Source organism: Streptomyces sp. ISL-87 (assembly GCF_018614095.1).
Taxonomy (GTDB): domain Bacteria; phylum Actinomycetota; class Actinomycetes; order Streptomycetales; family Streptomycetaceae; genus Streptomyces.
In genome coordinates this window covers 109185-165510 of the sequence record NZ_JAGGOY010000008.1, presented here as the reverse complement: position 1 = coordinate 165510, position 56326 = coordinate 109185, and the positions used below count along the sequence as shown (strand labels likewise).

Annotated in this window: 49 protein-coding genes, 2 pseudogenes and 1 riboswitch (2 of these 52 only partly in view); of the genes and pseudogenes, 23 read left to right on the top strand and 28 right to left on the bottom strand. The window is 69.9% G+C overall.

Going from position 1 to position 56326, the window contains the following annotated elements; all coding sequences use genetic code 11:
* The 4 genes from sigM to J7I97_RS03015 all read right to left on the bottom strand — a co-directional run.
* Positions 1–387, bottom strand: partial view of an RNA polymerase sigma factor SigM gene (gene sigM, locus J7I97_RS03030; RefSeq protein ID WP_214930785.1) — the 5' portion only. The gene continues 327 nt to the left of window position 1, outside the view; only the first 387 of its 714 coding nucleotides appear in the window; it begins with the start codon at positions 385–387; its stop codon lies beyond the left edge, outside the window.
* 23 nt (positions 388–410) lie between these two features.
* Positions 411–2132, bottom strand: a complete 1722-nt coding sequence (locus tag J7I97_RS03025; RefSeq protein ID WP_214930784.1) for a protein kinase family protein — start codon at positions 2130–2132, stop codon at positions 411–413.
* Between the two features lie 117 nt (positions 2133–2249).
* Entirely contained in the window at positions 2250–4427 is a 2178-nt protein-coding gene (gene murJ, locus J7I97_RS03020; RefSeq protein ID WP_214930783.1) for a murein biosynthesis integral membrane protein MurJ, read from the bottom strand.
* Between the two features lie 46 nt (positions 4428–4473).
* Positions 4474–6735, bottom strand: a complete 2262-nt coding sequence (locus J7I97_RS03015; protein WP_214930782.1) for a DUF6049 family protein — start codon at positions 6733–6735, stop codon at positions 4474–4476.
* A 183-nt stretch (positions 6736–6918) separates the two neighbouring features.
* Between J7I97_RS03015 and J7I97_RS03010 the strand changes: the two genes are divergently transcribed.
* Positions 6919–8385, top strand: a complete 1467-nt coding sequence (locus J7I97_RS03010) for a CCA tRNA nucleotidyltransferase (RefSeq protein ID WP_214930781.1) — start codon at positions 6919–6921, stop codon at positions 8383–8385.
* 66 nt (positions 8386–8451) lie between these two features.
* Here J7I97_RS03010 and J7I97_RS03005 read toward each other — a convergent pair whose 3' ends face one another.
* The 3 genes from J7I97_RS03005 to J7I97_RS02995 form a co-directional block, all read right to left on the bottom strand.
* Positions 8452–9720 (bottom strand): MFS transporter, encoded by a 1269-nt coding sequence (locus tag J7I97_RS03005; RefSeq protein WP_214930780.1) that lies wholly within the window; start codon positions 9718–9720, stop codon positions 8452–8454.
* Positions 9721–9835: 115 nt separating this feature from the next.
* A complete protein-coding gene (locus J7I97_RS03000) occupies positions 9836–10918 on the bottom strand; it encodes an inositol-3-phosphate synthase (protein ID WP_214930779.1) in 1083 nt (360 codons plus the stop codon).
* 49 nt (positions 10919–10967) lie between these two features.
* A complete protein-coding gene (locus J7I97_RS02995) occupies positions 10968–11570 on the bottom strand; it encodes a PadR family transcriptional regulator (protein ID WP_214930778.1) in 603 nt (200 codons plus the stop codon).
* Positions 11571–11848: 278 nt separating this feature from the next.
* Between J7I97_RS02995 and J7I97_RS02990 the strand changes: the two genes are divergently transcribed.
* Positions 11849–14434 carry a transglycosylase domain-containing protein gene (locus tag J7I97_RS02990; RefSeq protein ID WP_214930777.1) on the top strand — a complete coding sequence of 862 codons (2586 nt, stop codon included), beginning with the start codon at positions 11849–11851 and terminating at the stop codon, positions 14432–14434.
* A gap of 102 nt (positions 14435–14536) precedes the next feature.
* The gene (locus J7I97_RS02985) at positions 14537–16021 is read left to right on the top strand and encodes a glycosyltransferase family 87 protein (protein WP_214930776.1); all 1485 of its coding nucleotides are present in this window, start codon (positions 14537–14539) and stop codon (positions 16019–16021) included.
* A 29-nt stretch (positions 16022–16050) separates the two neighbouring features.
* Here J7I97_RS02985 and J7I97_RS02980 read toward each other — a convergent pair whose 3' ends face one another.
* The 3 genes from J7I97_RS02980 to J7I97_RS02970 all read right to left on the bottom strand — a co-directional run bounded on the left by J7I97_RS02980 (position 16051) and on the right by J7I97_RS02970 (position 18722).
* A complete protein-coding gene (locus J7I97_RS02980) occupies positions 16051–17082 on the bottom strand; it encodes an alanine racemase (protein WP_214930775.1) in 1032 nt (343 codons plus the stop codon).
* 72 nt (positions 17083–17154) lie between these two features.
* Positions 17155–18270, bottom strand: coding sequence for a peptidoglycan bridge formation glycyltransferase FemA/FemB family protein (locus J7I97_RS02975; RefSeq protein ID WP_214930774.1), 1116 nt, complete (start codon positions 18268–18270; stop codon positions 17155–17157).
* Positions 18271–18401: 131 nt separating this feature from the next.
* Positions 18402–18722 carry a hypothetical protein gene (locus J7I97_RS02970; RefSeq protein ID WP_214930773.1) on the bottom strand — a complete coding sequence of 107 codons (321 nt, stop codon included), beginning with the start codon at positions 18720–18722 and terminating at the stop codon, positions 18402–18404.
* 250 nt (positions 18723–18972) lie between these two features.
* Here J7I97_RS02970 and rpsF point away from each other — a divergent pair, with 250 nt between their 5' ends.
* The 4 genes from rpsF to rplI all read left to right on the top strand — a co-directional run bounded on the left by rpsF (position 18973) and on the right by rplI (position 20680).
* Complete coding sequence (rpsF, locus tag J7I97_RS02965; protein ID WP_004950685.1) at positions 18973–19263, top strand: 30S ribosomal protein S6; 291 nt, start codon at positions 18973–18975, stop codon at positions 19261–19263.
* Between the two features lie 73 nt (positions 19264–19336).
* Positions 19337–19936: a single-stranded DNA-binding protein gene (locus tag J7I97_RS02960; RefSeq protein ID WP_214930772.1), complete on the top strand. Its 600-nt coding sequence runs from the start codon at positions 19337–19339 to the stop codon at positions 19934–19936.
* Between the two features lie 42 nt (positions 19937–19978).
* Positions 19979–20215, top strand: a complete 237-nt coding sequence (gene rpsR, locus J7I97_RS02955; protein WP_005315025.1) for a 30S ribosomal protein S18 — start codon at positions 19979–19981, stop codon at positions 20213–20215.
* 18 nt (positions 20216–20233) lie between these two features.
* Positions 20234–20680, top strand: a complete 447-nt coding sequence (gene rplI / locus J7I97_RS02950; RefSeq protein WP_214930771.1) for a 50S ribosomal protein L9 — start codon at positions 20234–20236, stop codon at positions 20678–20680.
* 155 nt (positions 20681–20835) lie between these two features.
* On the opposite strand, the gene J7I97_RS02945 is transcribed toward rplI, so the two are convergent.
* Positions 20836–22173, bottom strand: a complete 1338-nt coding sequence (locus tag J7I97_RS02945) for an MATE family efflux transporter (protein ID WP_214930770.1) — start codon at positions 22171–22173, stop codon at positions 20836–20838.
* 452 nt (positions 22174–22625) lie between these two features.
* Here J7I97_RS02945 and dnaB point away from each other — a divergent pair, with 452 nt between their 5' ends.
* Both dnaB and J7I97_RS02935 read left to right on the top strand, forming a co-directional pair.
* Positions 22626–24089, top strand: coding sequence for a replicative DNA helicase (dnaB, locus tag J7I97_RS02940; RefSeq protein ID WP_214930821.1), 1464 nt, complete (start codon positions 22626–22628; stop codon positions 24087–24089).
* A gap of 9 nt (positions 24090–24098) precedes the next feature.
* Positions 24099–25484 carry a serine hydrolase gene (locus tag J7I97_RS02935; RefSeq protein WP_214930769.1) on the top strand — a complete coding sequence of 462 codons (1386 nt, stop codon included), beginning with the start codon at positions 24099–24101 and terminating at the stop codon, positions 25482–25484.
* 73 nt (positions 25485–25557) lie between these two features.
* Here J7I97_RS02935 and J7I97_RS02930 read toward each other — a convergent pair whose 3' ends face one another.
* The 3 genes from J7I97_RS02930 to J7I97_RS02920 are packed head-to-tail and all read right to left on the bottom strand — an operon-like array spanning position 25558 to position 28182.
* The gene (locus tag J7I97_RS02930; protein ID WP_214930768.1) at positions 25558–26733 is read right to left on the bottom strand and encodes a winged helix DNA-binding domain-containing protein; all 1176 of its coding nucleotides are present in this window, start codon (positions 26731–26733) and stop codon (positions 25558–25560) included.
* Between the two features lie 56 nt (positions 26734–26789).
* Positions 26790–27266 (bottom strand): GNAT family N-acetyltransferase, encoded by a 477-nt coding sequence (locus J7I97_RS02925; protein ID WP_214930767.1) that lies wholly within the window; start codon positions 27264–27266, stop codon positions 26790–26792.
* 1 nt (position 27267) lies between these two features.
* Positions 27268–28182 carry a GNAT family N-acetyltransferase gene (locus J7I97_RS02920; protein WP_251049409.1) on the bottom strand — a complete coding sequence of 305 codons (915 nt, stop codon included), beginning with the start codon at positions 28180–28182 and terminating at the stop codon, positions 27268–27270.
* Positions 28183–28285: 103 nt separating this feature from the next.
* Here J7I97_RS02920 and J7I97_RS02915 point away from each other — a divergent pair, with 103 nt between their 5' ends.
* On the top strand, positions 28286–28936 hold the full coding sequence (locus J7I97_RS02915; protein ID WP_214930766.1) for an HAD family phosphatase: 651 nt from the start codon (positions 28286–28288) through the stop codon (positions 28934–28936).
* On the top strand, positions 28923–30260 hold the full coding sequence (locus J7I97_RS02910; RefSeq protein ID WP_374195432.1) for a globin domain-containing protein: 1338 nt from the start codon (positions 28923–28925) through the stop codon (positions 30258–30260). The genes J7I97_RS02915 and J7I97_RS02910 overlap by 14 nt, the downstream gene beginning before the upstream one ends.
* Positions 30261–30296: 36 nt before the next feature.
* On the opposite strand, the gene J7I97_RS02905 is transcribed toward J7I97_RS02910, so the two are convergent.
* From J7I97_RS02905 to J7I97_RS02890, 4 genes are all read right to left on the bottom strand, one after another.
* Positions 30297–30776, bottom strand: coding sequence for an NUDIX domain-containing protein (locus tag J7I97_RS02905; RefSeq protein ID WP_214930764.1), 480 nt, complete (start codon positions 30774–30776; stop codon positions 30297–30299).
* Entirely contained in the window at positions 30721–31482 is a 762-nt protein-coding gene (locus J7I97_RS02900) for a LysR family transcriptional regulator (RefSeq protein ID WP_214930762.1), read from the bottom strand. The genes J7I97_RS02905 and J7I97_RS02900 overlap by 56 nt, the downstream gene beginning before the upstream one ends.
* Positions 31483–31657: 175 nt before the next feature.
* The gene (locus J7I97_RS02895; RefSeq protein WP_214930760.1) at positions 31658–32821 is read right to left on the bottom strand and encodes a cystathionine gamma-lyase; all 1164 of its coding nucleotides are present in this window, start codon (positions 32819–32821) and stop codon (positions 31658–31660) included.
* 70 nt (positions 32822–32891) lie between these two features.
* A complete protein-coding gene (locus J7I97_RS02890; protein ID WP_214930758.1) occupies positions 32892–33272 on the bottom strand; it encodes a phage holin family protein in 381 nt (126 codons plus the stop codon).
* Between the two features lie 90 nt (positions 33273–33362).
* On the opposite strand from J7I97_RS02890, the gene J7I97_RS02885 reads away from it, so the two are divergent.
* The 4 genes from J7I97_RS02885 to J7I97_RS02870 all read left to right on the top strand — a co-directional run bounded on the left by J7I97_RS02885 (position 33363) and on the right by J7I97_RS02870 (position 35625).
* Positions 33363–33680 (top strand): cupin domain-containing protein, encoded by a 318-nt coding sequence (locus J7I97_RS02885; protein ID WP_214930756.1) that lies wholly within the window; start codon positions 33363–33365, stop codon positions 33678–33680.
* 142 nt (positions 33681–33822) lie between these two features.
* Positions 33823–34050, top strand: a complete 228-nt coding sequence (locus J7I97_RS02880) for a DUF5326 family protein (protein WP_214930755.1) — start codon at positions 33823–33825, stop codon at positions 34048–34050.
* Between the two features lie 281 nt (positions 34051–34331).
* On the top strand, positions 34332–35078 hold the full coding sequence (locus tag J7I97_RS02875) for a helix-turn-helix domain-containing protein (protein ID WP_308363386.1): 747 nt from the start codon (positions 34332–34334) through the stop codon (positions 35076–35078).
* A 97-nt stretch (positions 35079–35175) separates the two neighbouring features.
* On the top strand, positions 35176–35625 hold the full coding sequence (locus J7I97_RS02870; protein ID WP_214930751.1) for an SsgA family sporulation/cell division regulator: 450 nt from the start codon (positions 35176–35178) through the stop codon (positions 35623–35625).
* Between the two features lie 32 nt (positions 35626–35657).
* On the opposite strand, the gene J7I97_RS02865 is transcribed toward J7I97_RS02870, so the two are convergent.
* Entirely contained in the window at positions 35658–37070 is a 1413-nt protein-coding gene (locus J7I97_RS02865; protein WP_214930749.1) for a YibE/F family protein, read from the bottom strand.
* Positions 37071–37109: 39 nt separating this feature from the next.
* Positions 37110–37256: riboswitch (TPP riboswitch) on the top strand.
* Here J7I97_RS02865 and thiC point away from each other — a divergent pair.
* On the top strand, positions 37251–39038 hold the full coding sequence (gene thiC, locus J7I97_RS02860) for a phosphomethylpyrimidine synthase ThiC (RefSeq protein ID WP_251049408.1): 1788 nt from the start codon (positions 37251–37253) through the stop codon (positions 39036–39038). Its footprint overlaps the riboswitch before it by 6 nt.
* A gap of 67 nt (positions 39039–39105) precedes the next feature.
* Here the strand turns inward: thiC and J7I97_RS02855 are convergent, their stop codons facing one another.
* Positions 39106–39465, bottom strand: a complete 360-nt coding sequence (locus J7I97_RS02855) for a hypothetical protein (RefSeq protein ID WP_214930747.1) — start codon at positions 39463–39465, stop codon at positions 39106–39108.
* Between the two features lie 337 nt (positions 39466–39802).
* On the opposite strand from J7I97_RS02855, the gene J7I97_RS02850 reads away from it, so the two are divergent.
* Positions 39803–40852, top strand: coding sequence for an aldo/keto reductase (locus tag J7I97_RS02850; protein WP_214930818.1), 1050 nt, complete (start codon positions 39803–39805; stop codon positions 40850–40852).
* A gap of 232 nt (positions 40853–41084) precedes the next feature.
* A complete protein-coding gene (locus tag J7I97_RS02845; RefSeq protein WP_214930745.1) occupies positions 41085–41765 on the top strand; it encodes a hypothetical protein in 681 nt (226 codons plus the stop codon).
* Positions 41766–41806: 41 nt separating this feature from the next.
* Here the strand turns inward: J7I97_RS02845 and J7I97_RS02840 are convergent, their stop codons facing one another.
* From J7I97_RS02840 to J7I97_RS02830, 3 genes are all read right to left on the bottom strand, one after another.
* The gene (locus J7I97_RS02840) at positions 41807–42622 is read right to left on the bottom strand and encodes a hypothetical protein (RefSeq protein WP_214930743.1); all 816 of its coding nucleotides are present in this window, start codon (positions 42620–42622) and stop codon (positions 41807–41809) included.
* 147 nt (positions 42623–42769) lie between these two features.
* On the bottom strand, positions 42770–44074 hold the full coding sequence (locus J7I97_RS02835) for a metallophosphoesterase (RefSeq protein WP_214930817.1): 1305 nt from the start codon (positions 44072–44074) through the stop codon (positions 42770–42772).
* Positions 44075–44291: 217 nt separating this feature from the next.
* Positions 44292–45407 (bottom strand): LacI family DNA-binding transcriptional regulator, encoded by a 1116-nt coding sequence (locus tag J7I97_RS02830; RefSeq protein ID WP_214930741.1) that lies wholly within the window; start codon positions 45405–45407, stop codon positions 44292–44294.
* Between the two features lie 362 nt (positions 45408–45769).
* Between J7I97_RS02830 and hisC the strand changes: the two genes are divergently transcribed.
* Positions 45770–46852 carry a histidinol-phosphate transaminase gene (hisC, locus tag J7I97_RS02825; RefSeq protein ID WP_214930739.1) on the top strand — a complete coding sequence of 361 codons (1083 nt, stop codon included), beginning with the start codon at positions 45770–45772 and terminating at the stop codon, positions 46850–46852.
* A 30-nt stretch (positions 46853–46882) separates the two neighbouring features.
* Here hisC and J7I97_RS02820 read toward each other — a convergent pair whose 3' ends face one another.
* Positions 46883–47251, bottom strand: a complete 369-nt coding sequence (locus J7I97_RS02820) for a cyclophilin-like fold protein (RefSeq protein WP_251049407.1) — start codon at positions 47249–47251, stop codon at positions 46883–46885.
* Between the two features lie 190 nt (positions 47252–47441).
* On the opposite strand from J7I97_RS02820, the gene J7I97_RS02815 reads away from it, so the two are divergent.
* From J7I97_RS02815 to cydD, 3 genes are read left to right on the top strand one after another with little or no spacing between them, the layout of a single operon-like run.
* On the top strand, positions 47442–48947 hold the full coding sequence (locus J7I97_RS02815; protein WP_214930736.1) for a cytochrome ubiquinol oxidase subunit I: 1506 nt from the start codon (positions 47442–47444) through the stop codon (positions 48945–48947).
* 18 nt (positions 48948–48965) lie between these two features.
* Positions 48966–49967: a cytochrome d ubiquinol oxidase subunit II gene (gene cydB, locus J7I97_RS02810; RefSeq protein WP_214930734.1), complete on the top strand. Its 1002-nt coding sequence runs from the start codon at positions 48966–48968 to the stop codon at positions 49965–49967.
* A 58-nt stretch (positions 49968–50025) separates the two neighbouring features.
* Positions 50026–53613, top strand: coding sequence for a thiol reductant ABC exporter subunit CydD (cydD, locus tag J7I97_RS02805; protein WP_214930733.1), 3588 nt, complete (start codon positions 50026–50028; stop codon positions 53611–53613).
* Positions 53614–53638: 25 nt separating this feature from the next.
* Here cydD and J7I97_RS02800 read toward each other — a convergent pair whose 3' ends face one another.
* On the bottom strand, positions 53639–54523 hold the full coding sequence (locus J7I97_RS02800) for a Cof-type HAD-IIB family hydrolase (protein WP_214930731.1): 885 nt from the start codon (positions 54521–54523) through the stop codon (positions 53639–53641).
* Positions 54524–54620: 97 nt separating this feature from the next.
* Between J7I97_RS02800 and J7I97_RS40150 the strand changes: the two are divergent.
* Positions 54621–54867, top strand: a pseudogene (locus tag J7I97_RS40150) (LLM class flavin-dependent oxidoreductase); the annotation flags it as partial.
* A 64-nt stretch (positions 54868–54931) separates the two neighbouring features.
* Here J7I97_RS40150 and J7I97_RS02790 read toward each other — a convergent pair.
* The 3 genes and pseudogenes from J7I97_RS02790 to J7I97_RS02780 all read right to left on the bottom strand — a co-directional run.
* Positions 54932–55325 (bottom strand): annotated as a pseudogene (locus J7I97_RS02790) (PIN domain-containing protein).
* Positions 55322–55603 (bottom strand): hypothetical protein, encoded by a 282-nt coding sequence (locus J7I97_RS02785; protein ID WP_214930730.1) that lies wholly within the window; start codon positions 55601–55603, stop codon positions 55322–55324. Before J7I97_RS02785 ends, J7I97_RS02790 begins: the two are co-directional and overlap by 4 nt.
* 285 nt (positions 55604–55888) lie before the next feature.
* Positions 55889–56326, bottom strand: the end of a protein-coding gene (locus J7I97_RS02780; protein ID WP_214930729.1) for a hypothetical protein. It continues 768 nt past the right edge of the window; the window shows 438 of its 1206 coding nt (coding positions 769–1206); its start codon lies off the right edge, out of view; the stop codon is at positions 55889–55891.

Here is a 56326-nt window from a genome sequence, read left to right as displayed (position 1 = left end):
GCGGTGGAGCTCCTGGCGTTCCGCGGGGGCCTCGGCGGACTCGTGGGGCTCCAGGAGCCGCTCCAGGCGCTCCGTGTCGTCGAGGGGTGAGGTCCTGCGGGAGGCGCTCTTGCGGGCCCGGTCGAGGCAGGCGTTGACGGTGATGCGGTGCAGCCAGGTGGTGACGGCGGATTCGCCGCGGAAGGTGTGGGCGGCCCGGTAGGCGGAGACGAGGGCGTCCTGTACGGCGTCGGCAGCCTCCTCGCGGTCGCCGAGGGTGCGCAGGGCCACGGCCCACAGCCGGTCCCGGTGGCGGCGGACCAGCTCACCGAAGGCGTCGGGGTCTCCGGCGGCGTGCAACGCCAGGAGTTCCTGGTCGCTGTGGCCGCCGGTTGTGGCGTCGTCCAACGGTGAGCCCCTCCCCTGCCCTATCAGCCCGCGAACTTCACATCCGTGATGGCCTGCTTGTAGCCGGGTTTGGTGTAGTCGTCGGCGCCGGCCTGCGGCATGGCGGTGATCCACAGGAGGACGTAGCGCGTCTTGACCGGTGTTTCGGTGGTCAGTTTGAGCACGCTGTCCGAGGTGGTGGTGCCGACGATCTTCTTCATGGAGCCGACCGGGGTCTGCGAGGACATGTTGCCGGTCGCGTAGAGCGTGGCGGTGGTGTGGTTCCCGGCGAACTTCAGCGCTATCGAGGCTGCACTGACGTCGTGCTCGGAGCCGAGATCGTAGACGATGCCGACGCCGGCCTTGTAGGCCTTGATCTCAGGGCCGTCGTAGAAGGTCCTGGTGCGCCAGTACGTGGAGGCGTCCCCGTCGTAGGTGTTGGAGACGCCGTCGAGATCCTGGGGCGTGCCGTCGGGGTAGTACTCCTGGGCGTCCTTGATGGCGAGCGGCGCCGGGTCCTTCTTGTCCGGGGCGTCGTCGTCCTTCGTGGACGGGGAGTGGTGGCCGTCGCTCTTCTGGTTACCGCGGTCCAGGAGGGTGTCGGCGAGCTGCCAGCTGCCCAGGCCGAGGGCCGCGATCAGCAGGGCCGCGACACCCCACTTGAGGGCCCTGCCGGTGCGGCTCTGCAGCGGCGGCGGCGGGGGCGTGACGGTGAGGCTCTGGGCGGTGGGCACGCCGGGGGGCGTGGGCCGGCCGTAGCTGCCCTGCTGGTAGGTGGTGTGCTGGTACTCGGGCGGGGCGGTGAAGGCGGGCTCCGGCGGCCGGATGCGGGGCATCGCGGCGACGGCCTTGGCCAGCTCTTCCGGGGTGGTGCAGGCGGGTTCCTGACGGGAGGCGGTGGCCCCGTCGTTGGCGAGGGCGCGCATGGCGAGCTCGCCCAGGCCCCGGTGGACGCCCGCGCGGACCTGGTCGGGGGCGATCAGGCCGACGCCCTTGGGCAGGCCGGTCAGGCCGTAGGCGTCGTTCTCGTAGGGCCAGCGCTGGGTGAGGGAGGCGTACAGGAGTGCGCCGATGGCTTCGGTGTCCGCGCGCTGCGGGGTCTCACTGGTGATGCCGCGCAGGGCGGCGTTCACGGCGAGGCCGCGGATGCGGTACTGCCCCGTGGAGGTGCGCAGTATCGCGCTGGGCGTCAGGCGCAGGTGGGCCAGGCCTTCGCGGTGGGCCGCGGCCATCGCCTGGGAGACCTGGCTGACGAGCTGGTAGGCCTCGTGGGGCTCCAGCGGGCCCGCCGCGAGGAGTGCGGTGAGTTCGGTGGCGTCGGGCAGCCATTCGTGGACGACGTAGACGAGGTCGTTCTCCTCGACCGCGTCGAGGACCTGGACGAACCGGGGGTCGCCGAGCAGCGCCGAGGAGCGGGCGGCGGCCAGGACCGAGCGAGCGCGCGGGTGGTCGGCGGGCAGCAGGTGGACGCCCACCGCGCGGCGCAGTTTCTCGTCCATCGCGCGCCAGCTGCTGAATCCGTCCAGACGGGTGACGCACTCCTCGAGCCGGTAGCGTCTGGCGAGCTTGTGGCCGCTGTGGAGTTCGGGCGCAGCCGCGGGGGCCGCGCTTCTGCGTTTGCCGTCCTTTTCGGGCATGGGTCCGTCCGCGGCTCGTCCGTTCTGGGTGTCCACCCCGTCGGCCGTGACCTTGGCCGCTTCTGCGGCCAGCGGCTCATCGCCGCTGTTGTCGGCCACGTCGACGGCAGCCGTGCTACGTTCCGCCACCGTCGTCCCTGCCTCCCCATCCGTTGCGCGCTGTCGGCCAGTCTGCGAAGCCATGCCAATTGTGCCCACAGTCCGGCGCTATGCACGACACGCGAAGGAGGGCAACGGTTGTGCGCATCAGCGCCCCATGCGTCCGCGGACCATCCCGACCATCGCGTTGAGCTCTTCGATCCGCATCCGCTTGGCGGCGGCGAGGAACACGGCGGCCAGGGCGATGAGTCCGGCCACCAGGGCAGCGAGGGAACCGAATGCTCCGCTGCCCAGCCACTGGATGATCCCGTAGGCGGTGGCACCGGCGACGGCGGCGGCCGGGACGCAGGCGCCGATGAGGCGGGTGTAGGTGCGCATCACGTGGGCGCCGTCGAGGTCGCCGCCGAGGCGCGTGCGCAGCCGGCGCCAGGCGACGCCGACGCCGACGGCGTAGCCGAGCCCGTAGGCGGCGGCCATGCCGACGACGGCCCAGCGGGCCGGGAGGACGAAGAAGGCGACGGCGGAGATGCCCGCGTTGACGGCGGCGACGATGACCGTGTTGTAGAAGGGCGTCCGGGTGTCCTCGTAGGCGTAGAAGCCGCGCAGGACGACGTACTGGACGGAGTACGGGATCAGTCCGAGGCCGAAGGCCATGAGGATGAACCCGATGTTCTGGGCGCTCTGCGCGCCCGAGCCGGCGTAGAGCAGGCCGGCCATAGGGACGCCCAGTGCGAGGAACGCGAAGGCGCAGGGCACGATCGCGACGGCCGAGGTGCGCAGTCCGTAGGAGATGTCGTCGCGGACGGCGGCGGCGTCGCCGTCGTGCGCGGAGCGGGAGATGCGCGGCAGGACGGCCGTCATGACGGAGACGGTGATGATGGCCTGCGGCATCTGCCAGAGCAGCAGGGCGTAGTTGTAGCCGGTGATACCGGTACCGCCGTGGCCCTGCTTGTCGGCGACCTCGCCCGCCCAGGTGGCGAGCTGGGTGACGACGACGAGGCCGAGCTGGTTGGCGAGGACGAAGAAGAACGTCCACTTGGCCAGGCCGGCGGCCTTGCCGAGGCCGTGGCCCTTCCAGTCGAACCGCAGGCGCGGCTTGAAGCCGGCGTCGCGCAGGTACGGAACCATCGCCAGGGACTGGACGACGAGGCCGAGCAGGGTGCCCAGGCCCAGCAGCCGCACGCCTTCGGGGGTGATGCCGGCCTCGGTGACGCCGGTGGTGGTGAACCCGCCGAACGCCCAGATGAAGGCACCGAAGGTGGTGATGACGACGATGTTGTTGAGTACGGGGGTCCACATCATCGCGCCGAACCGGCCGCGGGCGTTGAGGATCTGACCGAGGACCACGTGCATGCCCATGAAGAACATGGTGGGCAGGCAGTAGTGGGCGAAGGCGACGGCGACGTCCAGCCGCTGCGGATCGCCGGCGATCTTCTGCGACATCATGCCGATGAACAGCGGGGCCGCGAGCACACAGATGACGGTGACGGCGCCCAGCAGGACCATGACGAGGGTCAGCAGGCGGTTGGCGTAGGCCTCTCCGCCGTCCTCGTCGTTCTTCATCGCGCGCACCAGCTGCGGGATGAAGACCGCGTTGAGGGCACCGCCGCCGACCAGGACGTAGATCATCGTCGGCAGGGTGTTGGCGACCTGGTAGCTGTCGTTGAGTGTGGCGACGCCGATGGCACCGGCGATCACGAGGGTCCGCATGAAGCCGGTGATGCGGGAGACGATCGTGCCGGCGGCCATCAGCGCGCTCGACTTGAGCAGGCTGGAGGCGCGGCCCGCGGGCTTGCTCGGCGCCGGGGCGGCGACGGGGGGGTCCTCGGCCGGGGTGCGCGGCGCCGCCTGCTGGTCACGGTAGAGGTGCGCGAAGGCATCCGGCTCGGGCTGCTCGTCCGAGGCCTTGGTCACGAGCGAGTCCACGCCGACGAACTCGGTGGTGGTGGCGCGGTCGCCGTAGGGCAGGTGGCGCGAGGGGCCGTCCGGTTCGGGCGGCGGGGTCTGCGCCCATACGCGCGGGTCGGGGCCGTGCGAGGGCGCCGACGGGGCCGCGTAGAGCGGGCCGGGCTCCTGGTACGTGCCGGGCGGCGGCGGGGGGTGGGCGGCCCGGTCGTAGAGGACCTCCGCCACGGGGTCCTGGGCGGACAGGTCCTGCGACCGGTACGGGTCGCGGTCGTAGGCGTCCTGGACATAAGGGTCGTGGTCCGGCGCTGGCGCGGGCGCGGGACCCTGCCCGGGCACCGGGGCGCCCGGGGCAGTGCCCTGGGAGGGCGCAGGCCCACCAGTGCCCTGCGCGCGGTCACCGTCGTACGGCGCGTTCATCGAAACCCCACCTCATCGTCCCCAGGCCGGCCGGCCACGGCATCGCTCAACGGTCCACTGTCTCACCCGTGCCGGACCCGCTCGCGCTTTGCGGTCCGGTGTCCGGGGACTCGTCACTCTGCTGCGTGCTCTCCTCCGCGGCCGCGCGGGCCGCGACCCGCTTGCGGCTGGCGTACATCTTGATGCCGGCCAGGACGAGGAGGAGCACACCGCCGGCGATGACGAGCATCACCGTCGGGGTGATCTCGGTGGCCTCGACGGTGAACTTGCGTTCCTTGCCGTAGGGCACGCCGTCCTTGGTGAAAAGCTGCGCCGTGACCTCGACAGGACCGCTCGCCGTGGCGTTGGCGGTGAACTTCAGGGTCTGGCTGTGGTCGGCCTGGACGGTCACTTCCTGCTCGGCCGTGCCCCTGTCGCCGAACATCAGGCGGGTGGGGTTGGCGGACTTCACCCGCAGCACCAGGTCGTGGACGTCCTGGACGAGGCTGTTCTGGACCGTGACCGGGATGGTCGCGCTGTGCCCGGACAGGGTGGCGTCGGACTTGGGGATGACCTTGACCTTCTCGGTCAGGCCGATCAGGTAGTCCTGCACCTGCTCCCGGTAGAGCGTCGCCTCCTCGGGGCGGCCGCGCCACGAGCTGGACATCTCCCGGTTGGTGGCGTTGCCGAAGGGGATCTCCACACGGTCGGGCGCGGAGAGGATCACCTTGAAGTGGTCGAGGGTGTTCTGGGTGGTGCGGATCTTCTCGAACGCGGACACCGGCAGCTCCTGCTTGCGCAGGGCGTCGGGGTACTGGCCGGCGCCGGGTACCTGGGTGGCGGCGCCCGGGTCGGGCTTGGCCGCGGCCGCGGCCTCCAGATCCGCGGCCTGGGTCCAGCGACCGCCCTGGAGCCCGCGCAGGGCGTCGGCCATCGTCTGCGCCTGGCTGGCGGATGGCATCCGCTGCGGGGCGACGACGAAGCTGCGCTGGTCGCCGGCGCTCTGCAGGTTGAGGGCGAGGCTGTGCGCGAGGAACTGCTGCACGGCGAGCGTGGAGTTCCCGGAGCTGAGCATGTCGCCCTCGAAGGCGGTGGAGAGCTCGGCGTCGGCCACGACGGCGGTGTTGCCCGCGCCGATGGGGCGGGCGGCCGAGGGGGTGTAGCCGAGGGAGCCGGTCTCCTTGAGGCTGTCACTGCGGGTGAGGACGTTGTGGGCGCCGGCGGAGGTGGCGACATTGACGATCGACGGATCGATGGCACCGTCCACCGGCCAGGAGAAGCCCGTGGACGCGGGCACGTGCAGAACCGTCTCGACGGCCTGCCTCGCTTTGTCGGTGGCGGGCCGCAGCTGGCCCAGGGTGCCCGAGACATCCTTGCCCTGGTGTGCGAGGGAGGCGATGTCGGGGTCGGCGAAGGGCAGCGCGACCACCTTCTTGCCCTGCACGGCCGCTTCCAGGGAGCTCAGCCACTGCTCGGCCACCGCTTTGTTCTTGCCCTGGACGGTCCGGCCGTCGGGGGTGCGGATCCGGTAGCCCTTGGTCATCGCGTCGACCGTGGAGAGCAGGTCGGGATCGATGACCCAGGTGATGGGCAGCTCCTTGCCGAGAGCGACCATCTGCTCCAGGCGGCCGCCCGGCCGCAGCTCGGCGGCGAGGTTGTCGTCGAGGAAGACGGGGGTCTGCGTCTCGTCCGAGCCGGTCTCCGCCGTGAGGTGCGTGGTGGAGATCAGCGGCCACACATAGGTGAGGTGCGAGCGCTTGGAGGCGGCCTCCGGCTGCCAGGGCAGGAAGGTCCGCTTGATCCCGAGGACCTGCTCGTACTGGCGGCTCGCGGTCTCGCCCGACAGGGAGACGCCGAGCGGGTAGACGCCGTCCTTGTCCAGCTCCAGCTTGTTCACCGGGACCTTGATGGTGAAGGTCTGGCCGGCCTTCGAAGGCAGCGAATCGATCTTGACGGAGTACGCCGAGTCGATTTCGCCGGGATCCGTGCCCGGACGGAAACCGTTGCGTTCGGCGACCTCGTCGATGGCGGACCGGTCACTCAGCGCGGAGCCGACCCGCAGCCCCACATGGGCGTTCTTGATCGTCTCGCGGCCGTTGTTGATCACCGTGCCGGAGATGGTGAGCGTGTCGCCCTTGACCGGAGCGGTGGGGGCCAGGGTGTCCAGATGCACATCGACGGCGGCCTCGGCCGCCTGGGCCGGCGGGGCAGGGGCATAGACCAGGGCGGCGAGCACCGGTGTCCCAGCGAGCACGACGACCGCCCGCCGTAGCCAGCGACGCCGGGCAGGGGCGGCTGCTGCCCCCTGGATGTCTGCCGCCTCGGCCACGCGCCCGCCCGTCCTCGAAGTGTCATGGTCGACGTTTATGCGTCCACGCATGGTAACGAGGCCCGCTGTGCGCTGGTGCCGCGCCTTGCTCCACATGATCGGGTCCGGCTCTCGGCCGCCGTATACCGGGGTGGCCACAAACGGGGGAGCCCTCGCCGGGCCGGGCACGTACCCTTTTCTGTTGTGCCGAACGCCAATGAAGACAACCCCAGTGCCCTGAGTCAGGTGCAGCGCCGCGCGGTGAGTGAACTGCTGCGGGTCGCCCCTGTCGCCGACGACCTCGGCCGCCGATTCCAGCAGGCGGGCTTCCGCCTCGCCCTGGTCGGCGGGTCCGTCCGCGACGCGCTGCTCGGGCGTCTCGGCAACGACCTCGACTTCACCACCGACGCCCGCCCCGAGGACGTTCTGAAGATCGTCCGGCCGTGGGCGGACTCGGTGTGGGACGTGGGTATCGCCTTCGGCACGGTCGGGGCCCAGAAGCTGGCCCGCGTCGGAGACGCTGATCGAAACTTCCAGATCGAGGTCACCACCTACCGCTCGGAGTCCTACGACCGCACCTCGCGCAAGCCGGAGGTCTCCTACGGCGACTCGATCGAGGAGGACCTGGTCCGCCGCGACTTCACCGTGAACGCGATGGCGGTCGCGCTGCCCGAGAAGGAGTTCGTGGATCCGCACGCCGGGCTGGAGGACCTCCAGGCCGGTGTGCTGCGTACCCCCGGCACCCCGGAGGACTCGTTCTCCGACGATCCCCTGCGCATGCTGCGCGCGGCCCGGTTCGCCGCGCAGCTGGACTTCGAGGTCGCCCCCGAGGTAGTGGCCGCGATGGAGGCGATGTCCGACCGGATCGAGATCGTCTCCGCGGAACGCGTGCAGGGCGAGCTGAACAAGCTGCTCCTGTCCGCGAACCCCCGCAAGGGCCTGGGCCTGCTCGTGGACACCGGGCTGGCCGACCACGTGCTTCCGGAGCTGCCCGCGCTTCGGCTGGAGAGCGACGAGCACCACCGGCACAAGGACGTCTACGACCACTCGCTGATCGTCCTGGAGCAGGCCATGGACCTGGAGGAGGACGGCCCGGACCTCGTGCTCCGGCTGGCCGCCCTGCTGCACGACATCGGCAAGCCCCGCACTCGCCGGTTCGAGACCGACGGCCGCGTCTCCTTCCACCACCACGAGGTGGTGGGCGCGAAGATGACCAAGAAGCGCATGACCGCGCTGAAGTACTCCAACGACATGATCAAGGACGTGTCCCGGCTGGTGGAGCTGCACCTGCGCTTCCACGGCTACGGGGACGGCGAGTGGACCGACTCCGCGGTGCGGCGCTACGTCCGCGACGCCGGTCCGCTGCTGGAGCGCCTGCACAAGCTGACCCGCTCCGACTGCACCACGCGCAACAAGCGCAAGGCCACCGCGCTCTCCCGTACCTACGACGGCCTTGAGGAGCGCATCGCGCAGCTCAAGGAGCAGGAGCAGCTGGACGCGATCCGGCCCGACCTGGACGGCAACGAGATCCAGCAGGTGCTGGGGGTCGGCCCCGGCCCGGTGATCGGCAAGGCTTACGCGTTCCTGCTGGAGCTGCGCCTGGAGAACGGCCCGATGGGGCATGACGCGGCGGTGGCCGCGCTCAAGGAGTGGTGGGCCGCACAGGCCTGAGGCACGGCTGACGCGTCGATGTTTCACGTGAAACATCGCGTGCACGGGATCGGTGAGGGCGATGTTTCACGTGAAACATCGCCCTTGCCGCCTCAGGAGCACCGCGGTCGCGGCGTAGAGGACGGCCACGCTCATGATCAGCACGGTGGACTGTCCGCTGGCTGGGAGCATGAGGGCGGCCACCGCTGCCGCGCCGACGAAGGCCACGTTGAACAGCACGTCGTAGACGGCGAACACACGGCCGCGGAACTCGTCGTCCACCCGCGACTGAATCACTGTGTCGGTGCAGATCTTGGCGCCCTGGGTAGTGAGGCCGAGGGCGAAGGCGGCGACGAGCCCCGGTCCGGGCGCGAAGAAGAGGCCGAGCGCCGGGACCAGGACAGCGGCGGTGGCGGCGCAGGCCGTGATCCAGCCGCGGGTGCCGAGGCGGTCCACCATCGACGGGGTGACGACGGCGGCGGCGAAGAATCCGGCACCGGAGACCCCGACCGCGATGCCCAGCAGGGCCAGGCCGTCGGACTCGTTGTCCGCCCAGGAGTATCGGCAGAGCATCAGCAGCATCACCGTCAGGGCCCCGTAGCAGAACCGCATCATCGTCATCGCAGCCAGCGTCTGCGCGGCCTCCCGCCGCTCGGACAGGTGCCGCAGGCCTTCGGCCATGCCCCGGACGGTCAGGGCGACCCCTGCGGCGACGGACGGGTGGGGCCGGCCGGTGGGGTGGTCGGGCCCGAGGAGCCCGATGGCCAGGCGCAGGGAGACCAGGGCCGCGCAGAGGTAGAGCCCGGCGCCGAGGAGAACGACGGCGGAGCCGGAGTCGGAGGCCAGCAGCCGCACGAGGAAGGCCAGGCCCCCGCCGGCCACCGCCGCGAGGGTCCCGGCGGTGGGCGAGAGGGCGTTCGCGGTGACCAGCTGTTCCGGGCCGACGACGTGGGGCAGGGATGCGGCGAGCCCGGCCAGGACGAAGCGGTTGACGGCGGTCACGGACAGGGCCGAGGCGTAGAACAGCCACTCGGGCACGTGCGCGACGATCAGCACACCGGTGACGCAGGCGAGGAAGGCCCGCAGCAGGTTCCCGTAGAGGAAAACCTGGCGGCGACGCCAGCGGTCCAGCAGCACGCCGGCGAAGGGGCCGATCGCCGAGTAGGGGAGCAGCAGGACCGCCATGGCCGAGGCGATGGCCGCGGGCGAGGTCTGCTTCTCCGGGGAGAAGACCACGTAGGTGGCGAGCGCGACCTGGTACACGCCATCCGCGGCCTGGGAGAGCAGCCGTACGGCGAGCAGGTTGCGGAAGTCCCTCAGGCGCAGGAGTACGCGCAGATCACGTACGACAGGCATGAGGGCAAGGGTCACATACGCGGAGGGTCCCCGGGCGCATTGCCCGGGGACCCTCCGCGGAAGAACAGCCGAAGTCCAGGTGTCCTGAGGACCCTTGGGTTCGACTAGTGCTCGACTAGCGCTCGACCTCGCCCTTGATGAACTTCTCGACGTTGGCCAGGGCCTCGTCGTCGAAGTACTGCACCGGCGGGGACTTCATGAAGTAGCTCGACGCCGACAGGATCGGGCCGCCGATACCGCGGTCCTTGGCGATCTTCGCGGCGCGCAGGGCGTCGATGATGACACCGGCGGAGTTCGGGGAGTCCCACACCTCGAGCTTGTACTCGAGGTTCAGCGGGACATCGCCGAACGCGCGGCCCTCAAGGCGGACGTAGGCCCACTTGCGGTCGTCGAGCCACGCGACGTAGTCGGACGGGCCGATGTGGACGTTCTTCTCGCCGAGCTCACGGTCGGGGATCTGCGAGGTGACGGCCTGCGTCTTGGAGATCTTCTTCGACTCGAGGCGGTCGCGCTCGAGCATGTTCTTGAAGTCCATGTTGCCGCCGACGTTGAGCTGCATCGTGCGCTCAAGACGGACACCGCGGTCCTCGAACAGCTTCGCCATCACGCGGTGCGTGATGGTGGCGCCGACCTGCGACTTGATGTCGTCGCCGACGATCGGGACACCGGCCTCGGTGAACTTGTCAGCCCACTCCTTGGTGCCGGCGATGAAGACCGGGAGGGCGTTGACGAACGCGACCTTGGCGTCGATGGCGCACTGCGCGTAGAACTTCGCCGCGGCCTCGGAGCCGACGGGCAGGTAGCAGATCAGGACGTCGACCTGGCGGTCCTTGAGGATCTGGACCACGTCGACCGGAGCCTCGGCGGACTCCTCGATCGTCATGCGGTAGTACTTGCCCAGGCCGTCCAGGGTGTGGCCGCGCTGCACGGTCACACCTGCGTTCGGGACGTCGCAGATCTTGATGGTGTTGTTCTCGCTGGCGCCGATGGCGTCCGAGAGGTCGAGGCCGACCTTCTTCGCGTCGACGTCGAACGCGGCGACGAACTCGATGTCACGCACGTGGTAGTCGCCGAACTGGACGTGCATCAGACCGGGGACCTTGGCCGCCGGGTCGGCGTCCTTGTAGTACTCGACGCCCTGCACCAGCGAGGCGGCGCAGTTGCCCACGCCGACGATGGCTACGCGAACCGAACCCATTCCGGTTGCTCCCTGTTTGTTCTCGGACGAGGCCTGCGAGATGCAGGCCTCACTTTGCAGTTTCGTCGGACGGGCCGGGTCGTCTCTGATCCCGTCCCGCCCGCTCGCTCTCGATCAGCTCGTTCAGCCAGCGCACTTCGCGCTCCACGGATTCCATACCGTGTCGCTGCAGTTCAAGCGTGTAGTCGTCGAGGCGCTCCCGGGTGCGGGCGAGTGAAGCCCGCATCTTCTCCAGGCGCTCTTCCAGCCGGCTGCGGCGGCCCTCCAGCACCCGCATGCGCACTTCTCGCTCGGTCTGGCCGAAGAAGGCGAAGCGGGCGGCGAAGGACTCGTCTTCCCAGGTGTCGGGGCCGGTGTGGGAAAGGAGCTCCTCGAAGTGCTCCTTGCCCGCGGCCGTCAACCGATAGACGATCTTGGCGCGGCGCCCTGCGAGTGAAGCGGCGAGAGCGTCTTCCGGGGCGTTGCCCGGTTCTTCGATCAACCAGCCGCTGGCGACCAGCGTCTTGAGGCAGGGATAGAGCGTCCCGTAGCTGAACGCTCTGAACACCCCCAGTGACGTGTTGAGCCGCTTGCGCAGCTCGTAGCCGTGCATGGGGGATTCGCGAAGCAGGCCGAGGACGGCGAACTCGAGGATGCCTGAGCGTCTGCTCATCCGCCTTCTCCTCTCTGCCGCCGCCCCTGAGTGTTTATGTCGAGCTGATGTATCGACTCGATACATCCAGACGATAGAACGGGCTGACTCCGGCGACAAGGGGTGGTGTAGTGACCGGCATCACATCACCAATTCGTACCAGGTAAGTTGCCCGATTTGGGGTGAACTTCGGCACTGATTGGGTTTTGACCGTGCGTAGTCTGTGCGGCAGACACCGGGGGGACCGGAATTCATCTGCCGCTTCCAGGCCACTCGCCTGCCCGAGGAGTAGTCGTTCGATGAGCGAGCACCGCCGCAAACCGCCCCAGGCCCAAGGTGGCGGACGAGCCGCGGCCCGCCGGGCCGCCCAGCAGCGCCCCGGCCGGGGCGCCTCCGGCGCCGGACGCGACGTATCCACCGCGTCCCCGAGCGTCCCCTACGCAGACCAGGCCGCCCACGGAAGCCGTGCCGAGGCCCGCAGATCCACCCAGCGTGGGCCCGGCGGCCGCGGACGCGGCGGCAAGGCCGGAAAGGGCGCGGGCCGCCCCGACAAGCGGTTCATCAACTACCCGCGGTCGGACAAGGACGGCTGGCAGCGCTTCGTACCGTCCTGGAAGCTCGTCTGCGGCACGGCCCTCGGCTTCTTCGCGGTCGTCACGGCCGGAGCCGGCATCGGCATCGCCATGGTGAACACGCCGGACGCGAACAAGGCGGCCCGGGCGCAGAACAACGTTTTCTTCTGGGAGGACGGCACCCAGATGGTCGCGACCGGCGGTTCCATGAACCGGCAGATCGTGCCCATCTCCAAGATCCCCCGGTCGATGCAGGACGCGGTGATCGCGGCGGAGAACGAGTCCTTCGAGACGGACAAGGGCGTCGACCCGATGGGCATCGCCCGGGCCGTGTGGAACATGGCCCAGGGCGGCTCCACCCAGGGTGGCTCGACCATCACCCAGCAGTACGTGAAGAACACGTACCTGGACTCCGACCAGACGCTCAAGCGCAAGGTCACCGAGCTCTTCATCGCGATAAAGCTGGGTGTGAGCGTCGAGAAGGACGAAGTCCTCGCGGGCTACCTCAACACCGCCTACTACGGTCGCGACGCCTACGGGATCCAGGCGGCCGCGCGAGCCTACTTCGGCAAGGACTGCGAAGACCTCACCGCGTCCGAGAGCGCCTTCCTGGCCTCCGTGCTCAAGGGACCCAACCTGTACAACCCGGACGGCGGCATCGGGGCCGCGGCCACCCCCCAGGCCAACACCGATCGCGCCCGCCTGCGCTGGGCCTGGGTGCTGGACCGCGAGGTCGCGGTGGGCCGGATGCAGAAGTCCGAGCGGGACCAGATCAAGGAGTTCCCCAAGCTCGTCGACTCCGAGCTGGCCCGCGGCATGTCCGGCCAGACCGGCTACCTGGTCGAGACGGCCAAGCAGTACGTGATGAAGGTCCAGAACATCACCCCCGACCAGATGGCCCTGGGCGGCTACCAGATCCACACCACCTTCCAGAAGCCGAAGGTGGACGCGCTGGTCAAGGCCGTCGAGGACACCCGCAACGACTTCCTCGACGAGAAGAAGCGACCCGAGTACGACACGTTCGTACAGTTCGGCGCCGCCTCCGTGGACGTGAAGACGGGGGCGATCAGGGCGCTGTACGGCGGGCCGGGCTGGGACAAGAAGCACTTCACCAACAACGCCAACACCATCGGTGTCCCGGTCGGCTCGACCTGGAAGCCGTATGTGCTGGCCGCCGCGATGGAGTACGGCACCAAGAACTCGAAGGGCGAAGGTCTGGCGGTCGACAGCAAGTACCCCGCCAACGACCTGACCGTGATCAACAACCGTGACGGCCAGCCACTGCGCGACGAGAACGGCAAGCCGTTCCGGCAGAAGAACGAGAGCACGTACCCCTACGGATACGTGACTCTCAACGAGGCGATGGAGAAGTCCATCAACGTGCCGTTCGCCCAGCTCGTCTTCGACGTTGGCCACAACAAGGTCCGGGAGGTCGCCAAGTCCACCGGCATCCTCCCCGAGTCGATGAACCCGAACAACAACGCCTCCTTCGCCCTGGGTACCTCCACCCCCAGCGCGATCCGGATGGCCGACTCGTACGCCACCTTCGCCGCCTCCGGCACCCACCACGAGCCGTACTCCGTGACCAAGGTCGAGAAGGACGGCAAGGAGCTGCCCGGCTTCGAGGCGCCCAAGGCCGAGCGCGCCATGAACGACGCCATCGCCGACAATGTCACCAAGGTGCTGGAGAACGTCGTCGAGAACGGCACCGGCACCAAGGTCAAGAAGCTGGGCCGGCCTGCGGCCGGCAAGACCGGCACCACCGACCAGAACAAGTCGGCCTGGTTCGTCGGCTACACCCCGGAGCTGTCCACCGCGGTCACCCTGTTCCGTACCGACCCCACCTCGGCGGACAAGAAGCTGATGTCCATGAACCGGGTGGGCGGCATCGAGTCCATCCACGGTGGTGACATCCCGGCCGTGATCTGGACCGAGTACATGCGCGAGGCGCTGAAGGGCACCCCGCTCAAGAGCTTCCCGGAGCCCGACGAGATCGGTGTCACCGCGGACGCGTCCGGCGCCCCCACCCCCACCCCCTCGGCTTCCCCGTCGCCCTCCATGTCGGCGTCGACGCCGCCGGTGAGCCCCTCGCCCTCGGTCTCCCCGAGCCCGTCCAAGGCCGGCAAGCCCACCTGCAAGCCGTGGCAGCTGTACTGCGACCCGGCGACCACCGGCGGGACCACTACCGGGGAAACCACCGGCGGACCCAGCGGCGACCCGACGGGGACGCCATCGCCCTCCACCTCGGGCAAACCGGGCCGCCCAGGCGGTGTCACCACCTGGGGCGGCACCACCACGGGCACCACCGGCTGACCCGGCCCGCAGGCCGACCAGCACCGCCCCGAGCTCACGAGGGCCGTCGCACCCGGTGCGGCGGCCCTCCCCCATGCCCGGCCCGTACGGCAGGATGTCCGCATGACGAAGGTGCACGAGGAACGGCCCGTACTGCCCACCCAGCAGGACGAGGTCGCCGCGGCCGGCAGCGAGCTCATCGGCGGCCCGATCGGGCGCCACGCCCGGCTGGGCGGCCACTGGCTGGGACCGGTCCGCGTCATCGTCCTCGTCGCGCTCGGTATGTTCGCGCTCGGCATGGTGCAGAAACTGCCCTGCTACGACTGGGCGTGGTTCCAGGGAGCCGGCTCGCAGTACACCCACGCCTGCTACTCCGACATCCCGCACCTGTACTCCGCACGCGGCTTCGCCGACGGCCTCCTGCCCTACTTCGACCGGTTCCCCTCCATCGAGGCCGACCCGAAGTACGGCGGCATGGAGTACGTCGAATACCCGGTGCTCACCGGGGCCTTCATGCAGGTCGCCTCGTGGCTCACCCCCGGGGCCGGCTCCATCCAGCACCGCGAGCAGATGTACTGGATGGTCAATGCGGGCATGCTGATGATCTGCGCCGCGGTCATCGCCTACTGCGTCACCCGCACCCACCGCCGCCGGCCCTGGGACGCCCTGCTCTTCGCCCTCGCACCCGCCTTCGCCCTCAACGCGACGATCAACTGGGACCTGCTGGCCATCGCCCTGACCGCCGCCGCGATGCTCATGTGGTCCCGCGGCCGGCCGGTGCTCTTCGGCATCTTCATCGGCCTCGCCACCGCGGCCAAGCTCTATCCCGTCCTGCTGCTCGGGGTGCTCTTCGTGCTCTGCTGGAGGGCCGGCAAGTGGCGCGCGTTCGGCGCCGCCGTCCTCGGCGCGGCCGGCTCCTGGCTCCTGGTCAACGGGCCCGTCATGTACTTCGCCTGGGACGGCTGGAAGCGGTTCTACGTCTTCAGCCAGGAGCGGCCCATCGACTTCGGTTCCGTGTGGCTGCTGATCTCCCAGCGCTCGGGGAACCCCCTGGAGGGCGCCAACACGTACGCGACGGTCCTGACGCTGCTGCTGTGCCTGGCGATCGGACTGCTCACCCTGACGGCCCCCCGGCGCCCCCGCTTCGCGCAGCTGGCCTTCCTGGTCGTCGCGGCCTTCATCCTGGCCAACAAGGTCTACTCGCCGCAGTACGTGCTGTGGCTCATCCCGCTCGCCGCGCTGGCCCGGCCGCGCTGGCGTGACTTCCTGATCTGGCAGGCCGGCGAGGTCGTGTACTTCCTCGGGATCTGGTTCTACCTCGCCTACACGACCAGCGGGGACAAGCACCAGGGCCTGCCCGTGGAGGGCTACCAGCTGGCGATCGCCGCCCACCTGCTGGCGACCCTCTACCTGTGCGCCGTCGTGGTCCGGGACATCCTGCTGCCCGAGCGGGACCTCGTACGCCGGGACGGCTCGGACGACCCCTCCGGCGGCGTCCTGGACGGGGCCGAGGACGTTTTCGCGCTCTCGCACACGGCGAAGGCGCCGCAGTACGCGGCGCCTTCGGAGGGACAGCGGGTCGACTGGGGCGTGGACCCCGGCCACTGACCCGCCCTGCTCCCGTCACATGCGGCGGCTCAGGCGTCGAGCACCCGGTCGAACTGCGTGGTGGTGTGCCGCAGGTGCGCCACCAGCTCGTCGCCGACCTTCGGCTCGGTCGCGTCCGAGGGCACGAACAGGATCGAGACCTGCATGTGCGGCGGCTCCGCGAACCAGCGCTGCTTGCCCGCCCACACGAACGGCGACAGGTTCCGGTTGACGGTGGCCAGGCCAGCCCGGGCCACGCCCTTGGCACGCGGCATCACACCGTGCAGGGCCTTGGGAGCCTCCAGGCCCACCCCGTGCGAGGTGCCGCCCGCGACCACGACCAGCCAGCCGTCGGACGCGGCCTTCTGCTGGCGGTAGCCGAACCGGTCGCCCTTGGCGACGCGCGTGACGTCGAGGACCGCACCGCGGTACTCCGTCGCGTCGTGGTCGCCCAGCCACAGCCGGGTGCCGATGCGGGCCCGGAAGCGGGTCTGCGGGAACTGCTGCTGGAGCCGTGTCAGCTCCTGGGCCTTCAGGTGGCTGACGAACATGGTGTGCAGCGGGAGCCGGGCCGCACGCAGCCGGTCCATCCAGCCGATGACCTCCTCGACGGCGTCGGAGCCGTCCGGGCGGTCCAGCGGCAGATGCAGGGCGAAGCCCTCCAGGCGGACGTCCTCGATCGCCGAGTGCAGCTGCCCCAGGTCCTGCTCGGAGATGCCGTGGCGGCGCATCGAGCTCATGCACTCGATGACCACCCGGGCGCCGACCAGGGCACGGACCCCGTCCACCGAGGACACCGAGCGGATCACCCGGTCCGGCAGCGGCACCGGCTCCTCGCCCCGCCGGAACGGGGTGAGGACGAGCAGATCACCGCCGAACCAGTCCTTGATCCTGGCCGCCTCGTACGTCGTCCCGACGGCCAGGACGTCGGCGCCCATCCGGGTCGCCTCCTCGCACAGCCGCTCGTGGCCGAAGCCGTAGCCGTTGCCCTTGCAGACCGGGATCAACCCGGGGAACTGGTCCGCGACCTGCTTCTGGTGCGCACGCCAGCGCGCGGTGTCGACGTAGAGCGTGAGCGCCATGCCCGTCCGGAGCCTCTCTGATAAGCCGCTGGGTGCAGCGGTGCTGTGTGTGGGGATGGGGTGGGGTGCGGGTCAGCGGCGCGACATGTAGATGTCGAGCGCCTTGTGCAGCACCTTGTTGAGCGGGAAGTCCCATTCGCCGACGTACTCGACGGCCTCGCCGCCCGTACCGACCTTGAACTGGATCAGGCCGAACAGGTGGTCGTTCTCGTCCAGCGTGTCACTGATGCCGCGCAAGTCGTAGACGCTCGCGCCGAGCGCGTACGAGTCGCGCAGCATGCGCCACTGCATCGCGTTCGAGGGGCGTACCTCGCGCTTGTGGTTGGCGGACGCGCCGTACGAGTACCAGACGTGCTGGCCGACGGTGAGCATCGTGGCGGCGGCCAGCGGCTCCCCCTCGTGCTTGGCGATGTACAGGCGCATCCGGTTGGGGTCCTCGGAGTTGAGGGCCGTCCACTGGCGCTGGAAGTAGCTGAGCGGGCGCGGGCGGAACTTGTCGCGCTCGGCCGTGATCTCGTACAGGTGCTGCCAGGTCGGCAGGTCCTCGTAGCCGCCCTGGACGACCTCGACGCCGGCCTTCTCGGCCTTCTTGATGTTGCGGCGCCACAGCTGGTTGAAGCCCTTGAGGACATCGTCCAGCGAGCGGTTGGCCAGCGGCACCTGGAAGACGTAGCGGGGCTGGACGTCGCCGAACCCGGCGCCGCCGTCCTCGGCCTGCTGCCAGCCCATACGGCGCAGCTTGTCCGACACCTCGAACGCGCGGGGCTCGATGACCGAAGCCTCCACGTCGCGCAGGCGCTTGACGTCGGGGTCCTGGATGCCGGCCTTGATGGCGGCCGAGTTCCAGCGGCGGATGACGACGGGCGGGCCCATCTTCACGGTGAAGGCGCCCTGGTTCTTGAGGTGCGCCAGCATCGGCTGGAGCCACTCCTCCAGATTCGGGGCGTACCAGTTGATGACAGGACCTTCGGGAAGATAAGCGAGGTACCGCTTCACCTTGGGCAGCTGCCGGTACAACACGAGGGCGGCGCCGACGAGTTCATCGTTCTGGAACCATCCGAGGTTCTCCGAACGCCACTCGTTCTTCACGTCGGCCCACGCCGGGACCTGGCAGTGGCTAGCAGAGGGCAGGCTCTGGAGGTAACCCAGATGCTGCTCTCGGCTGATGGTCCTCAGGGACAGGCTCATGCGGGGCGTCTCCTCCGGCGGCTTCGCTGGCTATGGCGCGAAGCCTACTGCGACAAGGGCGCCACCCATCTGGGGGACGGGCCGTGCCCGGGCCGGAGTGAGGCCGGCGCCCTGTCGCGGAGGTGCCCCGGTCAGCCCAGCCAGCCGCCGAAGAGGCCGCCGTGCGCCATTCCGAGGAAGAAGCCGATGGCCGCGGCGCCAAGGCCGATGATCAGTGCGAAGCGCTCGCGTGTCGTGACGGAGATGAACTGTCCGTACGCGCCGGTGAGGATCCCGATCAGCCCGGTCCACGAGCTGAGCAGGTGCAGGTTGTGGAAGAACGCCGTGACGAACGCCACGGCGCCGAGGACCAGCGTGACCGCGAGCAGGGTGTCCTGGAGCGGGTGGGGCTTGCCGTCGGTGGAGAAGAGGGAGATCGACGGGGCGGACTGGCGTCGCATTGCCTGGGCCATCGGAAGGCACCTCCTGGCTGAAGCAGAACGGTGCGGGGGGCCGCCCCCGGACAGAGCCGGGGACATAGCACCGAGCACACCCGATGGATACAGAGTGTGGCCCTCTCCTGCCGGATTTCAACCGGAAGGAGTCGAGCAGGTAGTCTGTACGGTCTGCGCGGTGTCTGTTCTCAGACGCCGTGCGTACGCATCACGACCCTCCTGCCACGGAACGACCGTGGCCGCTGAGTCCAAAGGAGGTGGGTTCCACATGCGTCACTACGAAGTGATGGTCATCCTCGACCCCGATCTCGAGGAGCGCGCTGTCTCCCCGCTGATCGAGAACTTCCTCTCCGTCGTCCGTGAGGGCAACGGAAAGGTTGAGAAGGTCGACACCTGGGGCCGTCGTCGTCTCGCTTACGAGATCAAGAAGAAGCCCGAGGGCATCTACTCGGTCATCGACCTTCAGGCCGAGCCTGCGGTCGTCAAGGAGCTTGACCGACAGATGAACCTGAACGAGTCGGTTCTCCGGACCAAGGTCCTTCGCCCCGAGACCCACTGAACTTCGGTTCAGCGGTAATCGGGACCGAGTAGCACAGCAGCCCAGCAGCAAATCCCCGCCGAGAGGTTCATCCATGGCAGGCGAGACCGTCATCACGGTCGTCGGCAATCTCGTCGACGACCCCGAGCTGCGCTTCACCCCCTCGGGTGCGGCGGTCGCGAAGTTCCGTGTCGCGTCCACTCCCCGCATCTTCGACAAGCAGACCAATGAGTGGAAGGACGGCGAAGGCCTGTTCCTGACCTGCTCGGTCTGGCGTCAGGCGGCGGAGAACGTCGCCGAGTCCCTTCAGCGGGGCATGCGCGTCATCGTGCAGGGCCGGCTGAAGCAGCGGTCCTACGAGGACCGTGAGGGTGTCAAGCGCACGGTCTACGAGCTGGACGTCGAGGAAGTCGGCCCCAGCCTGAAGAGCGCCACGGCCAAGGTCGCCAAGACCAGCGGTCGCGGTGGCCAGGGCGGATACGGCGGCGGCGGTCAGCAGCAGGGTGGCGGCGGCGGTAACTGGGGCGGAGCCCCCAGTGGCGGCGCCCCGCAGGGCGGCGGAGCTCCCTCCGACGACCCGTGGGCGTCCAGCGCGCCGGCCGGCGGCCAGCAGCAGCAGGGCGGCGGCGGGGGCGGCTGGGGCGGAAGCTCCGGCGGCTCCGGCGGTGGCTACTCGGACGAGCCGCCCTTCTAGGGCAGCTCCATCCCCACTTCTTGATCACACAGGAGAGACACAATGGCGAAGCCGCCTGTGCGCAAGCCTAAGAAGAAGGTCTGCGCGTTCTGCAAGGACAAGACCGCGTACGTGGACTACAAGGACACGAACATGCTGCGGAAGTTCATTTCCGACCGCGGCAAGATCCGTGCCCGCCGCGTTACCGGCAACTGCACGCAGCACCAGCGTGACGTCGCCACGGCCGTGAAGAACAGCCGTGAGATGGCGCTGCTGCCCTACACGTCCACCGCGCGATAAGGAAAGGGTGACCGACTAATGAAGATCATCCTGACCCACGAGGTCTCTGGCCTCGGCACCGCCGGCGATGTCGTCGACGTCAAGGACGGTTACGCTCGCAACTACCTGGTCCCGCGTGGTTTCGCGATCCGCTGGACCAAGGGTGGCGAGAAGGACGTGGCGCAGATCCGCCGCGCCCGCAAGATCCACGAGATCGCGACCATCGAGCAGGCCAACGAGGTCAAGGCCAAGCTCGAGGGCGTGAAGGTCCGTCTGGCCACCCGCGCGGGTGACGCCGGTCGCCTCTTCGGCTCCGTCACCCCGTCCGACATCGCCTCGGCGATCGAGGCGTCCGGTGGCCCGAAGGTTGACAAGCGTCGCGTGGAGCTGGGCTCCCCGATCAAGACCCTCGGTTCGTACCAGGTCTCCGTGCGTCTGCACGCTGAGGTCGCCGCGAACGTGGGCATCGAGGTCGTCGCCGCCTAAGGGCTGCGCGTGAAGGGCCGCACCCCTCGGGGTGCGGCCCTTCGTCGTTGTCGCGCTCGGATGTTTCACGTGAAACATCGGACCGACCGTGAAACATCGGACCGCCGTCGGAGCGACAAGGAGTGCTCCGCGCATGTTTCACGTGAAACATCGCTTCAGCGGGTGGCCCCCGCGACCAGCCAGCGGCCCGAGCGGGCACGGAGCTGGAGGGTGGCCATCCGGACCAGCATCATCAGCGTCATGGCCCACCAGAGGGTGGTCAGGCCTCCGCCGACGGCCGGGACGAGCAGTGCGGCCGGTGTGAACACGGCGAGCGTCAGCAGCATCGCCCAGGCGAGGTAACGGCCGTCGCCCGCGCCCATCAGAACCCCGTCGAGGACGAACACGATGCCGGAGACCGGCTGGGACAGTGCCACGACCAGCAGGGCGGGCAGCAGGGCGTCCTCGACCGCGGGATCGCCGGTGAACAGCGGAATGAACACCGGGCGGGCCAGGACGACCAGCAGGCCGAGCACGATGCCCGCGGCGATTCCCCACTGCACCATGCGCCGACAGGCGGCCTTGGCGCCCTCGGTGTCGCTCGCACCCAGGTAGCGGCCGATGATGGCCTGTCCGGCGATGGCGATCGCGTCCAGGGCGAAAGCCAGCAGGGACCAGAGCGAGAGCATGATCTGGTGGGCCGCGATCTCGGTATCGCCCAGCCGGGTCGCGACGGCGGTGGCGATCAGCAGCACGGCGCGCAGGGACAGGGTGCGGACCAGCAGAGGTACGCCGGCCTGGGCGCAGGCCCGGATGCCCGCAGTATCGGGACGCAGGGAGGCCCCGTGCTTCCGGGCACCGCGTACGACCACGATGAGGTAGGCGGTGGCCATGGCGCACTGGGCGATGACCGTGCCCCAGGCTGAGCCGGCGATGCCGAGTCCCGCGCCGTAGACGAGGGCGAAGTTCAGGCCGCCGTTGAGGGCGAAGCCGCCGACGGCCACGTAGAGCGGGGTCCGGGTGTCCTGGAGGCCACGGATGACGCCCGTGGCGGCGAGCACCATGAGCATGGCCGGGATGCCCACGGCGGAGATCCGCAGATAGGTGATCGCGTGCGGGGCGATGGTGTCGGAGGCCCCGAAGAGGGAGATCAGCCAGGGCGCCGCGGGCAGGACGACGGCGATGACGGCCACGCCGAGCAGGAGGGCGAGCCAGATCCCGTCCATGCCCTGCCGGATGGCCGCCTGGAGGTCGCCCGCGCCGACGCGTCGGGAAACGGCCGCGGTGGTGGCGTAGGCGAGGAAGACGAAGACGCTCACGGCGGTCGTGAGCAGAGCGGCGGCGACACCGAGCCCGGCGAGCTGTGAGGTGCCGAGGTGACCCACGATGGCGCTGTCGGCCATCACGAACAGGGGTTCGGCGACGAGCGCACCGAAGGCCGGGACGGCGAGGGCGAGTATCTCGCGGTCGTGCCGTCTCAGGGCAGCCTTCGGTGCGGGAGGGGCCTGTGTCATGTGCTCAATCTAATCTTCCACAGGTAATGGATGCAAGGCATTTGTGATCCTTACCAACGCGTTGACTTGTGCGTTCTTCGCACCCCGTTGGAGGCGATCTTGAGACAGTGGCCAAGATTTTTCTCCGAGGCACCCAGCGGAACAAGAAATCCCAGGTCAAATGGGGTGTTGGGGTGCCCCGGGTGATTTTGTCCACAGCCTCGTCCCCCGGTCCGTGCACAGCTTCGGGGGAGTTACCCACAGCATTGGCGCGGTCGTCCACATCTCATCCACACAGCCTGTGGATAACAAGATTGGCTGACGTCGCTCGCGGCCCTACCGTTGGGCGTTGCCCGACGTGTCACGTGCCGATTCGGGTGCCCCAAATGTCAGAGCCGTGTCGTAGAAAGATTGGCACGGCGAGGTCCGCGTTGCGGACGGGAGGAGGCGGCCCGGTGAGTATGCCCGAGCCCATGGACGACCCCTGGGCCGACAGCGGTCCAGGTGACCGTCTGCCCGCCCGTCCGCGCCGTAACAGCGAAGGCCGCTCCCGCGGCGACGACCACCGTGACGGGGGCCGCGAGGGCGGCTCCTGGGACGGCGCGGGCGGTGGCTTCGAGCGCGTCCCGCCGCAGGACCTCGACGCGGAGCAGTCGGTGCTCGGCGGCATGCTGCTGTCCAAGGACGCCATCGCCGACGTGGTCGAGGTCCTCAAGGGCCACGACTTCTACCGGCCCTCGCACGAGACGATCTACCAGGCCATCCTCGACCTGTACGCCAAGGGGGAGCCGGCCGACCCGATCACGGTCGGCGCCGAGCTGACCCGGCGCGGCGAGATCAGCAAGGTCGGCGGGGCCTCCTACCTGCACACCCTGGTCCAGTCGGTACCAACGGCGGCGAACGCCGAGTACTACGCGGAGATCGTCCACGAGCGGGCGGTACTGCGGCGCCTGGTCGCCGCCGGTACGAAGATCACGCAGATGGGATACGCGGCGGACGGCGACGTCGACGAGATCGTCAACAGCGCCCAGGCCGAGATCTACGCCGTCACCGAGCAGCGGACCTCCGAGGACTACCTGCCGCTCGGCGACATCATGGAAGGCGCCCTCGACGAGATCGAGGCGATCGGCTCGCGCAGTGGCCAGATGTCGGGCGTCCCCACCGGCTTCACCGACCTCGACTCGCTCACCAACGGGCTCCACCCGGGCCAGATGATCGTCATCGCGGCCCGACCCGCCATGGGTAAGTCCACACTCGCACTGGACTTCGCCCGCGCCTGCTCGATCAAGAGCAACCTGCCGAGCGTCATCTTCTCCCTCGAAATGGGCCGCAACGAGATCGCGATGCGCCTGCTGTCGGCGGAGGCCCGGGTGGCCCTGCACCACATGCGCTCGGGCACGATGACCGACGACGACTGGACGCGGCTGGCCCGCCGGATGCCGGACGTCTCCGCCGCCCCCCTCTACATCGACGACTCGCCCAACCTGTCGATGATGGAGATCCGGGCCAAGTGCCGCCGGCTCAAGCAGCGCAACGACCTCTCGCTCGTCGTCATCGACTACCTCCAGCTGATGCAGTCGGGCGGCTCGCGCCGTCCCGAGAGCCGCCAGCAGGAGGTCTCGGACATGTCCCGAAACCTCAAGCTGCTGGCGAAGGAGCTGGAGGTCCCGGTGATCGCGCTGTCCCAGCTGAACCGTGGTCCGGAGCAGCGCACCGACAAGAAGCCGATGGTCTCCGACCTGCGTGAATCGGGCTCGATTGAGCAGGACGCCGACATGGTGATCCTGCTGCACCGCGAGGACGCCTACGAGAAGGAGTCGCCCCGCGCGGGCGAGGCCGACCTGATCGTGGCGAAGCACCGTAACGGCCCCACGGCCACCATCACCGTGGCCTTCCAGGGCCACTATTCGCGGTTCGTGGACATGGCCAACACGTAGCATCCGGCCATGGATGCCCTTTCTGAAGATCTGGAACTGCTCCCTGCCACTCGGCGTGCGCTGAGGCACCGGATCGCCGTCGCTCAGAGCGAAGGCCGGGCGCCGTCGGTGGTGGCGGCCGTGGTGCGCGGTGGCGAGGTGGTCTGGGAGGGGTCGCGGACCTCCGTCGAGGGGCAGCGGCCCGACGGGAACGTGCAGTACCGGATCGGGTCGATCACCAAGACCTTCACCGCCGTTCTGGTGATGCGGCTGCGGGACGAGGGCCTGCTGGGACTCGGGGATCCGCTGGAGAAGCACCTGCCGGGAACGGGCGCCGCAGAGGTGACCGTCGGTCAGCTGCTGGCCCACACCTCGGGGCTGGCGGCGGAGACACCGGGCGAGTGGTGGGAGCGGACGCCGGCGGCGCTGCGTCCGCGGCTCTCCGACGTGCTGGGCGAGGAGCCCTTCCGGCACGAGCCCGGCATGCGGTTCCACTACTCCAACCCGGGCTACACGCTGCTGGGTTCGCTCGTCGAGGCCGTCCGGGGCAAGTCCTGGGAGGAGGCGCTGCGGGCCGAGGTGCTGGAGCCGCTGGGGATGGACCGTACGACGGTGCTGCCGCAGGCCCCGCACACGGGCGGCTGGGCGGTGCACCCCTGGGCGGACGTGATCATGCCGGAGCCCATGGAGGATCTCGGGCTGATGGCTCCGGCCGGTCAGCTGTGGTCCACGACAAGGGACTTGGCGCGGTTCGCGGTGTTCCTCGCACGGGGCGACGAGCGGGTGCTGAGTGCGGAGACGGTACGGGAGATGCGTACGTCGGCAGCTCCGCTGGAGCCGGGGATCGCCGAGTTCGGGTACGGGCTCGGGATGCAGCTGGTGGACAGCGGCGGGCGACGGCTCGTCGGGCACAGCGGATCGCTGCCGGGGTTCGTCGCGGGGCTGTGGCTCAGCGAGGCGGACGACGCGGCGGCGGTGGTGCTGGCGAACTGCACATCGGGGCTGCCGGCCACGACGGTCGCCGCGGACCTCGTGGGGATCGTCGCGGCGGCGGAGCCGCGGTTCCCGGAACCGTGGCGGCCGTTCCGGGAGGCCGATCCGGTGGCGCTGGAGCTGTGCGGCCCCTGGTACTGGGGTACGGCGGCACACGTGGTGCGGCTGACGGCGGACGGGCAGCTGGAACTCGGCCCGGTCGGTGTGAGCGGGCGTGCGGCCCGGTTCCGTGCGGAGCCGGACGGCGGGTGGACGGGCCTGTCCGGCTACTTCGCGGGGGAGACGCTGAGGGCCGTGCGGCGGCCGGACGGCTCGGTGAGCAACCTCGATCTGGGTTCGTTCGTGTTCACACGGGAGCCGTACGACGCCCAGGCCCCGGTGCCCGGCGGCGTGGACCCGCAGGGCTGGCGCGGCATCGGCTAGGGGGTGTCCGACCCTGATCCGCCGGACACCCCCTAGGGGCCTGTCTTCCGGATCAGGGCGGGCCGGCTCCGGCTCAGGCGACGAGTTCGCGTTCCAGCGGGGTGCGGAAGCGCGGAGTGATGCGGGCGTCGCCCACCCACAGGGCGAGCCGGGCGGCCTCGGCGATGATGGCCTGCTCGGCGGCGCGGCCGGGGTCGCCGAGCAGCCGCCAGACGATCTCGCCGTCCGGGCGCTGGGCCCAGCCGCCCACGATCTCGCCGTTCCACCACACGGTCGGACCGGCGTTGCCCGCGTAGTCGAAGAGGGCGGTCCGATGGGCCGGGTCCAGGTGGAAGCCGCGGTCCGCCCAGCCCATGCCGCTGGGGTCCAGGCCGGGCAGCAGGGCGGCCCATGGTTCCGGGGCGGGCTCGGGCGCGGTGTCCCCGGGGCCGACCAGGCCGGTGCCGCCGTCGTCGAGGCGTACCTGGTCGGGGCCGACGGCCGCGAGGGCCTTGCGGACGTCGGTGAGGGACCAGCCGGTCCACCACTTGAGGTCGGCTTCGGTTGCGGGACCGTAGGCGTACAGCCAGCGGCGCGCGATCTCGGCCCGGGCCTCGGCGGCCGGCAGCGCGGGCCAGGGCTCGGTGTGGACCCAGCGGAACTGGCTGGAGGTCCATGATCCGCGGGGCCGGTCGCGGCGGATCCGGCCGTCGGCGGCCAGGAGGCGGATGACGCGGGTGGCGACGCCGGTCTCGGTCTCGTACTTCTTTCCCCGCGCCATGGTGATCTTCTGGCGCAGCGCGGGCACGGCGGCGGAGAGCTGGCTGCCGGTCGAGGGGCCCCGGGCGTCGAGTGCGTCGAGCGCGGCCGCCTCGGCCTGGGCCAGCCAGTCGGCGTCGAGCCCCTGGCCGTCCTCGTAGAGGTGCTTGAGGAGGGTGCGGCGCTCCTTGACGGCGATACCCCGTGCGGTGGACGCGTCGACGTAGGGGGCGAGTTCGGTGGAGACGGCGAAGAGCGTGTTGCGCATGCTGAGCAGCCGGACGAGGCCGACGTCCTCGTAGAGAGCCCGTTCGATCGCGGCGGGGCTGCTTTCGGTGAGCCGGGCGCGCGCGGAGAGGAAGACGGTCGCGGCGTCCGTGGCGTGCAGGGCGACGACGGCGTCCGCTGCCTGGGGGACGGTGGCGGCATGGGCCGAGGGAGCCAGGCGGTGTCGGCGCCCGAGCCGGTGGCGGCGCTCGGCGGTGGTGATGAGGGGGAGGCGGGGGCTCATCCTCCCGATCGTAGGCCGGGCCGCCCACAGCGACCCGGCCTGCCGGTTTCCCGTGGTCAGAGTTGCAGCTTGAATCCGACGTGCGAGGCGGTGAACCCGAGCCGCTCGTAGAACCTGTGGGCGTCGGTGCGGCTCACGTCCGAGGTGAGCTGGACGAGTTGGCAGTTCTCCCGGCGGGACTGGTCGATGGCCCACTCGATGAACCGGGTGCCGAGGCCGCCGCCGCGTTCGTCGGCGTGGACGCGGACGCCTTCGATGATGGAGCGGGTGGCCCCCTTGCGGGACAGGCCGGAGACGATGGTGAGCTGGAGGGTGCCCACGACCCGGCCCGCACGGACCGCCACGACCAGGTGCTGGTTCGGGTCGTCGGTCAGGCGCTTGAGGGCCGCGATGTACGGGGTGAGGTCGTCCGGGGACTCGCGGGCGGCTCCCAGCGGGTCGTCGGCGAGCATGGCGACGATGGCGGGCAGATCGTCCTCGGTCGCGGGGCGGATGGACAGCTCGGAGGTGTCGGTCACGGCGGGGTTCCTCATCTCAGCCGGCGGCCACGGTCAGCGGTGCCCAGCGGCGGGTCCAGTCGCCCGGCAGGCCGGGGATGCCGCGGGTCATCACGGCGTTGAAGGCCACGGAGTCGAGGCCGCGGTCCTTGAGCCAGCCGAGGAGCTCCTCGTGGCGCACATCCACATCCGTACGCAGGGGCCGCTCGGTGGTTGCGGCGAGGGCGGTCACGAGCGCCTGGGCTCCGGCGGTGTCGCCGGCGATCAGCGGGCCGATGACATGGGTCTGCATATTGGGCCAGAGGGCGGCGTAGCCGATCAGGTCGCCGGTGGCGTCCTCGGCGACGAGCAGCTGGTCCGCGAAGGCCGGCAGCCGCGTGATCATGTGAGTCCGGTCGGCGCCGAAGACCTCGGCGTCGAGGCGGAGGATCCGCGGGAGGTCTCGTGCGGTGGCCGGCCGAATCACGCCGACGGCCGCCTCGGGGGCGTCGGGGGAGTCGGGGCCGGGGCGGAAGGTGCCTACGAGCATCTCGGCCCGGCCGGTGGCGTCGAACCCGAGTTCCTCGTAGAGGGGGCGGCCGTAAGGGGTGGCGTGCAGGGTCAGGGGGATGCCCTTGAGGACCTCGTCGCAGATGTACGTCATCAGGCGGCGGCCCAGGCCCTGTCGGGCGTAGCGCTCGGCGACGAGCACCATTCCGATGGAGGCGAGGTCAGGTTCCGCGTGGCTGTGCCCGTACCGGGTGACGACGCAGACGGCGGCAAGGCCCTGTCCGTCGTGGGCGTCGATGCCGTAGCCGTCTCCGGCGGCGAGGAGGAGCCCCCACTTGTGGTCCTCACGCGGCCAGCCGCGGTCTTGGGACAGGTCGGCGCAGTGGAGGAGATCGTCCACGGTCAGTGCGCGGATCGGCAGGTCGGTGAGTTGTGGTGGTGTCACCGGCTCAGATTGGATCATCGGCCGAAGGCCGTCCAGAGGATTTGGGGCCGATGTTTCACGTGAAACATCGCTGTTTCACGTGAAACATCCGCACGGCTCCGACCGGCTAGCCTCAGCTGTTATGACTCTCCTGCACCTCTTCGACCTCGACGGGACGCTGATGTACGGCTCAGCGGCGCCGGTCGAGATATCCCGGCAGATCGGCGTGAGCGCCGAGATCGGCGAGCTGGAGCGCGCGTTCGCCAAGCAGGAGATCAGCCCGCAGGAGTTCTCCGTCGCGGCGCATGCCCTGTGGGTGGAGCTGACTCCGGCGCATGTCCGGGCGGCGTTCGACGGGTCCCCCTGGCTTGCGGGGATCCGGGAGGTGTGGCGGGAGATCTATGAGCGCGGCGACTACTGCGCGGTGATCTCGCTGTCGCCGTCGTTCTTCGTGGAGCTGCTCCTGGAATGGGGCGCGCATGCCGCGCACGGCTCGGTCTACCCGTCGGTGCCGTTCACCGGGCCCATGGATGTGGCCGGCATCCTGACCCCGGAGGGCAAGGTCGAGGTGGCGGACCGGCTCTGCGCGCGATTCGGGGTGAACCGGGCCGACTGCGTCGCGTACGGGGATTCGCGGACCGATGCGGTGCTCTTCGAGGCGGTGCCGAGATCGGTGGCGGTCAACGCGCGGCCGTACCTGGCGGAGCGGGCGACGTATGTCTACGAGGGCCGCGATCTGCGGGAGGCATACCAGCTATTGGGGTTGGCGCCCCCGGGAGTTGAGGCATCTTAAGGGGAAAGGTGATTCGAAACGGGATTTTCCGCATTCCCCCGCGAGGCCCTCAGGGGGCTGGCACGCTGTGGAACCCGGAACCACGGATCGAGGCCGTGGAGTGTGCAGACCGACCGAGATGCTCGAAGCGAGGCACCGAATGGACGCTCCGCCCACCAGATCGGCCAGAGGGACGGGCCGGATACCCTCCGGGGGCGGTGAAGTCGAGCCCTCCCCGGACGCCTTGCTCATCCGCCGGACCCTCGCGGAAATCGGCCCTGTCGCCGACAAGGTGACCTCGTACTTCTACGCCCTGGTGTTCACCGGGCACCCGGAACTGCGGGGCCTGTTCCCCGCCGCCATGGACGTGCAGCGTGACCGGCTGCTGAAGGCGCTGCTGACGGCCGCCGAGCACATCGACAACCCTGAGGTGCTCGGCCCCTATCTGTCCCGGCTGGGCACCGGCCACCGGAAGTACGGCACCCTGCCGGGCCACTATCCCGTGGTGGGTGAGGCCCTGGTCGGGGCGCTGGCCCGGTACGCGGAGCTGACCTGGGGGCCCGAGACGGAGGCCGCGTGGGTGCGTGCGTACACCGCGATCTCCCAGATCATGATCGACGCGGCGGCCGAGGACGAGGTGAAGTCCCGGGCGTGGTGGCACGCGGAGGTGGTCTCCCACGATCTGCGCACCCCGGACATCGCCGTGCTGACGGTCCGCCCGGACCAGCCGTACGCGTTCCTCGCGGGCCAGTACACCAGCCTGGAGACCCCGTGGTGGCCGCGGGTGTGGCGGCACTACTCCTTCGCCTCGGCGCCGCGGGCCGACGGACTGCTGTCCTTCCACGTGAAGGCCGTGCCGGCGGGCTGGGTCTCCAACGCGCTGGTGCGGCACGCCCGGCCGGGCGATGTGCTGCGGCTGGGGCCGCCGGCGGGATCGATGGTGGTGGACCACAGCACCGACAACGGGATGCTGTGTCTGGGCGGCGGCACCGGCATCGCCCCCATCAAGGCCTTGATCGAAGACGTGGCCGAGCACGGTGAGCGGCGCCCGGTGGAGGTGTTCTTCGGGGCGCGCAGTGACAACGACCTGTACGACAAGGACACCCTGCTCGGGTTGCAGCGCTCGCATCCGTGGCTGTCGGTGCGCCCGGTGGTCGGCGAGGGGCTGGCCGGGCAGCTACCGCAGGCGATCGGCGAGCACGGGCCGTGGAGCTCGTACGACGCGTTCATTTCGGGGCCGCCGGCGATGATCCGCAGCGGTGTGGACGCCCTCAAGCGGATCGGGATCCCCGAACAGCGGATCCGCTACGACGCGCTGGAGGAGCTGGCGGGCGTCGCCGACTGAGGCCGACGGGCTCCCGTCGGCCTCAGGGAAGAGGGATCAGCCCAGGTCGGGGGCGTGCATGGCGCGTACGCCTTCGATGTTGCCGTCGAGGTAGTGGCGCAGGGACAGCGGGACGAGATGGACGGTGGCGATGCCGACCCGGCTGAAGGGCACGCGGACGATCTCGTACTCGCCCTCGGGCTGGTCGATCTCGGGGCCGTGCCGTTGGCTGGGGTCCATCGACTCTAGGTGGCAGACGAAGAAGTGCTGCACCTTGACGCCGGTCACTCCGGCGTCGGCGATGTGCTCGACGGTATCGACGAAGCAGGGCACCACATCGGTGATCTTCGCTCCGAGCTCTTCGTGGACCTCTCGGTGGAGCGCGTCGACGACGGTGGCGTCCGAGGACTCCACTCCCCCGCCGGGGGTGACCCAGTACGGATCGACGCCGGGCTTGGTGCGCTTGATGAGGATCAGGTCGTCACCGTCGAGCAGGATCGCGCGGGCGGTGCGTTTGACGACGGGACGTTCGGTCATGGGAGAAGAGTGGCCCAGAGTTCCGCTTCTGAAACGCGCACGGGTGCCCCGACCTCCGCGAACACCGGGTCTCGAAGACAGCGGCCCAGTAGCGGGTGACGAGCGGCAGGCTCTCGTGGACCTCGACGAGAGGGATGCCGTCGAGGGCGGCCGGGTCTTTGTCGCGCAGCCGGTCCGAGCCGACCAGGGCGGCCCAGTAGTGCGCGGCCACCAGGACGTGCTCCTCGTCGCACAGGGCGGTGGCGGCGAAGAGCCCGCCGCGGGGCCGGGCGTTGGTGACGACGAGGTCGTGGCGGCCCGCGGCGAGCTCGTCGAGGGTTTCCTCGGCGTCGGCCCGCAGGGCGGTGCGCAGGGTCTGCCCCTGGCCGACGAGAGGGGCCAGCGCGGGCAGCACGCGCAGGCACAGGAACTCGGGCGGCCCGGCGACGTGCAGAGTGCGCAGTGCGCCGGCCGCCTCCCGCTCGGTCTCGGCGATCTGGAGCAGGGCATCGAGGTGCGGGGCGGCCTTGTGGGCGAGCTCGTCGCCGACGGCGGTCGGGATGACCCCGCGGGCCCGGCGGTGGAAGAGCGGGCGGCCCAGCTGGCGTTCGAGGGTACGGATCTGCGAGGTGACGGCGGGCTGCGACAGCCCGAGGAACGCGGCGGCCCGGGTGAACGAGCCGGCCCGGTGCACGGCGACGAAGGTGCGCAGCAGGGCCAGGTCCATAAGGGCCCCTCTCGGTGGGGCCTACAAATATAAATATGCCGATAGGCCCCTGTCGTTACCGTGATTGGACTCTGACACTGAGTCAACTAGCCTTGGGGCGTGGTTCTTCGCTCGCGGAACCCGGGGCGGTCCGAGCCACGAGGGGGGAGGCTCGGATCGCCTGTCCGCGTGCTGTTCAGGCGGCCGGGCCCGCGGAATCGAGGGCTCGGAGCACGTCCTCGACCAGATCCTCGGTGTCCTCGGCGCCGGCCGAGAAGCGGATGAACCCCTCCGGCACGGCGTCGCCGCCCCACCGTCCGCGGCGCTCCGCGGTGGACCGTACGCCGCCGAAGCTCGTGGCGTCCTCGACCAGGCGGAGGGCGGCCATGAAGCGCTCCGCGTGGCCGCGGTCGGGCAGGGTGAAGGAGACGACCGACCCGAAGCCGTGCATCTGCAGGGCAGCCGTCTTGTGGGAGGGATCCGCGGGCAGCCCGGGGTAGCGCAGCCCGGTGACCTCGCCGCGGTCGGCCAGCGCCTCGGCGACGGCCTGCGCGTTGGCCCACTGGCGCTGGGCGCGCAACTGGATGGTGGCCAGCGAGCGGTGGGCCAGCCAGGCCTCCATGGGGCCCGGGATCGCGCCGACGATCTTGCGCCACCGGCGGACGGCTGCGGCGAGCTCGGGGTCGCGGCAGACGACGTAGCCGAGCAGCAGGTCGCCGTGGCCGGTCAGGCCCTTGGTGCCGCTGGCGACGGAGAAGTCCGCGCCGAGTTCGAGGGGCCGCTGGCCGAGCGGGGTGGCGAGGGTGTTGTCCACGGCGACCAGGGTGCCGCCGGCATGGGCCGCCTCGACCAACCGCCGGATGTCGCACACGTCGAGTCCGGGGTTGGACGGGGTCTCGATCCACAGCAGCCGAGCCCCGTCGAGGACTGTGAGCTGCGCGTCCTCGCCGGTCGGGGCGGTGCGCACCCGGATCCCGTACGCCTCCAGCTGTTCCCGCACCAGCGGAAGCGCCTGGTAGCCGTCGTCGGGCAGGACGACGGTGTCGTCGGTGCGCGCCTGGGAGAGGAGGACGGCCGAGATCGCGGCCATCCCCGAGGCGAAGACGATGGTGTGCACGCCGTCCTGGCCGGGGGCCTCCAGCTCTCCGATGGCCCGCTCCAGCAGGGTCCAGGTGGGGTTGGTGTCGCGGCCGTAGGTGTACGGGCCTTCGACGTCGCCGGGCAGGTGGAAGTGCGCGGCGAACACCGGACCGGGCAGGGTCGGCTCGTTCTTCACGGGCTCGGGCAGTCCGGCACGGACGGCGCGGGTACCGTCGCCGAGGCGGCCCGGCCCGCCTGGTCCGGGGGTGCGATCGTTCACGGGGCGTACTCCTTCACGGCTTCAGGGATCCGGTATGCCGGCCTCCACGGCCCGCTCAGTCCCGGTCGGGTCAGTCCCGGTCGGGCAGGACCATGTTCACGGCCCAGGAGACGATGGAGATGATCAGGCCGCCGACGACCGCCGTCCAGAAGTTGTCGACGTGGAAGCTGAGGTCGAGCTTCGTGGCCAGCCAGGAGGTCAGGAGCAGCATCAGGGCGTTCACGACGAGGGTGAACAGGCCGAGGGTGAGGATGAACAGCGGCAGCGAGAGCAGCTTCACCACGGGCTTGACGATGAAGTTGACCAGGCCGAAGACCAGCGCGACCAGGAGCAGCGTGACGGTGCGGCGGCCGAGGCTGCTGCCGTCGTCGAGGGTGATGCCGGCGAGCAGCCAGATGGCGACGGCCAGGGCTGCCGCGTTGGCGAGCGTCTTGACTACGAAATTCGTCATGTGTCTGATCGTGGCAGAGAAGATCCCCGTGGGACATAAGCAGATCTGCGGATGCCGCGGGGACAAGAGAGCACAAGGGGCACAAGCACGATGAAGGCCTTCCGGCTGGATGAGCTCGAGGCGGAGCGGGTCGCCAACGACGGCGCCTATCTGCAGTTCCTGCGGGAACGGAACATGTCGGTCGGGCTGTACGCGCTCGACGCCGGGCAGAGCGATCCGCAGCAGCCGCACGGACAGGACGAGGTGTACTTCGTGGTCAGCGGGCGCGCCTCGATCACGGTCGGGGAGGAGACGACGGTGGTGGCGAACGGGAGCGTGGTCTACGTCCCGGCCGGGGTGCCCCACAAGTTCCACCACATCACCGAGAACCTGAAGGTGATGGTGGTGTTCTCGCCGCCGGAAGGCTGAGACGCCTCAGGCATGAGGGTCGGCCCCCTGATCCCCCTAGGGGGCGGATCAGGGGACTCCGGGGGCTCGCGGGCCCCCGTCCGGGGCGGTGGCCTCCTAGCATCGTCAGCAGGAAGTCACAGACGAGGAAGAGGTTGAGGACATGGACGGGATCCGAGGGATATTCGCGGGCTTGCCCGGGTGGGTGAAGTGGGTCGCCATTCCGCTTCTGGTGCTCTTCGTCTTCGGCGGTGTCATCACCAGCATCCTCAGCACGCTGATCGGGTTCGTCTTCAAGCTGCTGCTTCTCGCCGCCCTCGTCGGCGGCCTGGTCTTCCTCGTGAAGAAGTTCACCGGCGGCGGTACCAAGTCCTCCTCGGGCGACTGGTAGACCGGCCGCCCCGGCCGGGCGGCCCCGGGATTGACCCAGGTGAGGGAACCTGAGGCGGCAAACCGCCCACACCGCGGGAATAGGCCGATAAGGTCGCAATCTGTGTCGCTCCCTGGGCACCGAGAGCCGGTAATCCGCTCTGACCAGCGGTTACGTCAAGCAGCCGCCGAGCACGACCCCCAGGAGCCACGGCATGCGCGGGGGCGGCCCCCGCAGGGCGGGCCCCCAAGGCCCGCCGCCACGCCTGGGGGTGAGCTTTGTCTTCGGTTCACAATGCCGGTGTGCCGACCCTGATCGGCTCGGTGCAGAGGGCGCTGAGGCTGCTCGAAGCAGCGGGTTCCCACAGCGACGGGGCCCCGGCGAAGCAACTGGCGCGCGAGGCCGGGCTCCCGCTTCCCACCGCGTACCACCTGCTGCGCACCCTGACGCACGAGGGCTACCTGCGCAGAGAGAGCGGCGTCTTCGTGCTCGGCGCCGCGGCCGGTCGGCTCGCCGGTGGCGGGCTCCAGCAGAAACGTCGCAGCATGATCGTCGACTCGCTCGCGCACTTCCGCGACGCGGTTGGAGCCCCCGTCTACTTCGCGGTGTACCGCGAGGGTGAAATCGAGCTCGTCGGCGTCTCGGACACCCCGGCCAGCCCCGCCTGCAAGGAGTGGGCCGACTTCCGCGCGACCGGTTACGCCCACGCCATCGGCCAGTGCCTGCTGGCGCAGCTCGACGAGAAGGCACGCAAGGACTACTACGACCGCCATCCGGTCGAGGCCATCACCCCCTACACCGTGCGCGACCTGCACGCACTGGAAGACCGGATCGGCTCCATGGGACGGATGCAGCCGGTGACAGAGCGTCAGGAATATGCATTGGGCACGGTGTGCGCGGCGATCCCGATCACAGCCGGCGATGCCGCCGCAACCATGGCCATTTCACTACCTCTGCACCAGGAAGACCGATTGCTGCATGTAGTTGATCGGCTACGGAGTGAAGTAGGCGCGCTGTTGAGCACCCTCTCGTTCTCTATCAGTATCTGAAAACTCACTCCTTGTGATCTGCTAGCGCTTCCACCACTCTTGTCAAGTGGGTCCTGGGGGACCATTCCTGGCCACTTCCACTACAGCGGGGTAGGCAATGCGCGAGTCGGTACAGGCAGAGGTCATGATGAGCTTCCTCGTCTCCGAGGAGCTCTCGTTCCGGATTCCGGTGGAACTCCGGTACGACGCTCGAGACCCCTACGCAGTGCGCCTGACTTTCCACCTTCCCGGAGATGCGCCCGTAACGTGGGCCTTCGGCCGGGAGCTCCTCCTCGACGGCATCAACAAGCCGTGCGGTGACGGCGATGTGCACATCGCCCCCACCGATCCGGAGGACCTGTCCGATGTCCACATCCGCCTCCAGGTCGGCGGCGACCGGGCCCTGTTCCGCGCCAGCGCGGCACCGCTCGTCGCGTTCCTCGACCGCACCGACCGGCTCGTTCCGCTCGGTCAGGAGCGCAATCTCGGCGACTTCGAGGAGAACCTGGAGGAGGCACTCGGCAAGATCCTCGCCGAGTCGCGGCAGAACGAGCAGAACGCCGGCTGAGGGAAGCCGCGTTCACCGGCCGGCCCCGCCATTCAGCGCTTGCGCCGCCGGCCCCGGCCGCCGCGGACCGGCCCCGAGGCCGGCCCGGCGCCCGGGGATCCCGGCCGGTCGGCGGAAACCACTAGCGCGGCCAGCACCGTTGTCACGGGAACCGAGGCGACCAGGCCGATCGAGCCCACGAGGGTCCGTACGATCTCCTCCGCGACCAGCTCGCTGTTGGCCACCGAACCCATGCTGCTGTTCGCGATCGAGAACAGCAGCAGCAGGGGGAGTGCGGCGCCCGCGTAGGCCAGTACCAGCGTGTTGACCACCGACGCGATGTGGTCGCGGCCGATCCGGATAGCCGCCCGGTACAGGGCGCGCGACCCCATCGACGGGTCGGCCTGGTGGAGTTCCCAGACCGCCGAGGTCTGCGTGACCGTCACGTCGTCGAGGACGCCCAGCGAACCGATGATGACGCCCGCGAGCAGCAGACCGCTCATGTCGATGTTCGGGTAGAGCCCGTGGATCAGCCCGGTGTTGTCGTCGGTGTTGCCGCTGAGGAACGCCCAGTCGATGAACACCGAGCCCAGCAGCCCGATCAGCAGCAGCGAAACGAGCGTGCCGAGGACGGCCACCGAGGTGCGGGCCGTCAGCCCGTGGCACATGTAGAGCGCGATCAGCATGATGGCGCTGGCCCCGACGACGGCGACGAGCAGCGGGTTCGAGCCCTGGAGGATCGCGGGGAGGATGAACAGGGTCAGCACGCCGAAGCTGATGACCAGCGCAATCAGCGCGAACACCCCGCGCATCCGGCCGACCACGACGACCGCCACGGCGAAGATGCCGGCCAGCAGCGCCATCGGGAGCTTGCGGTTCACGTCGATCACGGAGTACTGGAGATCCCGGGGCGCGTCCGGCGCGTAGGCGACCACGACCCCCTGACCCTTCGCCAACTGCCGCGGTGCGCCGGGCTGGACGATCTCGACGAAGGTGCGGCCCTTGTCCGGACCGGTGCCGACCTCGATGGTGGCCTTCTTGCACTCGCCCGTCTGCGCGGCCTGTGCCTCGCGGCCTTCGGGGGTGGACGTGTCGCCGGTGGGCGGTACCTGTGAGGCGTTGACCGATTTGCAGTCGACCCGCGCCAGCGAGGTGACCGTGCCCTGCTGGGTCTGGCGGTCGAACCCCACCCCGGAGCGTTCGTGGTCGGGGGCGCCGCCGGGCCAGAGGACCGCGAGACCGACGACGACGGCGGCGGCGAAGGGGATCAGCACCGCGGCGATGACCTTGCGCAGGTGCTTCGAGACGGGGGCTGCCGGGCCGTGGCTGTGGCTGTGGGAGTGCCCGTGGCCGTGCCCAGAACCCGAGTGCGCGGGGTCCGTGTGGCCGGTGGGCTCTGTGGGGTCAGTGGGGGGCTGCGGCGAGGACGTCACTGGCAGATCATCGCAAGAGATGAGGGGGCCCACTGTTCAGCACGCCATATATGACGCTAGCGTGGGGGCTACTTTGCACAACGCGGGAGCTCGGAGCACCGGGCTGAGAGGGCGCTGATCACCGTACGCACGTCGGATGGCGTGTACGGGAAGAGGCTGCGTCGACCGCCGAACCTGTTACCGGGTAATGCCGGCGTAGGGAGATTAGGTCTCATGACCATTCAGGACGCACGCACGCCTGCCGTCAGCCAGGACGCCGACGGCCAGACCGAGCGCCAGCCGGGCTGGCACAAGGGGTACGTGGCGGGCTCCCGCCCCGACCTCCGGGTGCCGGTCCGCCAGGTCCACCTCACCAACGGCAAGGACGTCACGCTCTACGACACGTCCGGGCCGTACACCGACCCGCAGATCGAGACCGACGTGCGCCGGGGCCTCGCGCCGCTCCGGGAGAACTGGATCATCGGCCGCGGCGACACCGAGGAGTACGCGGGCCGCCCCGTGCGCCCCGAGGACGACGGCATCAAGCACACCTCGCCGCGCGGTGGCCTCAAGAACCTCGACGCGGTCTTCCCGGGCCGCCCCCGCCAGCCCCGCCGAGGCCGTGGCGGCGCCGCCGTCACGCAGCTCGCGTACGCCCGCCGGGGCGAGATCACCCCGGAGATGGAGTACGTCGCGATCCGCGAGAACGTCTCCCCCGAGGTCGTCCGCGAGGAGATCGCCGCCGGTCGCGCGGTGCTTCCCGCGAACGTGAACCACCCGGAGATCGAGCCGATGATCATCGGCAAGCGCTTCCTGGTGAAGGTCAACGCCAACATCGGCAACTCCGCGGTCACCTCCTCCATCGAGGAGGAGGTCGACAAGATGACCTGGGCGACCAAGTGGGGCGCCGACACGGTCATGGACCTCTCGACCGGCCGCAACATCCACACCACGCGTGAGTGGGTCCTGCGCAACTCCCCCGTCCCGATCGGTACCGTGCCGCTGTATCAGGCGCTGGAGAAGGTCGACGGTCGCGCCGAGGACCTGACCTGGGAGATCTACAAGGACACGGTCATCGAGCAGGCCGAGCAGGGCGTCGACTACATGACGGTCCACGCCGGCGTGCTGCTGCCGTACGTGCCGCTGACCGCCCGCCGCAAGACCGGCATCGTCTCGCGCGGCGGCTCGATCATGGCCGCGTGGTGCCTGGCGCACCACAAGGAGAACTTCCTCTACACCAACTTCGAGGAGCTCTGCGAGATCCTCGCGACGTACGACGTCACGTACTCGCTGGGCGACGGCCTGCGCCCCGGCTCCATCGCGGACGCCAACGACGCGGCGCAGTTCGCGGAGCTGAAGACGCTGGGTGAGCTGAACACGATCGCCAAGCGGCACAACGTGCAGACGATGATCGAGGGCCCGGGCCACGTCCCGATGCACAAGATCAAGGAGAACATCGACCTCCAGCAGGAGATCTGCGAGGAGGCGCCGTTCTACACCCTCGGCCCGCTGACCACGGACGTCGCGCCCGCCTACGACCACATCACGTCGGGCATCGGCGCCGCGATGATCGCCTGGTGGGGCACCGCGATGCTCTGCTACGTCACGCCCAAGGAGCACCTGGGCCTGCCGAACCGCGACGACGTGAAGACCGGCGTCATCACGTACAAGATCGCCGCGCACGCGGCGGACCTGGCCAAGGGCCACCCGGGCGCCCAGGAGTGGGACGACGCCCTGTCGGACGCGCGGTTCGAGTTCCGCTGGGAGGACCAGTTCAACCTGGCCCTCGACCCGGACACGGCTCGTGAGTTCCACGACGAGACCCTCCCGGCCGAGCCGGCGAAGACCGCGCACTTCTGCTCCATGTGCGGTCCGAAGTTCTGCTCGATGAAGATCTCCCAGGACATCCGCCGCGAGCACGGCGGTGATCTGAAGGCCGAGGAGATCGAGGCCGGCATGGCCGGGAAGTCCGCCGAGTTCGCCGCCTCTGGCAACCGCGTCTACCTGCCGCTGGCCGACTGAGTTCGCGGTAGCGGACCGCCCCACGGCCCGAGGGGGAGTCGTTGGGCCGGTCCGCTGCCGTGGGTGCTTACCGCCGGGCCGGGGCCTTCTCCAGGACACAGATGTGCCCGGAGTCGGGGTCGCCGATGTACGCCCACAAGACGGGGGCGGCGGCCGTGCCTCGTGCTTCGTACTCGGCCCAGACCCCGCCTTGGCCATAGGTGGTCCGGACTGCCGTCACCATCTTGGTGTCGTGCGACTTGGACTGCTTCCACGTGCCGGTACCCGTCCTGACCCTGGGGAGCCCGAATCCGGAGCTGGTTCCGGCGACGGGGTCGCCGTAGTCACCGCACACGTTCGACGCGCTGAACGTTCCGTCGTCGGCCAGCACGAGGCGGCCGCCCTCCTTGTCCTGCCAGGTGCCCGTCACCTCGCTCCCGGCCAGCACGAGCGGATCACCGTCCGGTATGGGGGTAGCGTCAGGACGCGGCCGACGAGCAGCATCGCAACAAGGGCCAGAGGGACCAGGATGACACCCGCCAGCGCCACTGCCAGCCCCACGACGATGCCGATGACGAGCCATCGGCGATTTCGCCGCGGGGGCACGGGAGGCCACGGCGCGTACGGGAATCCCCCCGGTATGTCGGCACTTGGCATACGTCGCCCCCAACGGCTCTGATCCGGGCTGCTGCCACCCGGCCGGGGCCATCATGCACCTGGTTCTCCAGCTCACTCGCCTCTTGCGCTGGAGTGTGCTCCAACTCCTAGGGTGCGGGTTCATGACCATGCGATACCGAATTCTGGGTGGGACCGGCATAGAGGTGAGTGCTCACTGCCTCGGCACGATGATGTTCGGGGCGGTGGGGAACCCGGACCACGAGGAGTGTGCGCGGATCATCCACGCTGCGCTCGATCAGGGCATCAACTTCGTCGACACCGCGGACATGTACTCCGCCGGGGAGTCCGAGGTGATCGTCGGGAAGGCGCTCAAGGGGCGGCGCGACGATGTCGTGCTCGCCACCAAGGTGCACTTCCAGATGGGGGAGGGGCGTAACCGCAGCGGGAATTCGCGACGGTGGATCGTACGGGCGGTGGAGGACAGCCTGCGGCGGCTGGACACCGACTGGATCGACCTCTACCAGGTGCACCGGCCGGACCACTCGACGGACGTCGAGGAGACCCTGTCCGTCCTCGGCGATCTGGTGCGGGCCGGGAAGATCCGGGCCTTCGGGTGCTCGACCTTCCCGGCCGAGGAGCTCGTCGAGGCCCACCAGGTCGCCGAGCGGAGGGCGCTGCCGCGGTTCCGCACCGAGCAGCCGCCCTACTCGATCCTCGCGCGCGGGATCGAGGCCGATGTGCTGCCGGTCGCCCGGCGGTACGGGATGGGGGTGCTGACCTGGAGCCCGCTCGCGTCCGGGTTCCTGAGCGGCAAGTACCGGCTCGGCGGGCCCATCGACATGACCTCGGGCCGGGCAGCACTCACGCCGGCGCGCTTCGACCCGGCGATCCCGGGGAACGTCGCGAAGCTGGAGGCGGTCGAGCAGCTGGTGGAGCTTGCCGATTCCATCGGCTGCACCTTGCCTGTGCTGGCCGTCGCCTTCGCCGCGGCACACCCCGCCGTCACCTCGGTGATCATCGGGCCGCGGACCATGGAGCAGATGGAGTCTCTGGTCAAGGGCGCCGGGCTGGTCCTCGACGATGCTGCGCTGGACCGGATCGACGAGATCGTGCCGCCCGGCAGGAACCTCTACCACCCGGACGGGGCCTGGATGCCCCCGGCCCTGACGGACCTCGCGCAGCGGCGGCGCCCGCTGGACGACCGGGCGGCCGGCTAGACCGTAGGAGGGCGGTGGGGCCTCGATGTTTCACGTGAAACATCGAGGCCCCACCGCCCTCAGTGGCGTAGTGGACACGGCCATCTGGCCGTCCGTGATGGGCCGTTCCGCTGACAGCCCGGGCGCGCCGCACCGGCGCGGTGGCGCGGGGTCTACAGGATGGTGGGCGGGCTTCGGGCTTTTGTCCGGATTCCGCAAAGTCATTCGATCCCGTGTTCGCAAGGAGCGGTAGATGAGTGCTGAGGCTAGAGCCCGATCAATCCTGGGGCCGGTCCCACGACGAGCAGGCCGGCTGGCCGGAGGCGCCCTCGCCTCCGCCGCGATGGTGCTGGCGGCCATGGTGGTTCCGGCCGCCGCCGCCACCGGCCCTGCCGGGGGGACGGCGAAGGTGTCGGGCGGCGGGGACCACTGCAAGCCGTCGCACAACAGGCCCGACAAGGATGAGGAGGAGGAGGAGGGCCGGACGGCGGGTGCCGCGGCGCCGGCGGGCGGGCACGACTGCCTGGTGGGCCCGCGCGGGCCGAAGGGTGACCCGGGTGAGCCGGGCCGGCCCGGACCGCCCGGACCCGCCGGTCCGTGCAACGACATCGACAGCTACGCGCCCTCGGCGAGCGAGGACTTCCACGCCGCGCTCACGGGCGGGGTCGCCTACGCGGGGCGGGCCGCCGCCCTCGGCGGCGTGCCGGTCTGGCAGAACATCAGCGACCCGGACGACAACCCGAACTTCCCGGTCGGCCGTGCCTGCGGCATCTCCATCGAGGCGCAGGGTAACGACGCGTACATCAAGGTGCTGACCACCGACGGCCAGGTCTTCCAGACCCACGGTGACATCGCCGGTCAGACCTTCGTCTGGGACGAGGCCTGGGTCCAGCTCCTGCCTAGCCCCAACCCCGCGGTCGGCATGCGTCACTAGGGCATCTCCCTCGCAGGGGGCCTCGCCCCCTGCGGCGCCCCCTACTGCGGTCCGTGCTCCGGGCCGCCGAAGTCCGGGCTGGTGAAGTCCGGGGATGAGTAGCCGGGCCGGGGTCCCTGTGACGGGGACCCCGGACTGGTGAAGTCCGGTGCGGTGTAACCCAGGTCCGGGATCCGGCCGCCCGGGTGGCGGGGGACCGGGTAACCCGGGCCCGCGCTCGGATCGGCCAGCGCGTCCCGCAGGAACGGCATGATCCCGCGCTCCAGCAGGGCGTTGCGCCAGGCCTCCCTGGCGCGCGAGAGCTCGTCGGGTATCGACACCGTCTCCTCCGCGCCCACCTCGGTCGCGCTGTTGCGGACGGCCGTGACCAGCAGCCCGATCACCGCGAAGAGCAGCGCCGCCACGGTGAGCGCGCCGAAGAGCCAACCCGCCGTCAGCATCGTGCCGGCGAAGGCGGGTTCGGGTTCGACCATCTTCAGGCTGTAGCCCACCAGCAGGAAGATCAGCATGGCGGTGCCCGCCAGGACCGGTGCGAGGACGGCGACCACGGCGCTGACGCCCGCACCTCCGCCGACGCCTTGTCCGGCGTCCTCCTCCCCCGTCGTCCGGGGGCTCGACAGGGCCTCGTCGCGCAGGTCCTCGCGGACCTTCACGTAGTGGTCGTACTCGGCCGCGGCCGCGGCGGTCAGCAGCGCACGGGCCCCCATGGCCATGGTGCGCAGCTGTTCGGCGTTCAGGCGTTCGCCGAGGGTGGCGAGCTCGGGCCGTTCGTGCGCGGTGCGCAGCGCCTCGTCGAGGAGCCGATCAAACTCCGGTCGGTCTTCGGACAGCAGGTGCGGAGCGCTGGTCATGTGCATCCCCCGATGCTCCGTAGAAGCCGGTATGCCCGCGTAGAACGGGTCGCCGGCACAAACGGAGGAGAGCCTGCTACGGATAGAGCGATGGTAGAGCGACCATGCCCTGAGGTGACAGGGGCTTTCTGGAAATACCCCTGCCGGTGACTCTCAGTCGTTCAAGGGGAGTTGCACGACGAGCAGCTTGCCCGCCATGGTCACGCCGCCGTCCATGGCGATGGCCAGCCCCTGCGCGTACACGTGGGGGCCATCCACCGCCTCCGGGCCGCGGGGCTCCTCGCCGTCCTCGCCCACCTCGCCCAGCAGGTACGGGATGGGGCTGTGCCCGTGCACGACGCGGCTGCCGCCGTAGGTGTCGAGGAGTTCCCTGACGGCCTGCGGGCCGGTCTCCTCGTCGCGGAAGGCGAACCGCTTGGTGAACTTGCGGAACAGGTCCCAGGTGATGTCGGCGTCGTTGCGGTTGAGCAGCTCGTGGATGGTGTCGTTGACGTCCTCGACGGAGTCGCCGTAGTCGAGGTAGGCCGTGGTGTCGGAGTGCAGCAGCAGGTGCCCGTCCTCCAGCACGGCCGCGTCGAGCCGCGACATCCACTGCAGGTGTACGTCCTCCAGGCGCTCCATGTCGGTGCGCTGGCCGCCGTTGAGGAGCCAGGCGGCTTGGAAGGTGGCGGTGCCGGCGCCGGAGTTCACGGGGGTGTCGCCGAAGCGCTTGGCGCCGATCAGGAGCAGCTCGTGGTTGCCCATGAGGGCCTTGCAGTAGCCGCCGGCGGCGGCGGCCTCGGCGGACAGCCGCATGACGAGGTCGATGACGCCGATGCCGTCGGGGCCGCGGTCGGTGAAGTCGCCGAGGAACCAGAGCCGGGCGTTGCCGGCCGACCAGCGGCGGTCGGCGTCGATCAGGTTCTGGGCGTGGAGTTCGGCGACGAGCTCGTCCAGGTATCCGTGTACGTCTCCGACGACGTAGAGCGGCCCCGGGCCCGCGGCCGCGGTCTCCTGCGGCACGTACTGGACCTGGACGGTGTCACCCGGTCCGCCCAGTGCGCCACGCCCGATGACGGGCAGGTCGCGTTGCGTGGGGGTGTAGCCCTCGTCGAGGTCGTCCTCCGGGTCCGAGGCGCCTGTGGCCTCGGCGCCGTCGGCGGCACCTGTGGCACCTGTGGCACCTGTGGCACCTGTGGTGGCGTCCACGGCGTTCATGACGGGCTGCTCCGCGGCGTATACGACGGGCTGCACGGCGTGTACGCCGGACTCCGGCGCGTAGGCGGGCCGCGGGGGCACCGAGGCGCCGCCCTCGTCGTAGTACGCCGGGTACTCGCCGTACACGGGCGCCTCGCCGTCCAGGCCGGCGGACACGGTGTACAGGGCGGGTTCGGTGACCGGAACCCGGAAGTCCCGCAGCGTGTCCGTCCGCATCGCGGGTCCCTGACCGGCCCCCTGAGTCATCGACCCCTCCACCACCGTCGCGCTGCCGTACACCTGCGGACCCTCCTGACCTCCGGGGCGGAGGGTCCGTGATGTCGTGCGCCCATCATAGGAATGCGGCTCGCGCTCTGTGACGCACCAGGGGTGGTGAATCCTTTCCGGAGCCTTTCCTTCCTGCCGTTTTCTCCCGATATCGGTGTTGCGGAAATCCTCGGCGGGGCTTTCGGCCCCGCCGGTGTGCCGTTTGCGGCGGTCAGTCCTGTGCCGGGGAACGGGGCGGGCTGACGGTGGTACGGGGCTGCCTGCGCTGGGAGGAGGTACGGATGATCAACTCGGTCGGGACGACCTGTTCGACGGGGCGTCCGGTGTCGACTCCCTCGATGGCGTCGATCAGCAGCTGCACCACGGCGGTGCCGATGCGGCGCGGTTTGAGGGAGAGGGTGGTGATGGGCGGTTCGGTGTTGGCGTACACAGTGGACTCGCTGCAGCACACCAGCAGCAGGTCTTCGGGAACGCGCAGGCCGTAGCGGCGCGCCGCGGCGAGCAGGTCGGTGCCGTTGGGGTCGAAGAGCCCGTAGACGGCATCGGGCCGGTCGGGGCGGGCGAGCAGCCGGTCGGCCGCGACGGCGCCCGCGCAGGGATCGTGGGCGGGGTAGGACTCGTAGACGGGGTCCTGGCCGACGCGCTCGCACCAGTTGAGGTAGGCGGTGGTGGAGAGCCGGGTGTAGGTGTCGGTCGTGGTGCCGGTCAGCAGCCCGATACGGCGGGCCCCGGCGGCGGCGAGGTGGTCGAGCAGGTTGAGTACGGCGGCCTCGTGGTCGTTGTCGACCCAGGCGGTGACGGGGAGGGATCCGGCCGGGCGGCCGTCGGAGACCACGGGCAGGCCTTGGCGGACCAGTTCGGTGACGACGGGATCGTGGTCGGAGGGATCGATGACGACGGTGCCGTCCAGGGCCACGTTGGACCAGACGTCGTGTCGGGAGGTGGCGGGGAGGATGACGAGGGCGTAGCCGCGGGCGAGTGCCGCGGAGGTGGCAGCCCTGGCCATCTCGGCGAAGTACGCGAATTCGGTGAAGGTGAAAGGTTCATCCCCGTACGTGGTCACGGTCAGGCCGATGAGGCCCGACTTGCCGGTACGGAGGGTGCGGGCCGCTGCGGACGGGCGGTAGCCCAGTCTGTCGGCGACCTCGCGAACGTGGCGGCGGGTGGCGTCCGGCAGTCGCCCCTTGCCATTGAGCGCGTCGGAGACGGTTGTGATCGAGACGCCCGCTGCGGCGGCCACGTCCCTGATGCCTGCCCTGCCCTGTCGGCCGGCGGCACGCCGGGTGGTCTCGGTCCGGCTCACCTGATGCTTCCCTGCTGCTGTCATGGCGAGCCGATAGTAGGGCTCGGGGGGGTGGGTGGTCCGGATGCATATGCAGGCGTTGACAGGCACGATTCTGCATGGTTCGCCACCCCCAATGACCTTGGAAACAAAGGGCATTTGAACCCCAGGGTGATCGGGGCGCTTGTCGGCGGGTCCGGGCATGCCAAAACGAGGTGTTCGGCGGTCGTTCTCAACTCACCTGCACGAGGGATGCGCGCCACGGCGCGGGCCACCGGCGCGCGCATATATGCGTGCGCTCCCCCGCATTCCTGGCGCCCTCCATTCTCGGAACGGCGGAATCCTCATAAGGTGAGCAGTATTGAGTCGACGGCGACGTCGGACGGGACGGTCGAGGAGGACCTGCGGTGAGCGAGAAGAGCCCGAAGCTGCGCGCCGAGCTGGACGGCATCCCCACCTACAAGCCGGGCAAGCCCGCGGCTGCGGGCGGGGCCCTGGCCTTCAAGTTGTCCTCGAATGAGAACCCCTACCCGCCGCTGGCGGGGGTGCTGGAGACGGCGATCGCGGCGGCGGGCCGCTTCAACCGCTACCCCGACATGGCCTGCACCGGCCTGGTGAACGAGCTCGCCGAGCGGTTCGGGGTGCCGGTCGAGCACATTGCCACCGGCACCGGCTCGGTGGGTGTGGCCCAGTCGCTGATCCAGTCGACGGCCGGTCCGGGCGACGAGGTCATCTACGCCTGGCGGTCTTTTGAGGCTTACCCGATCATCACGCAGATCTCGGGTGCGACGTCGGTGCAGGTCCCGCTGACCGACGGGGATGTGCACGATCTGGACGCGATGGCCGCCGCGATCACCGAGCGGACCCGGCTGATCTTCGTCTGCAACCCCAACAACCCCACTGGCACCGCGGTGCGCCGCGCCGAGCTGGAGCGGTTCCTGGACCGGGTGCCGTCGGACGTCCTGGTGGTGCTGGACGAGGCCTACCGCGAGTTCGTCCGCGACACTGATGTGCCGGACGGCATCGAGCTCTACCGCAACCGCCCGAACGTCTGCGTGCTGCGCACCTTCTCCAAGGCGTACGGGCTGGCCGGCCTGCGGGTCGGCTTCGCGGTGGCGCACGAGCCGGTGGCCGCGGCGCTGCGCAAGACGGCGGTGCCCTTCGGAGTCAGCCAGCTGGCGCAGGACGCGGCGGTCGCCTCGCTGCGTGCCGAGGACGAGCTGATGGGCCGCGTCGGCTCGCTGGTGTGCGAGCGCGCCCGGGTTCACGCGACGCTCCTCGCCCAGGGCTGGACGGTGGTCCCGGAGACGCAGGCGAACTTCGTCTGGATGCGGCTGGGGGAGCGGACCGCCGAGTTCGCGGCGGCCTGCGAGAAGGCCGGTGTGGTGGTCCGGCCCTTCGCGGGCGAGGGCCTGCGGGTCACGATCGGTGAGACCGAGGCGAACGACCTCTTCCTGCACACGGCGGAGGCCTTCTTCAAGGAGCTCTAGTTCAAGGAGCTCCTGTTCAAGGAGTAGCGGTTACACCAGTTCCACGCGGACGGGATCGCCGTCGCGGAGGGTGGACAGGAGGCGGGGGTCGCCGTCGAACGAGCCGAGCACGTTGCACGGGCTCGCCAGGCGGCTCTCGCCTTCGCGCGAGATGGGCGTCGGGCCGTAGGGGAGCGCGAGCGAGTCGCCCTCGGTCCAGAACGCGACCGTGCCCGGTTCGACGACCTGCCGGGCGTCGTGCTCCAGCGCCACGGAGAGGCCGGTGTCGAAGTAGACCTCCTCGCCCCAGGTGTTCGCCGAGGCGGAGATGGGGAGGGCGTCGGCCAGGGCCTTACTGGTCGGTGTCTCGTCGAGGGTTGCGGTGAGCTGGCCGGCGGGCCAGGAGATTCGAATCTGCATGAGCCGCATTCAACAATCTGTTGAAGAAGTTGGCTAGGGGGACCCCCGCCCAAAAGATCCAAACAGCCGTGCGCCATAATGCTTGTGAATGTGAACGCGTTCACAAGCGTGTCAGTTTCGTCCCGGATTGAGTGGGACGCAAACAGGCAAACTGCGGCTCTGACCACGGCGACCCGAAGGAGACGACGACGTGGACCAAGCTCTGGCGCCAGAAACTCTGGCGCGATGGCAGTTCGGTATTACCACCGTCTATCACTTCCTCTTCGTCCCCCTGACGATCTCGCTCGCCGCGCTCGTTGCGATCTTGCAGACCGCATGGGTGAGGACCGAGAAGGAGAAGTACCTCAAGGCCACGAAGTTCTGGGGCAAGCTCTTCCTGATCAATATCGCGATGGGTGTCGTCACCGGCATCGTCCAGGAGTTCCAGTTCGGCATGAACTGGTCCGACTACTCGCGATTCGTCGGTGACATCTTCGGGGCGCCCCTCGCGTTCGAGGCGCTCATCGCCTTCTTCTTCGAATCCACCTTCATCGGGCTGTGGATCTTCGGCTGGGACAAGCTGCCGAAGAAGATCCACCTGGCCTGCATCTGGATGGTCTCGATCGGAACCATCCTCTCCGCGTACTTCATCCTCGCGGCGAACTCCTGGATGCAGCACCCGGTCGGGTATCGCATCAACAAGGAGACGGGACGCGCCGAGCTGACCGACTTCTGGCACGTGCTCACCCAGAACACCGCCCTCGCCCAGGTGTTCCACACCCTGACCGCGGCTCTGCTGACCGGTGGCGCGTTCATGGTCGGCATCGCCGCCTACCACCTGCTGCGCAAGAACCACATCCCGGTGATGCGCACCTCGCTGCGGCTGGGCCTGATCGCCGTGGTCATCGGCGGCCTGCTCACCGCGATCAGCGGAGACACTCTCGCCAAGATCATGTACAAGCAGCAGCCGATGAAGATGGCCGCCGCCGAGGCGCTGTGGGACGGGGAGGAGGGCGCGCCCTTCTCGGTCTTCGCCTACGGCGACGTGGACAAGGGCCACAACAAGGTCGCCATAGAGGTGCCCGGCCTGCTGTCCTTCCTGGCCGACAACACCTTCGACTCCTACGTCCCCGGCATCAACGACGTCAACAGGTTCGAGCAGGAGACGTTCGGGCCCGGGGACTACCGGCCGGCGATCCCCGTCTCCTACTGGGGCTTCCGCTGGATGATCGGCTTCGGCATGGCCTCCTTCACCATCGGAGCCATCGGGCTGTGGCTGACACGGCGGAAGTTCCTGCTGCCACCGGCCCTGCGGACCGGTGAGGACGAGCGGCCGCATCTGGTCCTGTTCCGGTCGGCCCTGAGCCCCCGGCTGACCCGCCTGTACTGGCTCACCGCGATCTGGACGCTCGGCTTCCCGCTGATCGCCAACTCGTGGGGCTGGATCTTCACAGAGATGGGCCGCCAGCCGTGGGTCGTCTACGGAGTCCTGCGAACCCGGGACGCGGTCTCGCCGAGTGTCTCGCAGGGCGAGGTGCTCACCTCGATGCTCGTCTTCACCGCGCTCTACGCCGTGCTCGCCGTGATCGAGGTCAGGCTCCTGACCAAGTACGTCAAGGCCGGCCCGCCCGAGCTCACCGAGGCCGACCTCAACCCGCCCACCAAGATCGGCGGGGACGACAATCACTCCGACCGGCCGATGGCCTTCTCGTACTGAGGCTGAGGAGACCACACCATGCAACTTCACGACGTCTGGTTCGTGCTCATCGCCGTCCTGTGGACCGGCTACTTCTTCCTCGAAGGCTTCGATTTCGGAGTCGGCGTCCTGACCAAGCTGCTCGCCCGCGATCGCACCGAGAAGCGGGTCCTGATCAATACGATCGGGCCCGTGTGGGACGGCAACGAGGTCTGGCTGCTCACGGCGGGCGGTGCGACCTTCGCCGCCTTCCCCGAGTGGTACGCCACCCTCTTCTCCGGCTTCTACCTGCCGCTGCTGCTCATCCTGGTCTGCCTCATCATCCGCGGTGTCGCCTTCGAGTACCGGCACAAGCGGCCCGAGGACAAGTGGCAGACCAACTGGGAACACGCGATCTTCTGGACCTCGCTGATCCCCGCGTTCATGTGGGGCGTGGCATTCGCCAACATCACGCGCGGCGTGAAGATCGACGAGAACAAGGAGTACGTCGGCACTCTCCTCGACCTGCTCAACGTCTACTCGATCCTGGGCGGCCTGGTCACCCTCACCCTGTTCACCTTCCACGGCGCGGTCTTCACCTCGCTCAAGACGGTCGGTGACATCCGCGACCGCTCGCGCGCACTGGCGACCCGGCTGGGTGTGGTCACCGCCGTGCTGGCGCTCGTCTTCCTGAGCTGGACCCAGGTATCCCGCGGTGACCTCTGGAGCCTGATCGCCATGGCGGTCGCGGTGCTGGCGCTAGTCGGAGCCCTCGGGTTCAACCTGGCGGGCCGTGAGGGCTGGTCGTTCGCCCTGTCCGGAGTCACCATCGCAGCCGCGGTCGCGATGCTGTTCCTGACGCTCTTCCCGAACGTGATGCCGTCGTCGCTGAACGACGCCTGGAACCTCACGGTCACCAACGCCTCGTCCAGCCCGTACACCCTGAAGATCATGACCTGGTGCGCGGCGGTGGCGACCCCGGTCGTCCTGCTCTACCAGGCCTGGACGTACTGGGTGTTCCGTAAGCGGATCGGGACGCAGCACATCGCTGATGCGCACTGATTCCGTCTGAGGCTCTGCCCCGCTCACCTGTCTGACCCTGCCTTGGGGGATGTTTCACGTGAAACCGATCGACCCGCGCCTGCTTCGGTACGCCCGATCCACCCGCCTCTTCCTGGCGGCAGTGGTAGCCCTCGGGCTTGCCGGGGCAGGGCTGGTCGTCGGTCAGGCGATGCTCATCGCCGAGATCGTGGTCGGCGCCTTCGAGGAGGGCCTGGACGGGGCAGCGCTCCGGACACCGCTGCTGTTGCTTGCCCTGGTGGCGGTGGGGCGCGGTCTGGTGGCGTGGACGACCGAGCTGGCCGCGCACCGGGCCGGCGCGGCGGTCAAGTCGGAGCTGCGAGGCCGGCTGCTCGACCGGGCCGCGGACTTGGGGCCCGGCTGGCTGAGCGGCCAGCGGACTGGATCCCTGGTGGCGCTGGCCACCCGGGGGGTGGACGCGCTCGACGACTACTTCTCCCGCTACCTGCCCCAGTTGGGGCTGGCGGTGGTCGTGCCGGTGGCGGTGCTGGCCCGGATCGTCACCGAGGACTGGGTGTCGGCGGCCATCATCGTGGTCACGCTGCCGCTGATTCCGCTGTTCATGGTGCTGATCGGGATGGCCACCCAGTCCCGGATGGACCGCCAGTGGCGGCTGCTGTCCCGGCTGTCGGGGCACTTCCTGGATGTGGTGGCCGGACTGCCGACACTGAAGGTGTTCGGGCGGGCCAAGGCGCAGGCCGAGTCGATCCGCAAGATCACCGATGACTACCGGCAGGCCACGATGCGGACGCTGCGCATCGCGTTCCTGTCGTCCTTCGCACTGGAACTGCTGGCGACGCTGTCGGTGGCGCTGGTGGCCGTGACCATCGGCATGCGGCTCGTCCACGGGGAACTGGACCTCTACACCGGACTGGTCATCCTGATTCTGGCGCCCGAGGCGTACCTGCCGCTGCGGCAGGTCGGGGCGCAGTACCACGCGGCGGCGGAAGGGCTGGCGGCCGCGGAGGAGATCTTCGCGGTACTGGAGACTCCGCTTGCCCAGGGGGGCGGTTCCGCCGTCCTGCCGGCCTGGGCGCCCCTGCGGATCGACATCGGCGGGGTTGCCGTGCGGTACGAGGGCCGGGGCGGGGATTCCCCCGGACCGGTGTCGCTGACGGTCGAACCCGGGGAGTGCGTGGCGCTCACCGGGCCGAGCGGGGTGGGCAAGTCCACGCTGCTTCAGGTGCTGCTGGGGTTTGTGACACCGACCGCGGGGCGGGTGCGGATCGGGGGTGTGGACCTGGCCGAGCTGTCGCTGGAGCGGTGGCGGGAGCGGATCGCGTGGGTGCCGCAGCGGCCGCACGTGTTCGCGGGGACGATCGCCGGGAATGTCCGGCTGGCCAGGCCCGAGGCGTCGGACGGCGAGGTTGCCGCCGCGTTGCGGGACGCCGGGGCCTGGGAGTTCGTGGCCGCGCTTCCCCGGGGCGTTGACACGCTGCTGGGCGAGGGCGGGGTCGGGCTGTCCGCCGGGCAGCGGCAGCGGCTGGCCCTGGCGCGGGCGTTCCTGGCGGACCGGCCGGTGCTGTTGCTGGACGAGCCGACGGCGGCGTTGGACGGGGAGACCGAGGCGGGCGTCGTGGACGCGGTCCGGCGGCTTGCCGTCGGGCGGACCGTACTGCTGGTCGTGCATCGGCCGGCGTTGCTCGCTGTCGCGGACCGGGTGGTGGCCGTGGGGGCGGACCCTGCGGGGCTTTCCCCCACCCTGCCCCTCCCCGAAACCGGGGCTGCGCCCCGGACCCCCTCCGGCTCCGCCCCGGACCCCGCGCCTCACACATCGGCGAGGCTGGGCACGGGCTCCGGCGATCCCGGGGAGTGGATTCTCGGAACCGCGCCGGAGAAGGCCGACGGGGCTGCCCGGACCGACGCGGGTACGGGGGACCCGCTTCGGCGGGTGCGGGCTGTGGCCAGGGCCTGGCAGGGGCGGTTCCGGTGGGGACTGTTGCTCGGGGCATTGGCCGTGGGGTGCAGTGTCGGGCTGATGGCCGTGTCCGGGTGGCTGATCTCGCGGGCCTCCGAGCAGCCGCCGGTGCTCTATCTGATGATGGCCGTCACCGCCACCAGGACCTTCGGGATCGGGCGGGCCGTCTTCCGGTACGCCGAGCGGCTCGTGTCGCACGACGCCGTGTTGCGGATGCTCGCCGAAGTGCGGGTCTCCGTGTTCCGGCGGCTGGAGCGGATCGCCCCGGCCGGGCTGCGCCACCAGCGGCGCGGCGATCTGCTGGCCCGGCTGGTGGCCGATGCCGACGCCCTCCAGGACTACTGGCTGCGCTGGTTGCTGCCGGTCGGTACGGCGCTGCTCGTCGGATCCGGCTCGGTCGCCTTCACCGCCTGGCTGCTGCCCGAGGCCGGGGCCACCCTCGCCGTCGGGCTGCTCGCCGCCGGTGTGGGGGTGCCGCTGGTCAGCGGGGCCTGCGCCCGCCGCGCGGAGCGCCGACTGGCCCCTGCCCGGGGTGAGCTCGCCACGCGGGTGGCCGATCTGCTGACCGGGACCGCCGAACTGGCCGTCGCCGGTGCGCTGGGCGGCCGGAAGGCCTCCGCTAAGGAGAGCGACCGGACCCTGACCGCCATCGCCGCGCGCGGCGCCGCCGCCACCGGGCTCGGCAGCGGACTCGCCGCCCTGGTGTGCGGACTGACCGTCGTGGTCGCCGCGGCCCCGGGGGCGAGCGCCGTGGCCGGCGGCCGGCTGGCCGGGGTGGCCATGGCGGTGGTGGTGCTGACCCCGCTCGCCGCCTTCGAGGCGGTCAACGGGCTCCCGCTGGCGGTCCAGTACCGCCAGCGGGTGCGCCGCAGCGCCGAGCGGATCTACGAGGTCATCGACGCGCCGGTACCCGTCGCCGAGCCGGAGCACGCGAGCGGGGTCCCAGGCTCGCCCTTCCCGCTGCGGCTGACCGGCCTCGCCGCCCGTCATCCCGGTCAGGAGGACGACGCGCTGCACGGGCTGGACCTGACCCTGGAGGCCGGCCGGCGCATCGCCGTCGTCGGGCCCTCGGGCTCCGGCAAGACCACGCTGGCGCAGGTCCTGCTGCGGTTCCTGGACCAGCGCGAGGGCTCGTACACCCTGGGCGGGACCGACGCGCGCAGCCTCGACAGCGACGGCGTACGCCGCTTCGTGGGCCTGTGTGCCCAAGACGCGCACATCTTCGACAGCTCGGTACGGGAGAACCTGCGCCTCGCCCGGACCGGGGCGAGCGAGGAACAGCTGCGGGACGCACTGGCCGCGGCCCGGCTGCTGGAGTGGGCCGACAGCCTGCCCGACGGGCTGGACACCCTGGTCGGCGAGCACGGTGAGCGGATCTCCGGAGGGCAGCGCCAGCGCCTGGCCCTGGCCCGGGCGCTGCTCGCCGACTTCCCCGTCCTCGTCCTGGACGAGCCGGCCGAGCACCTGGACCTGGCCACCGCGGACGCCCTGACCGCCGACCTGCTGGCCGCCACAGAGGGCCGTACCACTGTGCTGATCACGCACCGGCTGGCCGGTCTGGAGGGGGTGGACGAGGTGCTGGTGCTGGATCGCGGAGTGGTCGTACAGCGCGGTGCCTACGAGGAGCTGGCCGTTGTGGAGGGCCCGCTGAGGCGGCTGCTGGAGCGCGAACGCGAGGCGGACGGCACATTGGCTGACTTTCGGCACTAGCTAGGGGGTCTCCGGCCCCTTGGCGCTACTGCGCCTGCGCGGCCCGTTCGGCGAGGATGCGTTCGATGACGAGGGCGACGCCGTCCTCGTTGTTGGCGACCGTACGGCCGGAGGCGGCAGCGATCACATCCGGGTGGGCGTTGCCCATCGCATACGAGGTGCCCGCCCAGCTGAGCATCTCCACGTCGTTCGGCATGTCCCCGAAGGCGACGACCTCGGCCGGGGAGATACCGCGCTCGGCGCAGCACAGCGCCAGGGTGCTGGCCTTGGACACCCCGAGCCCACTGATCTCCAGCAGGGCGGTCGGGCTGGACCGGGTGATGGAGGCGTACCCGCCTGCGGCGGAGCGGGCCAGCGCGAGGAACTCGTCCGGGGACAGCTCGGCGTGGTGCGCGAGCAGCTTGAGCACCGGTGCGGAGCTGCCCGCGGGCTCCTCGTGCAGCAGCTTCTCGACGGTGGCGACCGTGGCGCCCGGATCCAGGAAGAAGGGCGGGTACTCCGGCTCATAGTTGATCCCGGTGGTCCGCTCGACGGCGAAGGACGTTCCGGGGGCGGCGGCCCGAAGCGCATCGACGACGGTCAGCGCGGTGTCCCGGGACAGTGCCCTGACCTCCACGAATTCCCGGCCCGCATGCAGATCGACAACCGCGGCGCCGTTCGCGCAGATCGCCAGGCCGTGGCCGTGGACGTGGTCCGCGACCACATCCATCCAGCGGGCGGGGCGGCCTGTGACGAAGAAGACCTCGATCCCGGCCTCCTCCGCGGCGGCGAGCGCGGCGACGGTGCGGGGCGACACGGATTTGTCATCGCGGAGCAGGGTGCCGTCGAGGTCGGTGGCGATGAGCCGGGGAGTGGGGGTTGGCCCGTCCGGGCGCTGGGGAGCCGAGGTCACGGCTCCATCTTCGCCCATGGGTCCAATCCGTCCGGACCACAGCCGGGAAGATCAGGCCGACGAGGTCATGTTTCACGTGAAACATGGCCTGAGAGAGGCGTGTTTCACGTGAAACATCGTCGGCCACTGCCCTCTGCGTCTGAGCACTGTGATCCTCCCGGTACGTCCCTGGCACGAGGGCGGCCGCGATCAGTGGCTGCGGGCCGAGCGGCTCGGGTTCCACACCGCCTACACCTACGACCACCTGTCCTGGCGGACCTTCCGCGACGGCCCGTGGTTCGGCGCGCTGCCGACCCTGACCGCCGCGGCCGCCGCCACCGAGCGTCTGCGCCTGGGCACGCTGGTCACCTCAGTTAGCCTCGTTCACCCATCACACGCTGACCTGCGGAAACGCGGCAAGGGCGGAGGAAGGGCCGACGTGGGCGCTCAGATCGGCTCGACGGCGATGCGAGGGTGGCACAGTCGGCGCAGGCCATCGGTGTCGCTCGTGATGACAGTGACGTCACCGTGCTCCAAATGAGCCGTAGCCGCGAGCATCGCGTCGATGGCGTACTTGTGGCCGTGCAGGCCTTCGGCGGCGAGCAGTCTGCTAGCCGCACGTGCGATCTCCTCCGTGACGGGGCGCACCTTGGTCAGGGAAACGGCATGGTCGAACGCCGCCTGCGGCACCTTAGGGTCGCGTGCTTCCAACCAGCGTGGCCGCGCTCGTCACGACGAGCAGGTCCAGGCTGCGGGCGACGTCCAGCCACACGGTCATGTCGCGGTTCCGGCGGGAGAGCTTGGAGAGGGCCTCGCTGTCGAGAACGAGAGTCCCGCTCATGCAGCGTCCGTTGGAGCGGAGTCGCCGTGGTGGGCAGCGTGGTGGGCGCGGATGCGCTCGGCCTTGGCCGACACCTCGGCCGGGTCGACAGGGCCGTGCTCCGCTTCGGCGGAAGCGATGTACTCGACGATGGCTTCGCGCTGGAGCTGCCGCTGTACGGCCTCCTCGATATAGGAGGAGACGCCCTGCTTGCCGGCGCGTGCGCGAATCGCCTCCAAGGTCTCGGCGCGCAGGGAGACGCTGGTGACTCGAGTCTTGCCAGGGCGGGGCGTGTCCATACGGGAAGTGTGCTACATGATGTGTTAACCCGCTGGCGCTCCGAGTGCGAATGCTCGGTCGCCGGTTGAGAGCCGCCCCGAGGGTGGGGTCGAGTTCGGCCCTGAGCGCTTCGAGGACCGCGACAGCCCGCGATGGCCCGCGATGGCCCGCGATGGCCGCGCTCGGACCGTAGGTGAGTGCGGTCGGCTCGGTCAGCCGCCCCGCAAGCCACCGCTCCGGAGGCTGCGGTTCATTCAACGGTGGTCGGGCTTGCGCGGCAGCCGCCGTGCCCTCGTGAACGGTGGCTACCGACGGCCGGCGGCGAGCGCACTCAGGCGGTCGCCGATCACGGAGACGCCAGGGCGGCGCTTGTTCTCGTAGTACCAGGGCTTGCGGCGGCGCAGCAGCGCCTCACCATGCTCGCTCCAGGTGAATCCTGGCTTCCGCAGCAGCTTCCGGAACACCACGTCGGCTGTCTCCGGGTGGGCGGTGGCCAGTCGGCGGATCGGTAGTGGCTCGATCGACTCCTCGCGCAAGTACGTGCGCAACAGGTCCTGGTGCTGCCCGCGACCCGCGAGGGCCGGGTCCGCGAAGAGGTCCCGCAGCATCCCGTAGTCCGCGTAGAAGTTGAGCCCGTCGACCTGATCGTAGATGACGCCGATGGTGTCCGAGTCCGCCAGTTCTCGCGGCAGTTCGAAGAAGGGCAGGTCCAGGCCGGGGAGCCGTCGGCCCCGGGCACGGCC

Bases quoted from the DNA above. Each gene is read 5' to 3' on its own strand.
- J7I97_RS02880 (WP_214930755.1), top strand. From the start codon at position 33,823: ATGGACGGGATCCGAGGGATATTCGCGGGCTTGCCCGGGTGGGTGAAG.
- thiC (WP_251049408.1), top strand. From the start codon at position 37,251: ATGACCATTCAGGACGCACGCACGCCTGCCGTCAGCCAGGACGCCGAC.
- J7I97_RS02945 (WP_214930770.1), bottom strand. From the start codon at position 22,173: ATGACACAGGCCCCTCCCGCACCGAAGGCTGCCCTGAGACGGCACGAC.
- cydB (WP_214930734.1), top strand. From the start codon at position 48,966: ATGCAACTTCACGACGTCTGGTTCGTGCTCATCGCCGTCCTGTGGACC.
- J7I97_RS02905 (WP_214930764.1), bottom strand. From the start codon at position 30,776: ATGACCGAACGTCCCGTCGTCAAACGCACCGCCCGCGCGATCCTGCTC.
- J7I97_RS02900 (WP_214930762.1), bottom strand. From the start codon at position 31,482: ATGGACCTGGCCCTGCTGCGCACCTTCGTCGCCGTGCACCGGGCCGGC.
- J7I97_RS02930 (WP_214930768.1), bottom strand. From the start codon at position 26,733: ATGAGCCCCCGCCTCCCCCTCATCACCACCGCCGAGCGCCGCCACCGG.
- J7I97_RS02920 (WP_251049409.1), bottom strand. From the start codon at position 28,182: ATGATCCAATCTGAGCCGGTGACACCACCACAACTCACCGACCTGCCG.
- J7I97_RS02845 (WP_214930745.1), top strand. From the start codon at position 41,085: ATGAGTGCTGAGGCTAGAGCCCGATCAATCCTGGGGCCGGTCCCACGA.
- J7I97_RS02885 (WP_214930756.1), top strand. From the start codon at position 33,363: ATGAAGGCCTTCCGGCTGGATGAGCTCGAGGCGGAGCGGGTCGCCAAC.
- J7I97_RS02960 (WP_214930772.1), top strand. From the start codon at position 19,337: ATGGCAGGCGAGACCGTCATCACGGTCGTCGGCAATCTCGTCGACGAC.
- dnaB (WP_214930821.1), top strand. From the start codon at position 22,626: ATGGACGACCCCTGGGCCGACAGCGGTCCAGGTGACCGTCTGCCCGCC.
- J7I97_RS02890 (WP_214930758.1), bottom strand. From the start codon at position 33,272: ATGACGAATTTCGTAGTCAAGACGCTCGCCAACGCGGCAGCCCTGGCC.
- J7I97_RS02970 (WP_214930773.1), bottom strand. From the start codon at position 18,722: ATGGCCCAGGCAATGCGACGCCAGTCCGCCCCGTCGATCTCCCTCTTC.
- J7I97_RS03000 (WP_214930779.1), bottom strand. From the start codon at position 10,918: ATGGGTTCGGTTCGCGTAGCCATCGTCGGCGTGGGCAACTGCGCCGCC.
- J7I97_RS02915 (WP_214930766.1), top strand. From the start codon at position 28,286: ATGACTCTCCTGCACCTCTTCGACCTCGACGGGACGCTGATGTACGGC.
- J7I97_RS02980 (WP_214930775.1), bottom strand. From the start codon at position 17,082: ATGGCGCTCACGCTCTACGTCGACACCGCGCGCTGGCGTGCGCACCAG.
- J7I97_RS02975 (WP_214930774.1), bottom strand. From the start codon at position 18,270: ATGAGCCTGTCCCTGAGGACCATCAGCCGAGAGCAGCATCTGGGTTAC.
- J7I97_RS02840 (WP_214930743.1), bottom strand. From the start codon at position 42,622: ATGCACATGACCAGCGCTCCGCACCTGCTGTCCGAAGACCGACCGGAG.
- J7I97_RS02925 (WP_214930767.1), bottom strand. From the start codon at position 27,266: ATGAGGAACCCCGCCGTGACCGACACCTCCGAGCTGTCCATCCGCCCC.
- J7I97_RS02800 (WP_214930731.1), bottom strand. From the start codon at position 54,523: ATGGGCGAAGATGGAGCCGTGACCTCGGCTCCCCAGCGCCCGGACGGG.
- J7I97_RS02990 (WP_214930777.1), top strand. From the start codon at position 11,849: ATGAGCGAGCACCGCCGCAAACCGCCCCAGGCCCAAGGTGGCGGACGA.
- J7I97_RS02820 (WP_251049407.1), bottom strand. From the start codon at position 47,251: ATGCAGATTCGAATCTCCTGGCCCGCCGGCCAGCTCACCGCAACCCTC.
- murJ (WP_214930783.1), bottom strand. From the start codon at position 4,427: ATGAACGCGCCGTACGACGGTGACCGCGCGCAGGGCACTGGTGGGCCT.
- rpsF (WP_004950685.1), top strand. From the start codon at position 18,973: ATGCGTCACTACGAAGTGATGGTCATCCTCGACCCCGATCTCGAGGAG.
- rpsR (WP_005315025.1), top strand. From the start codon at position 19,979: ATGGCGAAGCCGCCTGTGCGCAAGCCTAAGAAGAAGGTCTGCGCGTTC.
- J7I97_RS02850 (WP_214930818.1), top strand. From the start codon at position 39,803: ATGCGATACCGAATTCTGGGTGGGACCGGCATAGAGGTGAGTGCTCAC.
- rplI (WP_214930771.1), top strand. From the start codon at position 20,234: ATGAAGATCATCCTGACCCACGAGGTCTCTGGCCTCGGCACCGCCGGC.
- J7I97_RS02870 (WP_214930751.1), top strand. From the start codon at position 35,176: ATGCGCGAGTCGGTACAGGCAGAGGTCATGATGAGCTTCCTCGTCTCC.
- J7I97_RS02830 (WP_214930741.1), bottom strand. From the start codon at position 45,407: ATGACAGCAGCAGGGAAGCATCAGGTGAGCCGGACCGAGACCACCCGG.
- J7I97_RS02985 (WP_214930776.1), top strand. From the start codon at position 14,537: ATGACGAAGGTGCACGAGGAACGGCCCGTACTGCCCACCCAGCAGGAC.
- J7I97_RS03005 (WP_214930780.1), bottom strand. From the start codon at position 9,720: ATGCCTGTCGTACGTGATCTGCGCGTACTCCTGCGCCTGAGGGACTTC.
- J7I97_RS02785 (WP_214930730.1), bottom strand. From the start codon at position 55,603: ATGGACACGCCCCGCCCTGGCAAGACTCGAGTCACCAGCGTCTCCCTG.
- J7I97_RS02935 (WP_214930769.1), top strand. From the start codon at position 24,099: ATGGATGCCCTTTCTGAAGATCTGGAACTGCTCCCTGCCACTCGGCGT.
- J7I97_RS02995 (WP_214930778.1), bottom strand. From the start codon at position 11,570: ATGAGCAGACGCTCAGGCATCCTCGAGTTCGCCGTCCTCGGCCTGCTT.